This window comes from Mycobacterium sp. E2733, assembly GCF_001667585.1.
Lineage (GTDB): Bacteria > Actinomycetota > Actinomycetes > Mycobacteriales > Mycobacteriaceae > Mycobacterium.
The window spans coordinates 1-56,261 of the sequence record NZ_LZJZ01000093.1 but is presented as its reverse complement, the minus strand read 5'-3'; the positions used below and the strand labels follow the sequence as shown (position 1 = coordinate 56,261).

57 protein-coding genes and 1 pseudogene (1 of these 58 running past the window's edge) are annotated in these 56,261 nt (G+C 67.7%); 40 read left to right on the top strand and 18 right to left on the bottom strand.

Features of this window, described 5'->3' with window-relative positions; genetic code table 11:
• Together A5678_RS17330 and A5678_RS17325 are read right to left on the bottom strand one after the other, a co-directional pair.
• Positions 1-12, bottom strand: partial view of a universal stress protein gene (locus tag A5678_RS17330; RefSeq protein WP_068044489.1) — the 5' end (the start) only. The gene continues 873 nt to the left of window position 1, outside the view; only the first 12 of its 885 coding nucleotides appear in the window; it begins with the start codon at positions 10-12; the stop codon falls past the left edge of the window.
• Positions 13-248: 236 nt separating this feature from the next.
• Positions 249-737 (bottom strand): glutathione peroxidase, encoded by a 489-nt coding sequence (locus tag A5678_RS17325; protein ID WP_068044487.1) that lies wholly within the window; start codon positions 735-737, stop codon positions 249-251.
• A 445-nt stretch (positions 738-1,182) separates the two neighbouring features.
• Here A5678_RS17325 and A5678_RS27980 point away from each other — a divergent pair, with 445 nt between their 5' ends.
• The 11 genes and pseudogenes from A5678_RS27980 (at position 1,183) to A5678_RS17275 (ending at position 9,411) form a co-directional block, all read left to right on the top strand.
• Positions 1,183-1,341 (top strand): MlaD family protein, encoded by a 159-nt coding sequence (locus A5678_RS27980; protein ID WP_368664900.1) that lies wholly within the window; start codon positions 1,183-1,185, stop codon positions 1,339-1,341.
• Positions 1,320-1,532: pseudogene (locus A5678_RS27975) on the top strand (MCE-family protein MCE1A); the annotation flags it as partial. The gene A5678_RS27980 and the pseudogene A5678_RS27975, both read left to right, overlap by 22 nt.
• 56 nt (positions 1,533-1,588) lie before the next feature.
• Positions 1,589-2,773: a cation:proton antiporter gene (locus tag A5678_RS17315; RefSeq protein WP_231983700.1), complete on the top strand. Its 1,185-nt coding sequence runs from the start codon at positions 1,589-1,591 to the stop codon at positions 2,771-2,773.
• An 87-nt stretch (positions 2,774-2,860) separates the two neighbouring features.
• Positions 2,861-3,127: a hypothetical protein gene (locus A5678_RS17310; RefSeq protein WP_068044637.1), complete on the top strand. Its 267-nt coding sequence runs from the start codon at positions 2,861-2,863 to the stop codon at positions 3,125-3,127.
• 109 nt (positions 3,128-3,236) lie between these two features.
• On the top strand, positions 3,237-4,235 hold the full coding sequence (locus A5678_RS17305; RefSeq protein ID WP_068044635.1) for an NAD(P)H nitroreductase: 999 nt from the start codon (positions 3,237-3,239) through the stop codon (positions 4,233-4,235).
• 46 nt (positions 4,236-4,281) lie between these two features.
• Positions 4,282-4,842, top strand: coding sequence for a hypothetical protein (locus A5678_RS27225; protein WP_068044480.1), 561 nt, complete (start codon positions 4,282-4,284; stop codon positions 4,840-4,842).
• 59 nt (positions 4,843-4,901) lie between these two features.
• Positions 4,902-6,026 (top strand): 4Fe-4S dicluster domain-containing protein, encoded by a 1,125-nt coding sequence (locus tag A5678_RS17295; protein ID WP_068044478.1) that lies wholly within the window; start codon positions 4,902-4,904, stop codon positions 6,024-6,026.
• Positions 6,019-6,867: an FAD/NAD(P)-binding protein gene (locus tag A5678_RS17290; protein ID WP_068044477.1), complete on the top strand. Its 849-nt coding sequence runs from the start codon at positions 6,019-6,021 to the stop codon at positions 6,865-6,867. The genes A5678_RS17295 and A5678_RS17290 overlap by 8 nt, the downstream gene beginning before the upstream one ends.
• Positions 6,867-7,625, top strand: coding sequence for an oxidoreductase (locus tag A5678_RS17285; protein WP_068044475.1), 759 nt, complete (start codon positions 6,867-6,869; stop codon positions 7,623-7,625). Before A5678_RS17290 ends, A5678_RS17285 begins: the two co-directional genes overlap by 1 nt.
• Positions 7,622-8,914 carry a Ni/Fe hydrogenase subunit alpha gene (locus tag A5678_RS17280; protein ID WP_068044473.1) on the top strand — a complete coding sequence of 431 codons (1,293 nt, stop codon included), beginning with the start codon at positions 7,622-7,624 and terminating at the stop codon, positions 8,912-8,914. Before A5678_RS17285 ends, A5678_RS17280 begins: the two co-directional genes overlap by 4 nt.
• Positions 8,911-9,411, top strand: a complete 501-nt coding sequence (locus A5678_RS17275) for a hydrogenase maturation protease (protein WP_068044471.1) — start codon at positions 8,911-8,913, stop codon at positions 9,409-9,411. Before A5678_RS17280 ends, A5678_RS17275 begins: the two co-directional genes overlap by 4 nt.
• Here A5678_RS17275 and A5678_RS17270 read toward each other — a convergent pair.
• The 3 genes from A5678_RS17270 to A5678_RS27220 are packed head-to-tail and all read right to left on the bottom strand — an operon-like array spanning position 9,362 to position 11,348.
• Entirely contained in the window at positions 9,362-9,766 is a 405-nt protein-coding gene (locus tag A5678_RS17270; protein WP_068044469.1) for a DUF302 domain-containing protein, read from the bottom strand. The two genes, A5678_RS17275 and A5678_RS17270, sit on opposite strands and share 50 nt — an antisense overlap.
• Before the next feature lie 14 nt (positions 9,767-9,780).
• The gene (locus A5678_RS17265) at positions 9,781-11,175 is read right to left on the bottom strand and encodes a trypsin-like peptidase domain-containing protein (protein ID WP_231983699.1); all 1,395 of its coding nucleotides are present in this window, start codon (positions 11,173-11,175) and stop codon (positions 9,781-9,783) included.
• The gene (locus A5678_RS27220) at positions 11,172-11,348 is read right to left on the bottom strand and encodes a hypothetical protein (RefSeq protein ID WP_231983698.1); all 177 of its coding nucleotides are present in this window, start codon (positions 11,346-11,348) and stop codon (positions 11,172-11,174) included. The genes A5678_RS17265 and A5678_RS27220 overlap by 4 nt, the downstream gene beginning before the upstream one ends.
• 221 nt (positions 11,349-11,569) lie before the next feature.
• Here A5678_RS27220 and A5678_RS17260 point away from each other — a divergent pair, with 221 nt between their 5' ends.
• The 6 genes from A5678_RS17260 (at position 11,570) to A5678_RS17235 (ending at position 16,820) form a co-directional block, all read left to right on the top strand.
• Complete coding sequence (locus A5678_RS17260) at positions 11,570-12,055, top strand: flavodoxin family protein (RefSeq protein WP_068044465.1); 486 nt, start codon at positions 11,570-11,572, stop codon at positions 12,053-12,055.
• A 28-nt stretch (positions 12,056-12,083) separates the two neighbouring features.
• Positions 12,084-12,911 (top strand): slipin family protein, encoded by an 828-nt coding sequence (locus A5678_RS17255; RefSeq protein ID WP_068044633.1) that lies wholly within the window; start codon positions 12,084-12,086, stop codon positions 12,909-12,911.
• Between the two features lie 68 nt (positions 12,912-12,979).
• On the top strand, positions 12,980-13,783 hold the full coding sequence (locus A5678_RS17250) for a sigma 54 modulation/S30EA ribosomal C-terminal domain-containing protein (protein ID WP_068044464.1): 804 nt from the start codon (positions 12,980-12,982) through the stop codon (positions 13,781-13,783).
• A 91-nt stretch (positions 13,784-13,874) separates the two neighbouring features.
• Positions 13,875-14,510 (top strand): SRPBCC family protein, encoded by a 636-nt coding sequence (locus tag A5678_RS17245; RefSeq protein WP_068044462.1) that lies wholly within the window; start codon positions 13,875-13,877, stop codon positions 14,508-14,510.
• Positions 14,511-14,614: 104 nt separating this feature from the next.
• Positions 14,615-15,406: a universal stress protein gene (locus A5678_RS17240; protein WP_068044629.1), complete on the top strand. Its 792-nt coding sequence runs from the start codon at positions 14,615-14,617 to the stop codon at positions 15,404-15,406.
• Positions 15,407-15,419: 13 nt separating this feature from the next.
• Positions 15,420-16,820, top strand: coding sequence for a bifunctional lysylphosphatidylglycerol flippase/synthetase MprF (locus tag A5678_RS17235; RefSeq protein ID WP_068044631.1), 1,401 nt, complete (start codon positions 15,420-15,422; stop codon positions 16,818-16,820).
• 9 nt (positions 16,821-16,829) lie between these two features.
• Here the strand turns inward: A5678_RS17235 and A5678_RS17230 are convergent, their stop codons facing one another.
• The 7 genes from A5678_RS17230 to acsA all read right to left on the bottom strand — a co-directional run bounded on the left by A5678_RS17230 (position 16,830) and on the right by acsA (position 23,601).
• Positions 16,830-17,246, bottom strand: coding sequence for a pyridoxamine 5'-phosphate oxidase family protein (locus A5678_RS17230; RefSeq protein ID WP_068044460.1), 417 nt, complete (start codon positions 17,244-17,246; stop codon positions 16,830-16,832).
• Positions 17,247-17,352: 106 nt separating this feature from the next.
• Positions 17,353-18,333, bottom strand: coding sequence for an NAD(P)H nitroreductase (locus tag A5678_RS17225; RefSeq protein ID WP_156746955.1), 981 nt, complete (start codon positions 18,331-18,333; stop codon positions 17,353-17,355).
• Positions 18,334-18,375: 42 nt separating this feature from the next.
• Positions 18,376-18,627, bottom strand: coding sequence for an acyl carrier protein (locus tag A5678_RS17220; RefSeq protein ID WP_068044457.1), 252 nt, complete (start codon positions 18,625-18,627; stop codon positions 18,376-18,378).
• Positions 18,628-18,633: 6 nt separating this feature from the next.
• The gene (locus tag A5678_RS17215) at positions 18,634-19,863 is read right to left on the bottom strand and encodes a dihydrolipoamide acetyltransferase family protein (RefSeq protein WP_068044455.1); all 1,230 of its coding nucleotides are present in this window, start codon (positions 19,861-19,863) and stop codon (positions 18,634-18,636) included.
• Complete coding sequence (locus A5678_RS17210) at positions 19,860-20,837, bottom strand: alpha-ketoacid dehydrogenase subunit beta (protein ID WP_068044453.1); 978 nt, start codon at positions 20,835-20,837, stop codon at positions 19,860-19,862. The genes A5678_RS17215 and A5678_RS17210 overlap by 4 nt, the downstream gene beginning before the upstream one ends.
• Complete coding sequence (pdhA, locus tag A5678_RS17205; RefSeq protein WP_068044451.1) at positions 20,834-21,805, bottom strand: pyruvate dehydrogenase (acetyl-transferring) E1 component subunit alpha; 972 nt, start codon at positions 21,803-21,805, stop codon at positions 20,834-20,836. Before pdhA ends, A5678_RS17210 begins: the two co-directional genes overlap by 4 nt.
• Positions 21,802-23,601, bottom strand: a complete 1,800-nt coding sequence (acsA, locus tag A5678_RS17200) for an acetate--CoA ligase (RefSeq protein ID WP_068044449.1) — start codon at positions 23,599-23,601, stop codon at positions 21,802-21,804. Before acsA ends, pdhA begins: the two co-directional genes overlap by 4 nt.
• A 186-nt stretch (positions 23,602-23,787) precedes the next feature.
• Between acsA and A5678_RS17195 the strand changes: the two genes are divergently transcribed.
• The 12 genes from A5678_RS17195 (at position 23,788) to A5678_RS17140 (ending at position 34,622) form a co-directional block, all read left to right on the top strand.
• Positions 23,788-24,774 (top strand): NAD(P)H nitroreductase, encoded by a 987-nt coding sequence (locus tag A5678_RS17195; protein ID WP_068044447.1) that lies wholly within the window; start codon positions 23,788-23,790, stop codon positions 24,772-24,774.
• Positions 24,775-24,817: 43 nt separating this feature from the next.
• Positions 24,818-25,087, top strand: coding sequence for a DUF1918 domain-containing protein (locus tag A5678_RS17190; RefSeq protein ID WP_068044445.1), 270 nt, complete (start codon positions 24,818-24,820; stop codon positions 25,085-25,087).
• Positions 25,088-25,125: 38 nt separating this feature from the next.
• On the top strand, positions 25,126-25,335 hold the full coding sequence (locus tag A5678_RS17185) for a hypothetical protein (protein WP_068044442.1): 210 nt from the start codon (positions 25,126-25,128) through the stop codon (positions 25,333-25,335).
• A gap of 94 nt (positions 25,336-25,429) precedes the next feature.
• Positions 25,430-27,475 (top strand): erythromycin esterase family protein, encoded by a 2,046-nt coding sequence (locus A5678_RS17180; RefSeq protein WP_156746960.1) that lies wholly within the window; start codon positions 25,430-25,432, stop codon positions 27,473-27,475.
• Between the two features lie 19 nt (positions 27,476-27,494).
• The gene (locus tag A5678_RS17175) at positions 27,495-28,481 is read left to right on the top strand and encodes a 1-phosphofructokinase family hexose kinase (RefSeq protein WP_068044440.1); all 987 of its coding nucleotides are present in this window, start codon (positions 27,495-27,497) and stop codon (positions 28,479-28,481) included.
• Between the two features lie 70 nt (positions 28,482-28,551).
• A complete protein-coding gene (locus tag A5678_RS17170) occupies positions 28,552-29,322 on the top strand; it encodes a universal stress protein (RefSeq protein WP_068044438.1) in 771 nt (256 codons plus the stop codon).
• 4 nt (positions 29,323-29,326) lie between these two features.
• Positions 29,327-30,145, top strand: a complete 819-nt coding sequence (locus A5678_RS17165; RefSeq protein WP_068044436.1) for a universal stress protein — start codon at positions 29,327-29,329, stop codon at positions 30,143-30,145.
• A 58-nt stretch (positions 30,146-30,203) separates the two neighbouring features.
• Positions 30,204-30,875, top strand: a complete 672-nt coding sequence (locus tag A5678_RS17160) for a response regulator transcription factor (RefSeq protein WP_068044623.1) — start codon at positions 30,204-30,206, stop codon at positions 30,873-30,875.
• A 186-nt stretch (positions 30,876-31,061) separates the two neighbouring features.
• On the top strand, positions 31,062-32,711 hold the full coding sequence (locus A5678_RS17155) for a GAF domain-containing sensor histidine kinase (RefSeq protein WP_197502178.1): 1,650 nt from the start codon (positions 31,062-31,064) through the stop codon (positions 32,709-32,711).
• A gap of 87 nt (positions 32,712-32,798) precedes the next feature.
• On the top strand, positions 32,799-33,332 hold the full coding sequence (locus A5678_RS17150) for a GNAT family N-acetyltransferase (RefSeq protein WP_197502169.1): 534 nt from the start codon (positions 32,799-32,801) through the stop codon (positions 33,330-33,332).
• An 11-nt stretch (positions 33,333-33,343) separates the two neighbouring features.
• Positions 33,344-34,222 (top strand): universal stress protein, encoded by an 879-nt coding sequence (locus A5678_RS17145; protein ID WP_068044432.1) that lies wholly within the window; start codon positions 33,344-33,346, stop codon positions 34,220-34,222.
• 31 nt (positions 34,223-34,253) lie between these two features.
• On the top strand, positions 34,254-34,622 hold the full coding sequence (locus tag A5678_RS17140; RefSeq protein ID WP_068044430.1) for an STAS/SEC14 domain-containing protein: 369 nt from the start codon (positions 34,254-34,256) through the stop codon (positions 34,620-34,622).
• Between the two features lie 2 nt (positions 34,623-34,624).
• On the opposite strand, the gene A5678_RS17135 is transcribed toward A5678_RS17140, so the two are convergent.
• Both A5678_RS17135 and otsB read right to left on the bottom strand, forming a co-directional pair.
• Entirely contained in the window at positions 34,625-35,431 is an 807-nt protein-coding gene (locus A5678_RS17135) for a universal stress protein (RefSeq protein WP_068044428.1), read from the bottom strand.
• A gap of 123 nt (positions 35,432-35,554) precedes the next feature.
• Positions 35,555-39,235: a trehalose-phosphatase gene (gene otsB, locus A5678_RS17130; protein ID WP_231983697.1), complete on the bottom strand. Its 3,681-nt coding sequence runs from the start codon at positions 39,233-39,235 to the stop codon at positions 35,555-35,557.
• Between the two features lie 142 nt (positions 39,236-39,377).
• On the opposite strand from otsB, the gene A5678_RS17125 reads away from it, so the two are divergent.
• From A5678_RS17125 to A5678_RS17105, 5 genes are all read left to right on the top strand, one after another.
• Positions 39,378-40,265 (top strand): universal stress protein, encoded by an 888-nt coding sequence (locus tag A5678_RS17125; RefSeq protein ID WP_068044619.1) that lies wholly within the window; start codon positions 39,378-39,380, stop codon positions 40,263-40,265.
• Between the two features lie 15 nt (positions 40,266-40,280).
• Positions 40,281-41,741, top strand: coding sequence for a bifunctional aminoglycoside phosphotransferase/ATP-binding protein (locus A5678_RS17120; RefSeq protein WP_156746954.1), 1,461 nt, complete (start codon positions 40,281-40,283; stop codon positions 41,739-41,741).
• Positions 41,742-41,836: 95 nt separating this feature from the next.
• Positions 41,837-42,835, top strand: coding sequence for an NAD(P)H nitroreductase (locus A5678_RS17115; protein ID WP_082945596.1), 999 nt, complete (start codon positions 41,837-41,839; stop codon positions 42,833-42,835).
• Positions 42,836-42,872: 37 nt separating this feature from the next.
• Positions 42,873-43,988, top strand: coding sequence for a 3-oxoacyl-ACP synthase III family protein (locus tag A5678_RS17110; RefSeq protein ID WP_068044614.1), 1,116 nt, complete (start codon positions 42,873-42,875; stop codon positions 43,986-43,988).
• Positions 43,972-44,868 carry a 3-oxoacyl-ACP synthase gene (locus tag A5678_RS17105; protein WP_068044424.1) on the top strand — a complete coding sequence of 299 codons (897 nt, stop codon included), beginning with the start codon at positions 43,972-43,974 and terminating at the stop codon, positions 44,866-44,868. Before A5678_RS17110 ends, A5678_RS17105 begins: the two co-directional genes overlap by 17 nt.
• Positions 44,869-44,917: 49 nt before the next feature.
• Here A5678_RS17105 and ppsA read toward each other — a convergent pair whose 3' ends face one another.
• On the bottom strand, positions 44,918-47,323 hold the full coding sequence (ppsA, locus tag A5678_RS17100) for a phosphoenolpyruvate synthase (RefSeq protein ID WP_068044421.1): 2,406 nt from the start codon (positions 47,321-47,323) through the stop codon (positions 44,918-44,920).
• A 272-nt stretch (positions 47,324-47,595) separates the two neighbouring features.
• Here ppsA and A5678_RS17095 point away from each other — a divergent pair, with 272 nt between their 5' ends.
• Complete coding sequence (locus tag A5678_RS17095) at positions 47,596-48,978, top strand: wax ester/triacylglycerol synthase family O-acyltransferase (RefSeq protein ID WP_068044418.1); 1,383 nt, start codon at positions 47,596-47,598, stop codon at positions 48,976-48,978.
• Here the strand turns inward: A5678_RS17095 and A5678_RS17090 are convergent.
• Both A5678_RS17090 and A5678_RS17085 read right to left on the bottom strand, forming a co-directional pair.
• On the bottom strand, positions 48,973-49,653 hold the full coding sequence (locus tag A5678_RS17090; protein WP_068044416.1) for a PAS and ANTAR domain-containing protein: 681 nt from the start codon (positions 49,651-49,653) through the stop codon (positions 48,973-48,975). The two genes, A5678_RS17095 and A5678_RS17090, sit on opposite strands and share 6 nt — an antisense overlap.
• Before the next feature lie 93 nt (positions 49,654-49,746).
• Complete coding sequence (locus tag A5678_RS17085) at positions 49,747-50,196, bottom strand: Hsp20/alpha crystallin family protein (protein WP_068044612.1); 450 nt, start codon at positions 50,194-50,196, stop codon at positions 49,747-49,749.
• 145 nt (positions 50,197-50,341) lie between these two features.
• Between A5678_RS17085 and A5678_RS17080 the strand changes: the two genes are divergently transcribed.
• On the top strand, positions 50,342-50,713 hold the full coding sequence (locus A5678_RS17080; protein ID WP_068044414.1) for a helix-turn-helix transcriptional regulator: 372 nt from the start codon (positions 50,342-50,344) through the stop codon (positions 50,711-50,713).
• Positions 50,714-50,790: 77 nt separating this feature from the next.
• Entirely contained in the window at positions 50,791-51,327 is a 537-nt protein-coding gene (locus tag A5678_RS17075) for a DUF1360 domain-containing protein (RefSeq protein ID WP_068044412.1), read from the top strand.
• Between the two features lie 7 nt (positions 51,328-51,334).
• On the opposite strand, the gene A5678_RS17070 is transcribed toward A5678_RS17075, so the two are convergent.
• Complete coding sequence (locus tag A5678_RS17070; protein WP_068044410.1) at positions 51,335-52,645, bottom strand: NAD(P)/FAD-dependent oxidoreductase; 1,311 nt, start codon at positions 52,643-52,645, stop codon at positions 51,335-51,337.
• A 349-nt stretch (positions 52,646-52,994) separates the two neighbouring features.
• Between A5678_RS17070 and A5678_RS17065 the strand changes: the two genes are divergently transcribed.
• From A5678_RS17065 to A5678_RS17055, 3 genes are all read left to right on the top strand, one after another.
• Positions 52,995-53,702, top strand: a complete 708-nt coding sequence (locus A5678_RS17065) for a GAF and ANTAR domain-containing protein (protein ID WP_068044407.1) — start codon at positions 52,995-52,997, stop codon at positions 53,700-53,702.
• 42 nt (positions 53,703-53,744) lie between these two features.
• The gene (locus A5678_RS17060) at positions 53,745-54,926 is read left to right on the top strand and encodes a zinc-dependent alcohol dehydrogenase (protein WP_068044405.1); all 1,182 of its coding nucleotides are present in this window, start codon (positions 53,745-53,747) and stop codon (positions 54,924-54,926) included.
• A 70-nt stretch (positions 54,927-54,996) separates the two neighbouring features.
• The coding region (locus A5678_RS17055) for a glycogen-debranching protein (RefSeq protein WP_255396925.1) at positions 54,997-56,261 on the top strand (1,265 nt) is incomplete at its 3' end.

Below are 56,261 nucleotides of genomic sequence, written 5' to 3'. Positions count from 1 at the left end.
GTGACCGGACATTTCGTTCCCCTGCTTCTCTCGTTACGCGACCAGGAATCAGGCGACGCGCTTGCGAATTCTTGTGGGGAGCACGATGGCCTCCCAGCGTCGATGTTGGTGGATCCCAGACGGTGACCAGTCAACTCCGTCCCGCAAGGAGCAAAGAAGGGGCGATGGGCTCCGCGCCGAAGGACTTTCGGCCACTCGCTCCGGCACCACGTCCGCTGGATTCAGGCCCACCGAGCCCTTTCAGCCGCCTACCGCGGCAGCATGGCCTCGATGGCGCTGATGACCTCCGGGGCGTCGGGCGGTGTGCGGGGTCGGAATCGCTGAACCACCTCACCGCCGGGTGCGACGAGGAACTTCTCGAAGTTCCACTGGATGTCTCCCGCCTCGCCGGCGGAATCGGCGGCTTTGGTCAATTCGGCGTACAGCTGGTGGCGGTCATCGCCGTTGACGTCGGTCTTCGCCAGCAGCGGGAACGTCACCCCGTAGGTCGTCGAGCAGAACTCCCGGATCTCCTCGGCCGTGCCCGGTTCCTGGCCCATGAACTGGTTGCAGGGGACGCCGACGACCGTCAAGCCGCGGTCACGGTAGTCCTCGGCCAGCCTCTCCAGCGCCGTGTACTGCGGGGTCAGGCCGCATTTGGAGGCCACGTTGACGACCAGAGTTGCGCCGGCTGACAGTTGGGCCAGCGTGGTCGGTTGGCCGTCGAGGGTCGTCAGCGGGATGTCTTTGAGAGTCACGCCGAAGACGCTAACGCAACGCGGCCGGAACCACCCAGACTTCATTGAGTTGGCTTGGACCGCTCTCGGTTTCACCTACCGCGGGGCCGAAAACGCCTCCTCGTTCGATCCGTGCGCGATACCGCGCCGAAGTCGAGCGCGATGTTCGGCACATTCTGCGAACAGCGGTTCGCATAAGGATGGCCGTCAAGGTACATTCCTGTGGACTTCGTTATTGCATGTGTGTGCAGAGCCCCTGGCGCGGGGAAAATTCGCCGCGGCACGGGGATGCGCGGCGCAGAGGTGAGGGGCACGGGTGACATCGTCTTCCCCGGTCCAGATCAATTCCCAGCGGCTCCCGCCCTACCGGTGGATCGCCCTCGCTGTGCTGGTGATCCTGGCCATCGTCTTCACGCTGGTGTACGTGCAGTTCCGCGGCGGCTTCACGCCGAAGACGAAGCTGACGATGCTGGCGTCGCGGGCCGGGTTGGTGATGGATCCGGGCTCGAAGGTCACCTACAACGGGGTCGAGATCGGCCGGGTGGGCAACATCTCCGAGACCGTGCGCGACGGCAAGCCGGCCGCCAAGTTCACCCTCGAGGCCCCGAAAACCTGCCGCGGGTGAACGCGCGCGGCGGGCCGGGGGGTGCCCCCGGTTGCTGGCAGCCCATCACCCGTCACCTCTGGCCCGCACCGGAATTGGTGATGGACACCGGCAACAGCATCGCGCCCTACAACCACCTCGACACGGGATCGCCGTACGCGATCGAGTATGTCTGGGGCCGCCAGGTCGGGGATAACACGATCAATCCCTAGAACCGCCCCGCGGAGAATGCAGAATGTCTTCGTGCTGGCGCGCAGGGACCGCTGACGTGCCGGGGTTTGGCTTCCACACCCTGGCGCTGCTGACCGCGATCGGATTGGCCGGTCCGCTGCTGGCGACACTGCCCCGCCTGCGGATACCGGTGATCATCGGGGAGCTGGTTGCGGGCCTCGTTGTCGGCCGGACCGGCCTGGGCGTCGTCGACGTCAACAACCCGACGTTTCAGCTGCTCGCCAACATCGGCTTCGCGTTGGTCATGTTCGTCGTGGGCACCCATGTCCCGGTCGGCGCTACCGCACTGCGCTCATCGCTACCGCACGCGCTTGCGCGGGCTGCGCTGGCCGGCGCCGCCGCGGCGGCGCTCGGGGCCGGGTTGGCGGCGGCCTTCGGCACCGGCCATGCGGCGATGTACGCCGTGCTCATGGCCTCGTCGTCGGCGGCGCTGGCGCTGCCGGTGATCGATTCCCTGCGATTGCAGGGGTCGCAGGTGCTTGCCGTTACGGCGCAGATCGCCATTGCCGATGCCGCCTGTATTGTCTTGCTGCCGTTGGTGATCGACCTCCGGCATGCGCCCACCGCCGCGCTCGGCGCGCTGGCGGTGGCCGGCTGCGCGGGAGTGCTGTTCGTGCTGCTGCGCGCCTCCGACGCCAAGGGCTGGCGCCGCCGGATGCACGAATACTCCGAGAACCGGCGGTTCGCACTGGAATTGCGGACCAACCTCATCGTGCTGTTCGCCCTGGCGGCGCTCGCCATGAGCACGCACGTGTCCGTCATGCTGGCGGGCTTCGCGGTGGGCCTGGTGGTCGCGCTGGTCGGCGAACCGCGGCGGTTGGCGCGCCAGCTGTTCGGGATCACCGAGGGGTTTTTCAGCCCGCTGTTCTTCGTCTGGCTGGGCGCTTCACTACAGGTGCGCGAGCTGGGTTCGCACCCGAAACTCATCCTGCTCGGCCTGGGGCTGGGGCTAGGGGCCATGCTGGCACACTGTGCGGGCAGGCTTCTCGGCCAACCGCTCAGCCTGGCGGTGCTCTCGGCCGCTCAGCTCGGTGTGCCGGTGGCCGCGGCCACGATCGGTACCCAGGAACACCTCCTCCTCGCCGGCGAAGCGTCGGCGTTGATGTTCGGAGCCTTGCTGACCATCGCGGCCGCCTCGATCGCGGGCACGATCGCGTCGCGGAGCCAGGTGACGAAGGGCCCTTCTGCCGCGGGACCTCCGCATCCCCGAAAGCACGACTGAAGCACCTGCAGCCCGGTTGCGTTCGGCCCTGTGGGCCGGAGCGGGGGAGTGGTCGGATGTATTTCAAGCTCGATGGAGGAGGCCGTGATGAGGTTCGCAGCACGACGGCACCACTTGCGAGCCGTGCCGACCGCAACGATGTATCGCGTCACCGACCGCTTGCACGGCGGACGCACGGTCCGGGTGCCCGGTCATGAGATCGCACCCATCGTGGCGGCATGGCTATCAGAGCTGGGCGCCCACAGCCCCCTGGTGGACGAGCTGGCACGGGCGGCCTGCCTCGGCGACTGGTCGGCGGCCTACGCCATTGGCGATCAGCTGTCCATCGATGTGGCAATCGCGGCGGCCGCGTAGGTATGCGATTGGCCCAAAGTCCCTCGGGCTAGAGCCGTCAGGCTCTCGTCGGGCCGGCAGCAATCCGCGATCGTAGACAAGACGAAGCAATACGAAGGGAATGACCGCCATGAACACTCGATTTCCGGACGCCGGCACGGTGCGGACGGTTTTGAGTCTGGCATCTCGGGCACCCTCGGTGCACAACAGCCAGCCCTGGCGGTGGCGGGTGGATGCGGCGAGCCTGCACCTCTACGCCGACGAGAGCCGGCACCTGCCCAACATCGACCCGGATGGCCGGGACCTCATGTTGAGTTGCGGTGCGGCCCTGCATCACTGTGTCGTCGCGCTCGCGGCGGTCGGGTGGCTTTCCAAGGTCACCCGCCTGCCGAATCCCGCCGACCCCAGCCACCTTGCGGCGATCGAACTTTCGCCGCACCGCGCGGACTCCGTCGACATAGCGCTGGCCGCGGCGATACCGCGACGGCGAACCGACCGGCGCTACTACAGCTCCTGGCCCGTGCCCGTGGGCGATGTCGCCCTGATGGCGGCCCGGGCGGCCCGGAGCGGGGTGACGCTCTGCCAGGTCGAAGACCTCGACAATCTGCGGAAGATCGTCGCTCAATCCGTCCGGAACCACATGAACCAGGATTATCTCGCTGAGCTCACCGAGTGGAGCGGCCGCTACGCGTCGGTGGCCGGTGTTCCCGCGCGCAACACGCCGGTACCGGATCTCACGGCGAAGATTCCGGGTCGGGTCTTCGCCGGCCCGGTGCTGCCCATGCCGCCGGATTCGTCGTCGGCCGACGACAACGCGATCGTCCTCGCGCTGGGCACCCGCAACGACGACCGCATGGCCCAGCTGCGCGCCGGTGAGGCGACCAGCGTCGTCCTGCTCACCGCGACGTCACTGGGGCTGGTGAGTTGTCCCGTCACCGAACCGCTGGAGACGCCCGGAACGCGCGCGGCGGTCCAATCCGACATCTTCGGCGACAGCAGCTATCCCCAGATGCTGCTCCGGGTGGGCTGGGCGCCCATCAACGCGGACCCGTTGCCCGCGACGCCGCGGCGCGAGCTGTCCGACTTCGTCGAGTGGATGACCGACCACGCGCACCAGGTCGCCCTCTGAACCGGCGAATCCACCGAAACGGTTGCGGCGCAGGGGACAGGACACGATGGAGACGTTCACCTTCGACCCAAGCCGTTGGCGGGTTGCGCGCGTTTTCGGCCGTAACCCGTTGCTTCGCCGCGCGGACCGCATCGAATCCCTGGTCATGCTAGTGGCGCTGGTGATGTCCCTGATCGCCGTTCCGGTCGCCGGTGTGTTGGGCGCGGTGACCTTCGACGCGCGGGACCGGGTCTACACCCGGGAGGCGCACGAACGGCACCGCGTGCCGGCAACGGTCGTCGATGCCCTGGTCGAGGATCTGGGTGTCACTGTCGTGCAGGCGAAGTGGTCGGGGCCGACCGGCGAACGCGAGGGACCACTGGCAGTCACCGAGCAGGCCACGTTGGGCGGAACCATCGAGATGTGGGTGGACGGGGACGGCAATCCGGTGGATCCGCCCACCCCGACCTGGCTCGCGGCGGGCGAGGCGGTCGGCGTGGCGGTGGTGACGGCGCTGGCGGTGACCATGACGATGGCGGCACTCGTAGCGGTCGTCCGGTCGCGGCTGGACCGTGCCCGCGACGCCATGTGGGAACACGACATCAAGTTCCTCGCGGAGACGTCGTAGCCGATGACCCCGTTGCCAAACCCCTATACAGCACAACCGAACCGGCGGATGATGGGTCGATGAGCGGAAACGGCAACAATTCCGGTGCCGCATCGTTTGACACCGCCGGACTGCAACGCCTGGTCGAGGTCCTGATCGAGCGCGGCTACCGCGTCATCGGTCCGACGTTGCGGGACGACGCGATCGTGCTCGATCAACTCGAGTCCGCCGCGGACCTGCCGCGCGGGTGGGGGGTCGACGTGGCGCCCGGGCAATATCGGGTGCGCCGGCGTGACGACGACGCGGCGTTCGGGCACTCGTTCGGGCCGCAGTCATGGAAGCAGTTCTTGCACCCGCCACGGCGCCGGCTGTGGTCCGGCAGTCGGGACGGCTTCAGCAACGCGGAATCAGACGAGCAGGCGCCGCGATACGCATTCCTGGGAGTGCGCGGGTGTGACTTGGCCGCGATCGCGACGCTCGACCGCGTCCTTGGCCGTGGCCAGTTTGCCGACAACTCCTTCGTCCGCCGGCATCGGCAGATCTTCGTGATCGCGGTCAATTGCACGGAGCCGGGCGGGTTGTGCTTCTGCGCCTCGATGGGTACCGGCCCCGCGGCCGGACCGGGGTACGACCTGGCCCTGACCGAGCGACTCGACGGTGGCGGTGTGACGTACCTGGTCGAGGTCGGGACCCAAGAGGGCGCCGACGTGCTCGCGGCCGTCCCGCACCGGGCCGCCGACGATGCGGAGATCGGTTCCGCACATGCCGCGGTGCAGGCGGCCTCGCATCGGATGGGTCGCCAGATGCCAGACACGGACCTGCGCGACTTGCTCGTTCGTTCCCGCGAGTCCCCGCAGTGGGACGAGGTCGCCAGCCGCTGCCTGACGTGTGGCAACTGCACCATGGTGTGCCCCACCTGCTTCTGCACCAGCACCGAGGACGTCAGCGATCTGACCGGCGAGCATGCGGAGCGCTGGCAGAACTGGGCGTCGTGCTTTGAGCCGGACTTCACCTACATCCACGGCGGTGGCAGCGTCCGCAAGTCCGGCGCCTCGCGGTACCGGCACTGGCTGAGCCACAAACTCGGCACCTGGCACGACCAGTTCGACATGTCGGGATGTGTCGGCTGCGGGCGGTGTATTGCCTGGTGCCCCACCGGGATCGACATCACCGAGGAAATGAACAAGATGGCCCGCGATGACTGAGGCTGCGACCGCCGTCGCACCGGTGATGGCGCCGAACCCGTACCGGGTGCGCAGCCGCGTCGTCGAAAGCCCCGACTCGGCAACCCTCTGCCTCGAACCGCTCGGCGAAGTGCTGCGCGCTCCGCAGCCCGGAGAGTTCATGATGCTCTACGCATTCGGGGTGGGCGAGGCCGCCATCTCGATCAGCGGCGATCCCACGGTCACCGACGGATCGATCACGCATACGGTCCGAGCGGTCGGCGCGGTGAGCCGCGCCCTGCACGACGCACAGCCGGGGAGCATCATCGGTGTCCGCGGACCCTTCGGCACGACGTGGGGGTTGGCCGAAGCCGTGGGGCGGGATCTGGTCATGGTCGCCGGCGGCGTAGGCCTGTGCCCGTTGCGCCCGGCGATACTGGGTGCGCTCGCCGATCGGGCACGCTATGGCAGGGTGACGCTCATCGTGGGCGCCCGATCGCGGGCCGACTTCGTCTTCGCCGCTCAGCTCGAAAAGTGGTCGCACGACCCGCAAATCGACGTGCATCTGATCGTCGACGCCCAGACACCGGGATGGCGCGGCGAGGTCGGCCTGGTCACCGAGCCGCTGGGGCGGCTCGCCCTGGATCCCGATCGCACTACCGCTTTCCTGTGCGGGCCCGAGCCGATGCTGCGGTTCGGCGCGGAGGCCCTGCTCGCGAAAGATGTTGCCGCCAAGAACATCCGAGTATCGCTGGAGCGGAACATGCAGTGCGGGGTCGGCATGTGCGGACACTGTCAGTTGGGGCCGCTGCTGCTGTGCCGCGACGGTCCCGTGGTGGGCTACGACGTCGCCGGTCCACTGTTACGGGTGAAGGAGCTGTGATGACCCGACCCACCCTGGCCGTGTGGAAGTTCGCCTCGTGCGACGGATGTCAACTGACCCTGCTGGATTGCGAGGACGAACTGCTGCTGCTCGCCGACCAAGTGCAGATCGCCAACTTCGCCGAGGCCTCCAGCGCCACCGTGACCGGTCCATACGACGTCTCGCTGGTCGAGGGCTCGATCACCACGCGGCACGACGAGCAACGCATCCAAGAGATTCGGCGGCAATCGCGGGTGCTCGTCACCATCGGGGCGTGCGCGACGGCCGGGGGAGTGCAGGCCCTGCGCAACTTCGCCGATGTCGCCGAGTTCGCCTCCGTGGTCTATGCCAAGCCGGAATACATTGACACGCTGGCGACGTCGACGCCCGCGTCGGCACACGTCAAGGTCGATTACCAGTTGCCGGGCTGCCCGATCGACCGCGGCCAGCTGCTCGACACCCTGGCGGCCCTGCTGATCGGGCGCAAGCCGCGGCTGCCGGCCAAGACGGTGTGCACCGAGTGCAAACTCCGCGGAGTGACGTGTGTCATTGTCTCCGAGGGGATTCCGTGTCTCGGCCCGGTCACCCACGCCGGTTGCGGGGCGTTGTGCCCCAGCCATAACCGCGGTTGCTACGGCTGTTTCGGCCCGTCGGCGGCGCCGCGCACGGCGACGCTGATCCCGCTGCTGCGCCGCGACGGGATGTCCGACGGCGACGTCGACCGGGTGTTCTCGACGTTCAATGTCGCCACGTTCGCCGCCGAACGGAGCGAGCCGTGAACTCGTCCGAGCGCACCCTGAGCGTCGGCACGTTGACCCGGGTGGAAGGTGAAGGCGCGCTGCACGTCACGCTGCAGGACGGCGCGCTGCAGAGCGTGCAGCTCAACATCTATGAGCCGCCACGCTTCTTCGAAGCCTTCCTGCGCGGGCGCGCCCACACCGAGCCGCCCGACCTGACGGCACGCGTCTGCGGCATCTGCCCGGTCGCCTACCAGGTCAGCGCCTGCAATGCGATCGAAGACGCCTGCGGGGTCGAGGTGGACGAGGAGCTGGTCGCGCTGCGGCGGCTGCTGTACTGCGGCGAATGGATCAACAGTCACGCCCTGCACATCTACTTGTTGCACGCGCCGGACTTCCTCGGCTACGCCGACATCGTCGGCATGGCGCGCGATCATCGGGAGATCGTCGAGCGGGGGCTGGCGCTGAAGAAGGCGGGCAACCGGCTGATGGAGTTCGTCGGGGGCCGGGCCATTCATCCCGTCAATGTGCGGCTGGGCGGGTTCTATTCCGTCCCAACACGATCGGACTTCAAGCCGATCGAAGAGCAGTTGCGTCGCGCGCTGGACGACGCCGTGGCGACGGTCGAGTGGGTCTCGGGGTTCGAGTTCCCCGACGTCCAGCTCGAGCACGAGTTCCTGGCGCTCACGGCATCGGGGGAATACCCGATCGAGAACGGGGCCATCGCTCGCAGCGCCGGTCCGGCCTTCGGCGTGGCCGACTTCACCGACCACGTCGTCGAGTCGCAGTTGCCCCACTCCACAGCCCTGCACGCGACCCTCGATGGCGGTCGCCACCTGACCGGACCGCTGGCGCGGTATTCGCTGAACGCGGCGGCGCTGTCGCCGGTCGCCGCTCAGGTGGCCGCCCGGGCCGGGTTATCGGGCGAATGCCGAAACCCGTTCCGCAGCATCGTGGTCCGCGCGGTGGAAGTCGTCTTCGCGATCGAAGAGGCACTGCGGATCATCGACGAATACCAGCGTCCGGCAAGGCCGTTCGTCCCCGTGCCGGCTCGGGCCGGGGTTGGCCACGGTGTCAGCGAGGCGCCCCGCGGCCTGTTGTATCACCGATACCGGATCGACGAGGAGGGGCTGGTGTCGGCCGCGACCATCATCCCGCCGACTTCGCAGAACCAGGGGGCCATCGAGGCCGACCTGGCCCGCCTGGTTTCGGACAACCTCACGCTCGACGATGGCGCGTTGACGGAGCTGTGCGAACAGCTGATCCGCAGCTACGACCCGTGCATTTCCTGCTCGGCGCACTTCTTGAAGCTGACGGTGCAGCGACGATGACCGAAGACGCCGGCGGGGTTGTCGTTATCGGGCTCGGCAACTGCTACCGGCGCGACGACGGCGTCGGCGTCGCGGCTGCGCTGGCAATGGAACGCCTTGCCTGGCCGAACGTTGTTGTACGGACCGGCATTGCGGAACCGATGGGTGTTGTCGAGGCGTGGACGGGGGTGGCGCTGGCCGTGGTCATCGACGCGGCGATCGTCACCCCGTCGACCCCGGGCCGCGTCCACCGCTATCAACCGGATGAGGTGTCCACCGAGGGCGAGGGCTTGAGCTCGCACGGCATCGATATCGGCCGCACCCATGCGCTGGCTCGAGAGCTCGGGCGGGCACCCGACCAGGTCGTGGTCTTCGCCGTCGAGGCGGCGGACACCGGCCATGGCGACGAACTGACCCCGCCGGTCGCACGAGCGGTGCCGGTGGTGGTCGGCATGGTAGCCGCCGAGATCAATCGCTTTCGGTCAGCGACGCGATCGCGGCACGCAGGCTCTCCGTGATCTCGGCGGCGATCGAGATCAGGGCCGGCTCGCCGGTCACCTCGAGCAGGAGCCCGGGATCCATCGCCTCAACGATTACCGTGCCCGGGTCGCCCGGGTCTGCGCGCACCAATACGCTGCACGGCAGCAGCAGCCCGATCTCTCGATCCACACTGATGGCTCGATACGCCAGAGCCGGATCGCAGGCGCCAAGGATCAGGTAGTCCTCCATCTCCACGCCGAGTTGGAGCCGCACTTTCGCCTTGACGTCGATTTCGGTCAGCACACCGAACCCGTTCTGGGCAAGAGCTTCTCGTGTGCGGGCCGCCGCGTCGTCGAACCGGGCCGCCACTCTGGTTGATAATCCCGCGTTCACCGATAGGCCATCCGTCAGGAGATCAGCCCGGTTCCCCGCACCGCCGGTGGATGGTCGATGTGCTTGCCGCAATTCGGGCAGAACTGCTCGCTCGGGTGGTGCTCGGCCCCGCAATGGGCGCAGAAGTGCGGCTCGCCGGCCCGTAACTCATGCTTGGGCATCAGCCGAAGCGGCTGTACGGCTGGTGCGGCGGTGACTCGAAGACGCAGCCTGAGCCCCAGGTAGGTGAGGCCGGCGCCAAGGCAAAGCACCGACAGGACACTGACGACGATGTACCACAACAGATTTCTTCCGCTCAGCGGGGTGGCATCCCCGTATTGCTGACGCAGATTGACCGCGTTCGACTTGAGATCGTCCAGACCGGGATAGCCGGGCGACATCGCCAGAGTCTGGTCGAACTCGCCGATCGCGTCGGTGTAGCGACCGGCATAGAAGTCGGTCAATCCCTTGCGATAGAACCGGTCAGCGGGTCCCAGCGCCGGCTTGACCCCCTTGCCGGCCATGATCGCGGCGATGCCGTCCACCGGCGTGATGAAGTTGAACGGCTGAGTTTCGTTGACGGGGGCGAAGCTGTTGACACCGATTACATTTCCGTTCAACCCGACCGTCGGACCGCCGCTCATGCCGTCGGTCATCGCGGCGTCGACCTCATACTCGGGATTGGATCCCGCACGGGACTTCTTGCTGACCTTGCCGCTCTTGTAGGTGGGGTCCAGCGAAGGGCCGGTGATGTTTTGGGTGCTTTCGGGGTAACCCACCGCGAGGACGGGCGTTCCGACGGTGACGTCGGCATCGGTGGCGAGTTCCGACGACGGTAGGTTGTGCTTCGGGATCGTGAGGAGAGCGACGTCGCCCTTGCCCATGGGCCGGAAATCAGCGACGTTGGCGGTCAACTTGTCCGCGAGTTTCGTTCCCGTGCCGGACATCAGCGTGATGCTCACGTGGGCGCCCTGGCCCGGCGTGTCGCCTTCCACCTTCGCGTTCTTCTGCAGCCACTCCAACGTGAGCGCCGGATCGCTCGACTCCGGTGCGCCCGGATACTCGTTCTCGTATTCGATGGCGGCCCGCTTGAGTATCAGGAGCGTGGCGCTCGCCGGGTCGACGCAGTGGCCCGCCGTCGCCACCCAGCCATCGGGGTTGACGACGAAAGCCGTGCAGTGCCAGGTGGCCAGGAAAGGCATGCTGGAACCCCGCCCGAATTGGGACAAGACCTCACCGTTGGGCAGCCGGACCAGCCCGTAGCCCTCAGCGGCGAGATACATGACGGACGGCCTGATGAGAGCCGCGGCCCGCTCCTCGGGCTTGGCTTGCGGACGCCCGTTATCGGCAGCCGCCATGCCCGCCGGACCCGCCAACAGCATCAGGGCGGCCGCCAGCGACGCGAAGGTCCTCCCCGCTATTCCGGTCACGGCCGGGGCCGCCGGAGCCGGGCTTGGGCCCAACCGGCGGGGCGGGCCGTCGATGACGGGTGACGGCGCATCGCCTCGACGAGTTCGACGGCATGTCGTTGCGCCGAAATCCAGGCCGGATGCGACTCGAGGACGATCACCTTTGCACCGGCATCCGTTGCGGGAACTGCCACAGTCACACCCCTTATTCGACCGGTTCGCCGGGCACGTGGATAGGGACCGAAGTCCCGACCGCGAAGGACCTCCGTTTGTCCGCCAATTCCCGCCTCTCACCAGGTGTGATTCGCAGAAGTGACCAAGGCCCTCAAGGCGCTGTGCCTTTGCGCCCTTACCGGGGTCGTGAGTCCGGGCGGAGCATGGAGCCGTCTGAGCCACATTCGCAAAGGAGTTGGCCATGAGATCGCTTATCGTGTGCGCGTCGAGGTCGCATGGCAACACCCGCCTGGTCGCCGATCGGATGGCCGAGGCGCTGGGTGCCGAGGTCGTCACACCGGAGTCGGTCGATCCCGGAACCGTTCACGACTACGACCTCGTCGGGTTCGGTTCCGGCATCTACTACATGATGACGGATGCGAGGTTGCGCAAATTGATCCGGCAACTCCCGGCCGCCGACCACCCGACCGCGGCATTCACCTTTTTCACCAGCGGTGCACGCGAGATTCCGCTGTTGGGTTACCACAAACCGGTTCGGGAGAAGCTCGAGCAGAAGGGCTTCGAGGTGATCGGATCGTTCTCGTGCCGAGGATTCGACACGGTTGGGCCATTCGGATTCATCGGTGGAATCAACCGGGGGCGGCCCAACGAGCACGACCTCGATCGCGCCGCGGCGTTCGCCGCCCGGGTTCACAAGCGGGTCGCCGGCTCTCAGGCGGCTTCGTAACGATGCGAGGCGGATCGAGGTGGTCGTCATGAGCCAGATTGCCGCGATTCTGGCGGTCTTGGGGGTGGTCGTCGCGGTGTTGCTGGCGGCGTCGATCAGGGTCGTGCAGCAGTATCAACGGGGTGTGCATTTCCGCCTCGGCCGCGTGATCGGCGTTCGCGAACCCGGGTTGCGGATCATCATTCCGATCATCGACCGCCTGTGGCGGATTTCGATGCGCATCGTGACCATGCCCATCCAGTCCCAGGGCATCATCACCCGCGACAACGTGAGTGTCGACATCGCCGCGGTTGCCTATTTCCGGATCGTCGATGCCCGCAAGGCCGTCGTCGTCATCGAAAACGTCCACGCCGCGATCGACCAGATCGCACAGACCACTCTTCGCAATGTCGTTGGCCAGCATTCCCTCGACGAGGTGCTTGCCCAGACCGAGAAGATCAACGGGAGCATTCGCCAGATCCTCGACGCCACCACGGTGGATTGGGGCGTGGAGGTCACCTTGGTAGAGCTCAAGGACATTCAGCTCCCCGACAGCATGAAACGCGCCATGGCGCGCGAGGCCGAGGCCGAGCGCGAGAAGCGGGCCAAAATCATTGCGGCCGAGGGGGAAGCTCGTGCCGCCGCCGCCCTCGGCGACGCCTCCGACACCATGATGCGGCACCCGCTGGCCTTGCAGCTGCGCAACCTGCAGACCTTGATCGAACTCGGGGTGGAGAAGAACACCACCATCGTTTTCCCCGCCCCGCTGATGACCGCCATCGGGGAACTCACCGCGTTCTTGTCGCGTGAGACCGGCGCTTCCGAGAGCGCCGGCCAACCCGAGGAGAAGCTGGTGCGGACCCCGGTGCTGCACTGAACGCTCCGTGCGGTCCGATGACGTTTGGTACTGTCCCGCAGCCGGTTTCGTGAAGGAGCCCTTCAATCATGCGCCACAGAACAGAATCGCCACGGGACATCGACGTCCAGGTCACCACGCGGGACGAGCTTCCTGCGGCGGCCGAGTACGCCCGCCGCAAGGTCGGTGAAGTCACGCGGTACGCGAGCCGGCCGGTGCGGCACGCCCGCGTCAGGCTGACCAGGCATCGCGACCCGGCGGTGCAGCGGCCCGTCGTCGCGCAAGCCAATCTCGACGTCGACGGCCGGCCGGTCCGCGCGCAGGTGCAGGCGGACACTGCGCGGGAAGCGGTCGATCTTCTCGCGGCGCGATTGCGCCGCCGCCTGGAGCGCGCCGCCGAGCACTGGGAGGCACGCCGCGGCGAGCTGCCGCCGGCGGGTCCGCACGAATGGCGGCACGACTCCGAGCCGGCGCACCGGCCCAACTACTTCCCCCGTCCGCCCGACCAGCGCCGCGTCATCCGGCGTAAATCGTTCACGATGGCGCCCTGCACCGTCGACGACGCCGCCCGCGAAATGGACGCGCTCGACTATGACTTTCATCTGTTCACGGAGAAGGGCACGGGCACCGCAAGCGTCCTGTATCACGCCGGGCCGACGGGCTACCGTCTCGCGCTGGCCGCGCCGGCTCTGGCCGACCGGGTGAGTCAGCACGCGCTACCGGTGACCATCAGCCGGCAACCGCTGCCGTGCCTCACCGAAGAGGGAGCCGCCAACCGGCTGGCCCTGCTCGACCTGCCGTTCCTGTTCTTCATCCACGCCGCCTACGGCTGCGCCGGCGTGCTGTACCACCGCTACGACGGGCATTACGGCTTGGTCACCCCGGCCGGCTAGGGATCCTTGTGCGGTGCGCAGGGCATATCGGCGCCCCACCAAGGACCAAGGACCCTCGTAGGCATCGGGGCGCTCCGCGCAGACTGGCGCCATGGCCAACATGACGAGGCGGATTGCCCAGACCACCGTGTTGCTCACCGTGCTCTACTGCGCCCGCAGGTACTACCGCAACTGGGGTGCCACCAAGGCGGAATCGCAGATGCGCGTTCCGGGTGACGCCCTGGTGAGCGATCCGGCGGTTCAAACGACCGAGGCGGTTGACATCGACGCGACCGCGTCCGTGGTCTGGTCTTGGCTCCTGCAGATGGGCAGGGGCGAACTCTACGGCTCGGGTCCGGAAAGCCCTGTGGGGCAAGATGATAACGAGGGACTGCGGGTGGGGGATGGGGTCCGCCTGGCTCCCGAGGGCTGGATGGGGTTACCCGACGGGCTGACGCTACGCGTCGCAGAGCTCGTTCCGGAGAAGTACGTCGTCCTCAATGCCACGCGTTCCGAGCCGCGCTGGAACGTGGTCTTGTCCTTTCATCTCCAGCCGCACTGGGAGGACCGCGTCCGGTTGCTGGCACGCGCTCGAATCGCCCTGCGCTATCCGGGGGAAGTGTTCGTCATGGAACTGGCCAGGCCGTTGATAGCGCTCGGGACACGCGCGCTGATTCTTGCGATCAAGCGCCGGGCGGAGCGGCCCGCCGTGCCAGAGCCGAACCGCTCGTCGGTCGAAACAACCTGACATGCCCTGGCTTTGCGCACGTTGCCCGTCCGCGGCGGAAGGCCCAACGACCCTAGTTCCGACCGGGCGAAACGGCCTACCTTTGACAGCAGAAAGGTCGGATGATGAAACCAATCCTGGTAGGAATCGACGGTTCGCCGGCGGCGATCGCGGCCGCGCTCTGGGGCGTCGACGAGGCGATCACCCGCGGCGCGCCACTGCGTCTCATCTCCGTGATCAAGCCGGTGCACGATTCCGCGGAAGACTACGAGCGCGACTTCGCGCACGCCGAGAAGTCGCTCCATGCAGCACGGTTGGCGGTGGAGGCTACCGGTAAGGCGGTCGCGATCGAAACCGACGTACCCCGCGGCCCCGCCGGCTCGGTGCTGTTGGAGGCGTCCTGGGATGCCGAGATGATCTGTGTCGGTTGCGTCGGCATCGGCCGGTACGCGCGCTCCATCGTGGGTTCGACGGCGACGGAGCTCGCCGAGAAGGCGCGTTGCCCGGTCGCGGTCTTGCGGACCGAATCCGACCGTCCGGCACCCGACATCAACTGGATCGTGGTCCGGATGACAGACGCGCCCGGCAATGACGCCGTCGTCGATTTCGCTGCGGCGGAGGCGAAGTTGCGCAGGGCGCCGCTGCTTGTTCTGGGTGGCCGGGCCGAGGAACTCAGCGAGCACGCCGACGGCGAATTCGAACGCCGGGTGGCCGAATGGCGGCAGCACTATCCCGAGGTGCGGGTCTACCCGATCACCACGAGGCATGCCATCGCCAGCTATTTGAGTGCCAACGACGAGAGGGTTCAGCTGGCCGTCATCGGTGCCGACGAGGCCGGTCAGCTCGCGCAACTTGTCGGGCCCCAAGGGCATCCCCTCTTCCGCCACCCTGAATGCTCCGTGCTCGTCGTGCGTTAGTGGCGCCGTGAAGATCAGCCCCAGAAGCCGCGGCACCAACGTCGCGCGCGCCGGGGAGCGGGTCTTGGTCGGCGCCGATGTGCCGGCGGTGCGCCGGATCAGCGTGCTGATGCTGTTTTGCGTCCTGGCTTGGCTGGCGGTGCTGGCCGCGCGAGAGTATCTCGGCTACGAACGAGTCGCCCCGGGCCGGTTCGGCTGGTCGGTGGCGCTCCTGGGCGCGGCCGCCTTGATCGCTCGCGGCATCTTTCTCGGCCGTCCGGTGACCTCCGCACACGCGATGTACGCGGCCGCCGCGGTGGGTGCCGGGCTGGGTGCGCATTTCCTGTCCTGGGCCGTGCTGGGCAACGTTCTGATTGCCGGCAGTGGGCTCGCGCTGATGTCGCCCACCACGGCGCGACCGCAGCCGGAGCTGCTGGGCCAGGTATGGGCACTGGTCAACGCCACGCGACGGGATCCATTGGCGCCGTTCGCGATGCACTCCGGCAAGAGCTACCACTTCAACCCCGGCGCCACCGCGGCGATCGCTTACCGCGCTCGGCTTGGCTTCGCAGTGGTCAGCGGCGACCCGATTGGCGATCCGACGCAATTCGACGCTCTGGTAGCCGATTTCGTGCGCATGTGCCGCAGCCGGGGATGGCAGATCGTCGTCTTGGCCGCCGGCGAACGCCACCTCCGGTTGTGGCGCAGGGAGACCGTCGGGCAACCGATGCTGTCGGTGCCGATCGGCCGGGATGTCGTCGTCGACATCCGCCATTTCACCCTCAGGGGGCGCCGCTTTCGCAACCTGCGCCAAGCGGTGCAACGCACGCACAACTGCGGCGTCACCACCGAGATCGTCGACGAGCGAAAGCTCAGCGGCGCAACGCTGGCGGAGCTGACCGAGGTGTTGTACGCCGCGCACCGCGCGGCGCGCATCGATCGCGGTTTCTGCATGAACCTCGACGGTGCGTTGCAAGGCCGCTTCCCCGGCGTGCGGCTGGCCATTGCGCGCGACGCGCGCGGGCAGGCCGTCGCCTTCCACCGATACTTGACCGCCGGCGCGGGATCGGAGGTCAGCCTCGACGTGCCATTCCGCCGCCCGGACGCCCCCAACGGCGTCGACGAGCGGCTCAGCGTCGACATGATTACGCACGCGGGCGCCACTGGCGGACAGCGTCTTTCGCTCGCGTTCGCCGCGTTCCCGGAAATCTTCGAGGCCGATCGACCGGGCCCGTTGCAGCGGATCGCGCTGGGGCTGATCCACTTGCTCGACCCACTGATCCGGCTCGAGTCTTTGTATCGCTACCTCCGCAAGTTCCACGCGCTGTCCGAGCGGCGCTACGTGGTGTTGTGCGCTCACCATATTCCGGCGGCGCTGCTGGTCTTGCTGTCGCTGGAATTCCTGCCGCGCCCGCGCCACATCAGGTCGGGCTAGCCGCGGGCGTCACTCCACCGGCACACCGAAACGGAACCGACGGCCCGTGACCGCCTCGGGAATGATCCGCACGAAGTGCGACTTCTCCGTCGCCGTCCAGGGCAGTACCTGCGCGCGCTCGGCTTCCTCGATTTCCTCGTTGCTGCGACAGGAACGCGCGGTGCCCTTGATGATCACGCTCCATCCCTCGGCGACGTTGTGATCGTCGACCTCGAACAGCACCCGGTTGTTGATCGCCGTGCTGACCAACTTGGTGCCCTCGGCGGTACGAAACAGCACGGTATTGCGTTGCACGACGTAATTGACCGGGAAGATCTCGGGCTGGTTACCAACACTGGTCACCAGGCGCCCCAGCGTCACACCGGCCAGCAGCTCCCAGCATTCGTTCACCGACAGGATCGAAACCCCGTTATCGATCAGCGACATCAGTTGTCCTTGTCCTCTTCGTCGACGGCACTACACACTCGATGGTATGGCCGAGGCCGACCACCAGCGCCGGCCGAAAGTCCCGCAGGGCGGGGACCAAAGGTCTTTAACGGACCTGAAGCACATCGCTCAGTGGGCGTCGCGGTGTCGCCGCCGGCAGGTGTTCCAGTGGCGGCGCGATCCCCACCCGAATCAACACTTGCGGCAGACCCCGCCGGCCGACGAGTTCGCACACGATGTCACGACTCTCGTCCAGTTCGATCAGATGGGTGAGCGGGCAGGTCGCCATCCCGGCGACCGTGCACTCGAGCAACACCGTCGACAACACCTCGCCGCACCGCAACACGTCCGACCTGGTGTCCTCGGGCGTCGACAGCACCAGGATCTTCGCCCAATCGACTTTGACCTCGCCACGCCGGTCGGCATGGCTCCTGACCGGGAAGCTGCGGGCCACGTCGACCCGCCAGCTCTCCTTGTCGGAGGCCAGCGCGTTTGGCGGCATCCCCTCGGCCAAGGCGAAAGACGAAGTCCACCAGTCGAGTTCGGCATGATAGTACGAGTCGTCGCGGCGGAGCTCCTCGGTGAGTTGCGACGCCTCGACCAGGAGCGGCCGCACATCGTCGGGGAGAACGCTCAGGGTGACCTCGGCGTCGTCGAACGTGTCGCGCAGGGCGGGTTCGAACAGGTCCCAATACGTCGGACGCCCCAACGGAAGCCGGTCGGTGCGGCGCTGCAGGATCGCCTCGGCGCGGCGGTGCTCGGCTTCGGTCACGTGCTCCAGCGGGCTGAAGGTGACCGAGGCCAGCTGGTCGGGGTCATCGGGGTCGGGAAACCGATCGACCCTCGGTTCCCAGCCCGCGGCGGTCATGGCCACGCAGAGGTGGTTCAGGACGGCGCCACAGGACAGGATCACTTCTCGGCCCGAATGGTCGGTGGCCGCGATCGCCCGCTGCCGGTCGACGAAGAGCCGCAGCGCGCCGTCCTCGGTCACCCAGCGCCAGGGCTGACTGTTGTGCACGGATGGGGCGCGACAGGCGAGTAGCACCGCCCGTTCGAGCACGCCGATGTCCGGCCTCGTAGCCTTCATGACAACCCCCTGTTGAGTGCGCTGCGAAAAGCGCTGCGCGGCTCAGACCTTAGACGCGTTGGTTTCCACGTAGCCGACGACGTCGGCCAGTGTCCGCAGCGACGCGTAGTCCGATTCCGGGATGTCGACATGGAATCGCTTGTGGATCCCACGCAGGAAGCTCAGCCAGTCCATGGAATCCAGGTCGACCTGATCGCGCAGCAGGACGTTGTCGCGAATGTCTTCGGGGTCGACTTCGGGGGCGATGGCGGTCAGCACCGACAGCACGCCGGCGCGGGTGTCTTCATTGGTCATTGCGCATCACTTCTCTAGTAGGTCGGGCTGCTGGAGCAGCTCGTTGATCGCGGCGAGGAACAGCGCCCCCCGGTGTCCGTCGCTGGCGCGGTGGTCGGCGGCGAGCGTGGCCTGGACCGTCGTGACGACCCGGATCCCGCCGTCGATGACACAGACCCGCTCGGCCGGCTGGCCGAAGCCCACGATCGCGACCTGCGGCGGGTAGATGACGCCGAAGACCGCGTCGACGCCCTGGTCGCCGAGGTTGGTGAGCGTGATGGTCGGGTCCGACATCTCCGAACTCCGGAGTGAGAAAGACCGCGCCCGACCCACCAGATCGGTGAGGTCGTCCATCAATTCGTCCAGCTTCTTCTCCGGAACGTCGTGGATGGCCGGCGCGACGAGGCCGCCGCCGCGCAGCGAGATCCCGACACCGACGTGAACGCCGTTCGCCGGCTCGAACCCGTCCTCCCGCCAGAATCCGTTGAACTCGGTGAATCGCTGGGCGGCGACGCCGACGGCCTTCAGGAGCAAGACGGCCGGCAGCACCCGTTCGTCGATGGATCGCTGGGCATTTCGTGTCGTCAGCCAGGACAGCGCCTTCTCCAACATGATCTCTTCGGCCAGGTAGTAGTGCGGGATCTCCCGCTTGGACCGGCTCATCGCCGCCGCGATCGACTTCCGCATCTGTGTCGCGCGGTCGGCCGCCGTCGGCTTGGCCGCCGGTTGCGCGACCGGCTTGACCTCGACCGGCTTGGCGGCCGCCGCGTGCTCGACGTCGTTGATGGTGACGGCGCCCTGGGGTCCGGTGCCGCTCACCGCGTCGATGTCGACGCGCAGCGACTGCGCCAACCGCCGCGCGGCCGGGGACACCCAGCGCCGGTGCCCCGGGGCGATCGGGGGAGCGCCGGCGACGGACGGGGTCGGTGGGGCGGTCACCGGCGCGGTTGCCGGCATCGGCTGGGCGGTGGTCGCCGCCTCCGGCGACGGACGCGGCGTGGGTGGCTTCTCCGCCTGCTCGCCGGGTGCGGTCAGCGTGGCCAATGTCGTTCCCACCTGGACGGTTTCACCGACGGGGACGACGAGCTCGCTGACGATGCCCTCCTGCCAGCATTCGACTTCCACCGCGGCCTTGGTGGTCTCGACGATAGCCACGACCTGGCCGCGACTGACCTTGTCCCCGGGCTTGACCAGCCACTCGTTCAGGGTGCCTTCATCCATGTCGGAGCCGAGCGAGGGCATTTTGAATTCGATCACGACTGGTCCCCGAAGAGGCTCTGCACGGCGGCGACGATCTTGGGAACTTGGGGGAGGGCGGCCTCTTCCAGGTGTTTGGTGTAGGGGATGGGAACTTCGGCGCTGCACACCCGGCCCACCGGTGCATCGAGGTCGTAGAAGGCGCCCTCCATCACCCGCGCGCTCACTTCCGCGGCCAGGCTGCCGGTGCGCCACGCCTCGTCGACCACCACCGCCCGATGCGTCTTGCGGACGGATTCGAGGATGGTGTCGTCATCGAGTGGGCGCAGGATGCGCAGATCGATTACTTCGCAGTCGATTCCGGATAGCGAAAGCTCATTGGCGGCGTCGAGCGTCTTCGGCAGGCTGCCGCCGTAGGTGATCAGGGTGGCGTCGCTGCCGCTGCGGCGCACCGCCGCCCGCGAGATGTCCGTCGGAGCGAGAACGTCGACATCGGTGGAGGCGTTGTAAAGCTGAACGTGTTCGAAGATCACCACCGGGTCCGGGTCCGCCAGCGCGGGACCGAGCATGCCGTACGCGTCCTCGACGGTGGCCGGAGCCACCACCTTGATGCCCGGGATGTGGGCGTACCACGGCTCCAGGCTGTGCGAATGCTGCGCGGCGAGCTGGCGCCCGGCACCCGTCGCCATGCGGACGACGAGCGGTACCGAGAACTGCCCGCCGGACATATGGCGAAGGGCCGCTGCGGTGTTGACGATCTGGTCGAGAGCCAGCAGGCTGAAGTTGACCGTCATGACTTCCACGATCGGGCGTAACCCGCCCAGCGCCGCGCCGATTCCGATCCCGACGAAGCCCAGTTCGGACAGCGGCGTGTCCCGCACACGGTCGGGGCCGAATTCGTCGAGCAGGCCTTTGGAGGCGGCGTATGTTCCCCCGTAACGCGCGACGTCCTCGCCCATCAGCATCACCCGGGCATCGTCGCGCAGGGCGTCGCGGAGGGCGTCGTGCACGGCGGTTCGGTAGCTGGTCTTCATCGCGCCGCCTCCGGAGTCAGCACGTCGCGTTCGAGATCCGCCACGTCCTCCCAGGTTCCGGCGTCGGCATAGGCCACCGCGTCCGCGATCTCGGTGGCGGCCGCATCTTCGATCTCACGCACGTCGGCCTCGGACAGCGCGCCGTCGCCCAGACATTTCTCGGTGAAAGCCTGGATCGGGTCGCGCTCGCGCCACCGCTCGACTTCGCCCTTATCCCGGTACAGTTCGGGGTCGAACATCGAATGCGCCCGGAACCGGTAGGTGCGGAATTCGATGAAGAACGGGCCGCCGGTGTCGCGGACGTGGTCGACGCCCTCTTGCGCGGCCGTGTGGCACGCCTCGACATCCATGCCGTCCACGGCCAGCGTCGGCACGCGGTAGGCGGCCGCCTTGGCGGTGAGATCGGTCTGGGACTGCGCGCGATCCAGCGCGGTCCCCATCGCGTAAAGGTTGTTCTCGCAACAGAACAACACGGGCAGATTCCACAGGGCCGCCATGTTCAACGACTCATGGAAGGCGCCTTCGGCCACCGCGCCGTCGCCGAAGTAGCAGGCTGTCACGCGCTTCTGTTGCAGCATGGCGTCGGCCAGCGCTATTCCCACCGCCAGCGGCAGGCCGCCGGCCACGATCGCGTTCCCTCCGTAGAACCGCTTGGCCCCGTCGAACAAGTGCATCGAACCGCCGCGGCCACGCGAGCAGCCCTCCTGCTTGCCGAACATCTCGGCCATGATCGAGGTCATCGGGATGCCCCGCAACAGGGCGTGCGCGTGCTCGCGGTAGGTCGCGACCACCGCGTCGTCGTCGGCCAGTGCGCGCAGCGACCCGGCGGCCACGGCCTCCTCCCCGACGTAGAGGTGGAGGAATCCGCGAATCTTGGCCGCGCTGTAGAGCTCGGCGCATTTTTCCTCCATGCGCCGCACGCGGATCATGTCCGACAACAGCTCATGGGCCAGCTTCGTATCGGTCATGAGGGCACCCCTTCGGTGTGTTGGACCGGGTGTTGCTCGATGGTGGAGGTGTCGCCCTCCGGCAGCCCCAGTTCGCGGGCCTTGAGCAGGCGCCGCATGATCTTGCCGCTGCTCGTGTGCGGCAACGAGTCGACGAACTCGATCTCCTTGGGCGCCACCGTGGCGCCGAGCCGCTTGCGGGCGTGGCCGAGCAGTTGCAGCCGCAGGTCGTCGTCGGCCACGACACCGTTCTTCAGGGTGACAAAGGCTTTGACCATCTCACCGACCGTTGGATCCGGTATGCCGATGACGGCCGCCTCGGCCACCGCCGGGTGATCGGTCAGCGCGCTCTCCACTTCGAACGGCCCGATCAGGTGTCCGGCGGACTTGATCACGTCGTCCTTGCGCCCGACGAACCAGAAGTAGCCGCCGGCGTCTTTCGTCGCGAGATCTCCGGTCAGGTACAGGCCCGCCGCAAACGAGCTCCGGTATCGCTCCTCGGCGTTCAGATACCCGCGGAACATCGACGGCCAGCCGGGTTTGAGCGCGAGCTCACCCTCGACGCCCGGTTCGTCGACCACCTCGACGGTGCCGTCGTCGTTGCTGCGCACGATGAACGCGTCCACCCCGGGCAGCGGGCGGCCCATCGAGCCGGGCTTGATGTCGAACGCGGGCGTGTTGGCGATCATGATGCCGCCCGTCTCGGTCTGCCACCAGTTGTCGTGAATCGGCAAGCCCAGCACCCGCTCTCCCCACCAGACGGCTTCCGGATTGAGCGGCTCCCCGACGCTGGCGATGAATCTCAGCCGCGGAAAGTGGTATTGCGCGGGCAGTTCCGGGCCCGCCTTGATGAGCATCCGGATGGCGGTCGGCGCGGTGTACCACACCGACACACCCTGGTCCTGCAGGATGCGATACCACCGTTCGGCGTCGAATTCCGCTTCGTCGACGATGGAGGTCACCCCGTGCAGCAGCGGGCTGATGATGCCGTATGACGTGCCGGTCACCCAGCCGGGATCGGCCGTGCACCAATAGGTGTCGTCGGGGTGAAGGTCAAGGGCGTACAGGCCGGTGACGTAGTGCATCGCGACGGCGCCGTGCACGTGGATGGCGCCCTTGGGCGTCCCCGTGGTCCCGCTGGTGAAGTGCAGCAGCGCCGGGTCGTCCGCGGTAGTGGGCTCGACCGGCGCGTTCTCATCGGCCGCCTCCACCCACTGCCAGAAGTCGAGCGTCCCCGGCGGGGTGCCGTCGCCCTGCCCGTCATCGACGACGAAGACGTGTCGCACCGACGGCATGCGATCACGGATCTTCGCGATCTTGCGCTGGTATATCGCCCTCGTGGTCACCAGGACGTCGGCGTGCCCGAGGTTGACTCGGGTCGCGATCGGCTCGGGCCCGAAGGCCGAGAACAAGGGCGAGACCACACTGCCGTTGCGCAACGCGCCCAGCATCGCGATGTAGAGCTCGGGGCCGCGGGCCATGACGATGAACACGCGCTCGCCCCTATTGATCCCCAACGAGCGCAGCGCGCTGGAGAATTTCCTGGAGAACTGGCCGAGCTCGGCGTAGCTGAGGTCGCGGGTGGTGATCACGCCGTCCCAGGGGTTATCGGTGACGAACCGCAACGCCGTGCGCGTCGCGGCCGGCCCGGTGGTGTGCCGGTCTACGGCGGCGTAGGCGATGTTGCACAGGCCGGGCCCCATGCCTTCGCACAGATTCGGTACATCGGTCCAGTGGAACTGGGCGCGCTCGTGCTCGTAGTCCGTGAGGTTGGGCCGAACACGATGGTCAAGGGCAGTTTTTCGGATGACGTCCATCAAGGGTCCTCGGTCGGGGTGGTCGCCTACATCGTTTGCCCGCACAGCAATGCCGCAATAGAGACAAAGGTCATCAGTCGCGGCGGTGGTGCCGCGGGTCCAATGACCCGACGCTGGGGACCAAGGACCCTGGCGCGCGCTGCCCGTATGGCTGAGGGTCCAAGTAACACAGGAGAGGCGAGAACGATGACCCAGACGATGGTCGACAGCAAAGTGCTCACCAGGGCGGTGGAGCTCGCCTGCCGCGCGCCCTCGCTGCACAACAGCCAGCCGTGGCGATGGGTTGCCGGCGGCCCCACCGTCGATCTCTTCGCCGACCCGCACCGCATCGTGCCCTCGGCCGACAGCTCGGGCCGCGAGTCGATCATCAGCTGCGGCGCGGTGCTCGATCACTTCCGGGTCGCGATGGCCGCCGAGGGGTGGACGGCCCACGTCGACGAGTTTCCCAACCCCAACAACCCCGACCACCTGGCCTCCATCGACTTCGTTTCGGCCGACTACGTCGCCGTGGCCCGACGCGACCGCGCGGCGGCGATCCTGCGTCGCAGGACCGACCGCCGCCCGTTCGGCGCCCCGAAGGGCTGGGCGTCCTTCGAACCGGTGCTGCGGAGCGCCTTCAATCCCGACCTGGCCGCCCTCGACGTATTGGCCGACGACGCGCTGCCGCGCCTGGTGGAGGCCGCGCACCTCAATGAGGCGTTGCGGCGCTACGACGACCTCTATCACCACGAATTGCGTTGGTGGACAGCCCCCGGCAGGCACGATGACGGCATACCTCAGGCCGCGCTGATCAAGGAGGCGCAGCCCCGTACCGACGGCGTCAACCGCCGATTCCCAACCGACGGGTACCCCCGGGGGAGTTCCACGAGCCTCCAAGATCAAGCAAGGATCGTTGTCCTGTCCACGCCGGGGGACACCCGCGCGGACGCGTTCCGTTGCGGCCAGGCCCTTTCGGCGGTTCTGCTGGAGTGCACCATGGCCGGCCTGTCGACCTGCACCGTGACGCACGTGACGGAGCTGCAGGCCAGTCGAGACATGATTCGAGAACTCATACCCGAGAGCGAAGCCGTACCCCAGGTTCTGATCCGGGCCGGCACCGCATTCTCGGGCAAGGGCGCTCCCGAACCGACGCCGCGCCGGCCGGTACGCGAGGTCTTGGAGATTCGCAAATAACACGACATAGCTTGCACGGCAATATTTTCGAAGGGAGACGGTAGTGTATGCCGATCCAGGTGACTGGCTCGTCATCAAGAGCGGCACGATCGGGCGACCGGATCTGCGCGGGTTGATCACGTCGGTGCGCTCACCGAATGGTGAACCGCCGTACCGGGTCCGGTGGTTGGCCACCGGGGAGGAGACGACCGTGTTTCCCGGTCCCGACGCGATCGTCGTCACGGCCGCCGAACAGCAGGCCGCCGACGAGCGGGCGCGGTCACGGTTCGCCGCGGTGCAAGCCGCCATCAGAGATCACGCTCGAAGCGGGTAGGAAGCCAAATGCCCCCTGCCACAGACGGATCCCCATCGATGACGGATGCCGACGTCGATGAGCTCGCGTACGATTTCCTGCACTCGCCGTATGCCGGCGACACCTATCTCGACTGGCGCCTGGACCAGCGCCTCGACGGCTTTCTCCGCCACCGCGGATTGGCCCGTCTGGTTGACGACGGCGACGCCTACGGCCTGATCCTCAACCGGGTCATGGCCTACATCGGCGAGCTACGCCGCAGAAGCTGAGCCGACGAACGACCCGCAAGCCTGGGACTTCGGGCCCTACCCCCGCCTACGGCGGGCTGGTCGGATGAATTCGTCGATGGTCAAGATCGAGGAGATTGCCATGACCAGAGCAGCTGACGCCACCCGGCGCTCGCCACGGCGGGTGTTCCGTGACCGCGCCGAGGCCGGCCGCGTGCTGGCGAACCTCCTCGGTGCCTACCGCGATAGGCACGACGTGATCGTGCTGGGCCTGGCCCGCGGCGGCATACCCGTGGCGTGGGAGGTGGCGGCGGCCCTGCGCGCCCCGTTGGACGCGTTCATCGTGCGCAAGCTCGGTGCCCCCGGCCACGAGGAGTTCGCCGTGGGGGCATTGGCGAGCGGGGGACGCGTCGTGGTCAACGACGACGTCGTGCGCGGCCTGCGTATCACCCCGCAGGAGTTGCGCGCCGTCGCCGAGCGGGAAGGCCGGGAACTGATTCGGCGCGAGGCCGCCTATCGCGACGGGCGGCCACCCGCGGATGTGGCGGGCAAGACGGTGATCCTGGTCGACGACGGATTGGCTACCGGCGCAAGCATGTCCGCGGCGGTGCAGGCGCTCCGCGAGGCCGAGCCCGCCCACATCGTCATCGCCGTGCCGGCGGCACCCGAGTCCACGTGCCGGGAGTTTGCCGGGCAGGTCGACGACGTCGTGTGCGCGAGCATGCCCACTCCGTTTCTCGCGGTCGGGGAGTCGTTCTGGGATTTCCGGCAAGTGACCGACGAAGAGGTCCGTCGGTTCCTCGCGACGCCGACGACCGGGACCCCGACGAGGGCCCCGGCGCGAACCCCCGCCGAGCTGATCAGCCGGGTGGCCATCGATGCGCCGGCGGGCGTCCCGCCGCGTGACGCGCTGGAGGAGTTGATCGGCGATGCCCGCATCGTGCTGATCGGCGAAAGCTCGCATGGCACACACGAGTTCTACGAGGCCCGCGCGGAGATCACCAAGTGGCTGATCGAGGAGAAGGGCTTCTGTGGTGTCGCCGCGGAGGCGGACTGGCCGGACGCCTACCGGGTGAACCGCTACGTTCGCGGCATCGGCGATGACATGAGCGCCGACGCGGCGTTGAGCGGGTTCGAGCGATTTCCCGCGTGGATGTGGCGCAACACCGTCGTGCGCGACTTCGTCGAGTGGCTGCGCGCCCGAAACCGGCTGCACGAGAACAACGGGCAGCGGCAGGCCGGCTTCTACGGGCTGGATCTTTACAGCCTGCATCGGTCGATGCAGGAGGTGATCGGCTACCTCGACAAGGTCGATCCCAAGGCGGCGGGGCGGGCGCGCGAACGTTATGCCTGCTTCGACCACGCCTCGGCGGACGACGGCCAGGCATACGGCTTCTCGGCCGCCTTCGGCGCCGGCCCGTCCTGTGAACAGGAAGCCATCGATCAACTGGTCGACCTTCAGCGCAACGAACTGGCCTATGCGCGCAGGGACGGTCTGCTCGCCGAGGACGAACTGTTCTACGCCCACCAGAACGCCCAGACGGTGCACAACGCGGAGGTGTACTACCGGGCGATGTTCAGCGGGCGGGTCACCTCGTGGAACCTGCGCGACAAGCACATGGCGCAGACGCTCGAGGCGCTGCTCAAGCATCTGGACCGCCACCAAGACATCCCGTCGGCACGAATCGTCGTGTGGGCCCACAACTCTCACGTCGGGGACGCGCGCGCGACCGAAGTCTGGGCCGATGGACAACTCACGCTCGGCCAACTGGTCCGGCAGCGGCACGGTGACGGAGCACGTCTGATCGGCTTCAGCACCTACACGGGCACGGTCACCGCCGCCAGCGACTGGGGTGGCATCGCCGAACGAAAGGTCGTGCGCCCGGCGCTCAACGGGAGCATCGAGGAGTTGCTGCACGAGACGGGCAAGAGCGAGTTTCTGGTGTCGGCGCACATCAGCCCGGGAGCCGCGGAACCGCTGAGCGCGGTTCGATTGGGCCGTGCCATCGGTGTGATCTACCGCCCCGAGACCGAACGACAGAGCCACTACTTCCACGTCCGCCCCGCCGATCAGTTCGACGCGATGATCCACATCGACAGGACGCGGGCGCTGGAACCCCTTGAGGTCACCAGCCTCTGGATCGCGGGCGAAACGCCGGAAACGTATCCGAGTGGCCTCTAACCCCGCGGAGACAACGAAGATGGAGACGCCGTCCGACCCGGTTCGCCGAACCCGAATCGTCACGTTGACCATGAATCCCGCGCTCGACATCACGACGAGCGTCGGCGTCGTGCGGCCGACGGATAAGTTGCGCTGCTCCGCGACGCGGTACGACCCGGGCGGCGGCGGCATCAACGTCGCTCGGATCGCGAAGGTCCTAGGCAGCCCGGTGCTGGCGGTGTTTCCCGCAGGCGGGTCGCACGGTGGCCTCGTCATGAGCCTGCTCAGCGAGGCGGAAGTCCCGTTCCAGCAGGTTCCGATCGCTGCCCAAACGCGAGAGAGTTTCACCGTCAACGAGAGCAGCACCGGCCAGCAATACCGGTTCGTGTTGCCCGGGCCGGAGCTGACCGTCCCCGAGCAGGAGCAATGCCTCGAGCAATTGCGGGTGGCGGCCGAATCCGCCGAAGTCGTTGTGGCGAGCGGCAGTCTGCCGCCGGGTGTGCCGGCCGACTACTATCAGCGGGTTGCCGACATCTGCCGGCAGTTGGGCGTGAAGCTCATTCTGGACACCTCCGGCGGCGGCTTGCAGCACATCTCCTCGGGGGTATTTCTGCTGAAGGCGAGCGTGCGAGAGCTGAGAGAATGCGTCGGTCGCCGACTCGCCACCGAGTCCGAGCAAATAGCCGCCGCTCACGAATTGATCAACAGTGGCCGCGCACAAGTCGTAGTGGTTTCCCTGGGATCCTATGGCGCGCTGCTCGCGACACGCCATGGCAGCCAGCGGTTTCCGGCAGTCCCGATGCCGGGCGGGAGCGGTGTCGGGGCCGGCGACGCGATGGTAGCCGCGATCACCGTGGGCCTCACGCACGGATGGCCTCTTGGAAAGTCCGTTCGGTTCGGCATCGCGGCGGGTGCCGCGATGCTGATGACACCCGGTACGGCGGTCTGCGAGCGCGCCGACATAGAGCGGTTGTTCGAGCTGGTCGCCGAACCGGCAGAGGTGGGGGACGAACGACTTCGCGGTTGAGGCCTAACGGCCCGTGCACAGCGGGCGTCGCCGCAATAGCCTGGAGTGATCGGAACAATCAGGAGCCGAGATGAGCCAGCTGGACGCCAAGGCGGTGATCGTGGGTGTCAACGGCTCGAAAGCCGCGGTCAACGCGGCGAAGTGGGCGATCGACGAGGCAATTGGCCGGCAGCTCCCACTTCGCCTGGTGTATGTCATCCCGCCCAGGCTAGGGCCCATCGGATCGGGGCCGAGTGCCGAATGGGAAGTCGAACGCGGCGAAATAGCGCTGGCTCAGGCGGAGTGCGCGATACAGAGCGAGCGGAAGCCGGTCGAGATCGAGACGGCGATCGTCTCCGGGGACCCCGCGGAGGCGTTGATCAACCAATCGCACGACGCGGCCCTGGTTTGTGTCGGCACCGCCAGGCGCGGATGGGCCTCCGACGGACTGCTGGGCCCGACAGCCACGGGCCTGGTGGAGCGCGCGCATTGCCCGGTCGCGATCGTCCGTACCAATCCTGACGGGTCGCCGACGGAGCTCGGTGTGATCGCCGTGGTGCTCAACGACGAGCCCGGCAACGACGAGGTGGTGCACCAGGCCATGGAGGAAGGGCGACGCCGCCACGCGACCGTGCGCCAGATCGACCGGCGACTGAACAGCTGGGTGCGTCGTTACCCGGACGTCCCAGTCCAGACCGTCGCCGCGGGGACCGGCCCGAAACACCACGGAACGCCCGGCACCGCAATCGAACTGGCGGTGGTGGGCAGTGCCGATGCCCAGGGGATGGCCGCGCTGGCCACCCCGAACTGTCATCCGATCGTCGGCTATCCCGACTGCTCGGTGCTTGTGGTGCGCCACTGAGACGATGACACAGCCAGCCAGAGCCGAGTCGATCGTTGCCGGTATCGACGGTTCCAAAGCGGCGATACGCGCGGCCCTGTGGGCGGTCGACGAGGCGGTGAGTCGCGACGTTCCGCTACGCCTGCTCTGCGCGACCGAGCCCGGGGACGGCGAACAAACCCCGGAGATGGCGGTCCGCCAGGCGGCGACGGCGATCCAGGCCGCGGGCAAGCCGGTGGAGGTCGAGACGGAGATCGTCCACGGACCCGCGGTCGGGTCGCTGATTCGCGCGTCGGCGTCGGCCGCCATGGTCTGCGTGGGCGCCGTCGGGCTGCGCCACTTTCAACCGGGCCGGGTCGGCTCCACCGCCGCGGCGCTGGCCATATCGGCGCGCTGCCCGGTCGCGATCGTCCGGGCCCACGACGACCACCGCCGGCAACCCGCAGAAAAAGCGGTCGTCGAGATAGACGGTTCCCCGGACTCGGTTCTGCTGGGCGCCGCCATCGAAGAGGCGGTGCTGCGCGGGGCCGCCCTGCAGGCGGTCGTCTCGCGGCGAACGGGCCCACTCGAACACGGTGACACCGAGGCCGATCGCCGGGCGCTCGCCGACCTCGACCGCCGGCTGTCCGGGTGGAAGCGACGCCATCCGCAGCTTCAGGTCGAATCGGTGGCGGTACACGTCGGCCTGCTGGACTACCTGGCCGCACACCGCGGGCCCGTGGGCCTGGTGATCGTCGGCGCCCGCGACCGTCAGCACGTTGCCGAACTGGTCGGACCGGTCGGCAGTTCGGTGATGGCGGACGCGCACTGTTCGCTGTTGATCGTGAATCGGCAGCATTTGTGAGGTGGGATAATTGCGAAATGTGGGATATTGGGCCGAGGGCGACCGGCAGGAGGGGTTGATGGTCAAGGTTTTCCTGGTCGATGACCATGAGGTTGTCCGGCGCGGCCTCGCGGATCTCCTGGCATCGGACCCTGAGCTCGAGATCGTCGGCGAGGCGGGCTCCGTCTCCGAGGCGAAGGCACGGATACCGGCACTGCAACCCGACGTCGCCGTGCTTGACGTGCGGCTTCCCGACGGCAACGGCATCGAGCTCTGCCGCGACCTGGTGTCCGATCACCCCGACCTGCGCTGCCTGATGCTGACGTCGTTCACCTCCGACGAAGCGATGCTGGAGGCGATCCTGGCCGGCGCCAGCGGTTACGTGGTCAAGGACATCAAGGGGATGGAGCTTGCCCACGCCATCAAGGAGGTGGGCGCCGGCAAATCCCTGCTGGATAACCGGGCGGCGGCCGCCCTGATGGCCAAGCTCCGCGGCGCGGCGGAGCGCGAAGACCCACTGTCCGGGCTGACCGAACAGGAGCGAACCCTGCTGGGGCTGCTCAGCGAGGGCCTGACCAACAGGCAGATCGCCGCCCGCATGTTCCTCGCCGAGAAGACGGTGAAGAATTACGTGTCGCGGTTGCTGGCCAAGCTCGGCATGGAGCGCCGCACCCAGGCGGCGGTGTTCGCGTCCAAGTTGGATCAGCACCCCGGCCATGCCCAGACGCCGCCCGCGACGCCGCCCGACTAGCGGTCGGCCGCGAGACGCACGCAAATCGACGACAACACTTCGGTTGGGCGCTTGACAATTTGCGATTAGGCTGATCGTGCAGTTGTGATCACGTCGTGTCTTGAGCATCGGGAGGTCTGTCGGGTGGCGACCGACGATAGCGGCTCGGCGTTCGCCGGACTTGGCCAGCGGGGGCTGGTGAGCAGGATGCACGAGCAACTCGACGAGTTGCTGGCGGCCCGCGACCAAATGGAGCAACTGCTGCGTGTCATTGTCGAGATCGGCGCGGGCCTCGACCTCGACGAGACGCTGCACCGGATCATCGGCGCGGCCAGGAGGCTGACCTCGGCCCCGTACGGAGCGCTGGCCATCCGCGATCCCGAGGGCAACTTGCTCTCGTTCGTCCACGAGGGGATGGACGCCGACACGGTGGCCCGGATCGGGCACCTGCCGGTGGGCAAGGGACTCCTGAGCCTCTCGCTGCTGGACACGCCCGCCCTGCGCATGGCGGATCTGACCTCCCACCCGGCGGCGGTCGGGTTCCCCGAGCATCACCCCCCGATGCGCGGATTCCTCGCGGTGCCGATCACCATCCGGGGCACCGTGTTCGGCAACATTTACCTCACCCACGTCGATCCGAAGCGGGTGTTCTCCGACTCCGACGAGGTGGCCGCCCGGGCGCTGGCGTTCGCCGCCGCCGTCGCCATCGACAACGCGCGGGTGTTCGAGCGCGAGCGGACCGCCGTGAAGTGGATGGACGCCAGCCGCGAGATCACCACCGCGCTGCTGTCCAGCGCCGAGCCGCACCGGCGCCCGCTGCAGTTGATCGCCGACCGCGCCCGCGCGCTGACCGACGCCGAGCAGGCGATCGTCCTGGTGCCCGCCGACCCCGACCTGCCCGACGACGAGGTCGACACGCTGGTGGTCTCGGCGGCGGTGGGGCGGCACGCCGCCGAGGTGGTCGGCCAGCGCGTCCCGGTGGACGCGTCGACCAGTGGCGCCGTGTTCCGCTCCGGCCAACCGCTGATCACCGAGACCCTGCAGTACCCGATTCAGGCGTTCACCGATGTCGGGCAGCGTCCGGCCATCCTCATGCCGCTACGCGCCCACGACGAAGTCGTCGGCGTGATCGCCATCGCCCGCGGCGCCGACCAGCCGCCCTTCGACGAGAGCTACCTCGACCTGGTCAGCGACTTCGCCACGCACGCGGCGATTGCGCTCGTGCTCGCGTCGGCCCGTGACGACGCGCGCCGGCTGACCATCCTGGCCGAGCGCGAACGCATCGCGCACGACCTGCACGACCACGTCATCCAGCGGCTTTTCGCCGCCGGCATGGACTTGCAGGGCACGTTGGCCCGGGCGCGTTCCCCGGAGGTGATCGATCGGCTCAACCGCACGCTCGACGACCTGCAAACGATCATCGAGGAGATTCGCACCACGATCTTCCAGCTGAAATCGCCGCCGGGCCGGAACGGCGACTTCCGGCATCGCATCCAGCAGGTGGTTGCCGACCTGACCGAGGACCGGGACATCGTGACAACCGTGCGGATGCACGGACCGATGACCGCGGTCGGCGGAGAGCTTGCCGACCACGCCGAGGCGGTGACCGCGGAAGCCGTCAGCAATGCCCTGCGGCATTCCGGCGCGTCGCGCGTGACCGTCGAGATCAGCGTCGCCGACATGTTCAGCCTCGACATCATCGACAACGGCTCCGGCATACCCGCCGGCAACTCGCGGCGCAGCGGCCTGGCCAACATGAAGCGGCGCGCCGAACAACTGGGCGGTTCCTGCGAGATCGCCGGCCCACCCGACGGCGGTACGCGGGTCCACTGGGTCGCGCCGCTCATCGATCAATAGCGGTCGCCTCGAACGGGACCAATGGGAGGGGCCATGGGGTCTAACGGCCCTGCCCGACCGCGCCGCCGCCGAATATCGTCGGGCATTGTGAGTAATCGATCGGTGGAGGTCGCCGCTACCGCTCGGCTGCTCGACGGACGCCTGGTGATGTTGCGTCCCTTGACCGTCGCCGACGCCGACGCCGTTTCGGCGCTGCATCAACACCTGTCCGACCACGACCGATACTTCCGTTTCTTCACGCTGCAGCTGTCGCCGCTGCGCGAGCTCGTCGCGAAGCTGACCGAGCCCGCGGACGGGTTGTACGCTCTGGGTGCCTTCGACGCCGACCGGCTGATCGGCGTGGCTCATTACGTGGTCGCCGACGACCCGATGGTGGCCGAGGTCGCGGTCGTGGTCGCTCACCAAGACCATTCCGTGGGTGTGGGCACTGCCCTGCTCAAGCACCTGGCCCCGATCGCTCGGGCCCACGGAATCGGACGGTTCACCGCGGATGTCCTCGGCGAGAACCACCTCATGCTCACGGTCTTCTTCGATCTCGGCTGGCCCTGCAGGCCAATCGATTACGGGAATATTCGCCACCTCGAGATCGACCTACCCCAATTCGACGAGACGCCGACGTAGAGGAGCGGACAATGACGGATAAGGCGAAAAAATACGGGGTCCTGGTGTGTGTCGACGGGTCGGCCGCGTCCGACGCGGCCGTCGCCTGGGGGACACGCGAGGCCATCATGCGTGACCTGCCCATCACGCTGATGTACGTCGTTCCGCCCATCGTGGTCGGCTGGCCGGTGGGGCAACTGTATGCGGAGATGCCCGACTGGCAACAGGACAGCGCTCAGCATGTGATCGACCAGGCCCGCAAGACGCTCAGCGCCAGCCTGGGTGCCTCCGAATCGCCCGAAATCCACACCGAGACCGTGTATTCGGCCATCGTCCCAGGGCTGATCGAGGCATCCAAGGAGGCCGTGGTGCTCGTTGCCGGAAACCAGGGACTCGGAGCTGTGGGCCGCCTGCTGCTGGGCTCCGTGACCACGGGGCTCGTGCACTACGCCCATTGCCCCGTCGCGGTCATTCACACCGGCGAACGGGCGGCCCCGGATTCCGACGCGCCCGTGGTGCTGGGCATCGACGGATCCCCTGCGTCCGAAGAGGCGACCGCCCTGGCCTTTGACGAAGCCTCGCGCCGAGGGGTGGGGCTGGTGGCAGTGCACGTATGGAGCGACGTGGGCGTGTTCCCCATCCTCGGCATGGACTGGCATGACCGGGAGCAGGAGGCGCGCGAGATCCTCGCCGAGCGGCTGGCCGGCTGGCAAGAACGCTATCCCGACGTGCCTGTCGAGCGGAAACTGTTCTGCGACAAGCCGTCCGAATGGCTGCTGAAGGAATCCGAAAACGCCCAACTGGTGGTGGTCGGCAGCCGCGGCCGTGGCGGGTTTCCCGGGATGCTGCTCGGCTCGGTGAGTTCGGCGGTGGCACAGTCGGCCCGGGTGCCCGTGCTGGTGGTCCGCTGACGTCAACCCGTGCCGCCAAGGAGGCTGTCAGATGATCGAGCTGCTCCCGGACATGCCGGAGAAAGTGATCGGCATCCGCGTGTCGGGCCGGCTGCGCGGTGACGAGCTGCGCGACTTCAAGCCCGAAATAGACCAGGTGCTCGCAACCGGCGAGGTCAGGATCGTCGAGGTCATCGCGTCCGACTACGAGGGTTTCGGGCCGGGTGGATTCCTCGAGGATCTCAAGCTGGGCTTCGGCACCGTCCTGCCGCACCATTCGGCGTTCAAGCGGATCGCGGTGGTTTCCGACAAAGATTGGGTAGCCCCCGTCCTGCACGCACTGGCGTGGATGGTTCCCGGCGAGATCGCCGTGTTCGGGCTCGACGAGCTTGACCGTGCGACCCAATGGGCAGCCGGATAGCCTCAGTCACGGATGACGAGCACCGAACATCCCGTATGGCCGCCGGGATGCGGGGTGATCGGCCCGACCATACGGGCGACCTTGTCGGCATCGTCGCTGCCCACGACCGCGAGCTGAACGGGTTCCTTTGTACGCGTGAGGAACTCGGCAGCCCCGCGCCTCGCCGCGGCGGGTTGGACGTGCACCTGGCTATGCTGCGATACCCATGGGCCGAGTCGCTGATCCAGCTGGCGGTAGGGAATCTCGCCGAGGCCCCACCGCCAGACACCCATCGCCAAGATCGGTGCGTCACGAAGGCGCGCCTCCCGGAAGCCGTGCTCGAGCACCGCGTCGTTGCGGGCCGATTCCTCGACGGCAACGGCAATGTATCCACCCTCCGGCTCGGCGCCGTCGCGGCTGCTGCGGATGACGGCCACCGGGCAGTGCGCCTTCTGCACCAACGTCTGCGCGGTCGAGCCGAGGACCTTGCGGGCCACCCAGCCCGTCCCCACCGAACCCACACACACCATTGCGGCGTCCCGGGATTCGTCGATCAACGCGCTCTCCGAGGAATCGCGCACGATGTCGCACTCGACCTTGACCGGCGTCCCCATGGCCTGCAGCGCCGCATCGGCGGCGCGCAACGACGATTGGGCGTATTCGACGTCCAAGCTGTCGTCATCCGCATAACGTCTCGGGATGGCATGGATCAGCCGTAGCGGGATGTTGCGGCTGACGGCCTCGGCGGCCGCCCATTTGGCCGCATTGATCGCGGCATCCGAGCCGTCGATACCTACCACGATCCGCTGCGACGACTGCGGATTGTTCATCGAGTCCTCCTGTATGACTGACTAACCGGGGCGCCGAGGGCCCGTCCCAACCACGTTATGGCGGGAAGGCCCGGTTGAGCAGGGCCGTTCGACCCGCGTTCCGGGGCATTGGTCACCGGGGCGTCAGGCCACCTCGACCGAGTGCCCGGGCAGCAGGTGCTGCAGCCGGCCCCGGCATTCCACCTCGACCGCTGCGTTGTTGCCCGCCTCGGAGGTCAGCTCGGCCGCCCGGCCGCTGACGCGAAGGTGCAGCCGCTGGCCGCGATACACGAACGGAAACTCGATGGGATCCAGCGCCTTCGGCCAGAGCGGGCTCAGGATCAGACGGTCGTTGCGGGTTTCCAGGCCGGTGAAACACCGTTGCAGCAGATCGATGCTGCCGGCCATCGCGGCCAGGTGTATGCCTTCCGCCGTGGTGCCCCCTTGGATGTCGGCGACGTCGGAAGCCAGTACCTGCAAGAAGTACTTCATGGCGTGATGCCGGTTGGCGCGGGTGAGCACCCACGCATGGACGAGCGCGCTGAGCGTCGATCCGTCCGAGGTGCGCGCGAGGTAGTAGTCCACCGTCTCGGGGATTTGCTCGGGTGCGAAGCGGTAGCCGAGCCGGCCGAACACGGCCAGCAACTCGTCCGACGACAGCAAGTAGAACAGCATCAGCACGTCGGCCTGCTTCGACGCCTTGTAATTGTTCACGCTGTCGTTCTCGGCCTCCAGGATGCGGTCGAGCCGCTGGATGTTGCCGTACCGCTGCCGGTACTGCTCCCAATCCAGCTCAGCGAGTTGGCAATAGCCTTCGAACTGACTGATCACGTTGTCGTGGAACGGGACGAACATGCGTCGCGTCACGTGATCCCATCGGACGAGCTCGTCGCTCGTGAGATCGATCTTTCTCACCAGGTCGAGGCGGTTCCGCAGCGGAAGCAAGTCCAACGCGTCCATCGCACGCAGGATGGCCCAGACCGCCATGACGTTGGTGTACGCGTTGTTGTCTATCCCGTCGTACTCCTTGCCCGGGTAGCCCGAATGGAACTCGTCGGGGCCGATGACGCCCGTGATCGTGTAACGCCCGCGACTTTCGTCAAAGTTGGCGAGCCCCACCCAGAAACGCGCGATTTCGAGCAGCATCTCGGCGCCGTAGTTGACAAGGAACTGGCGGTCACCCGTCACCTGGTAGTGCTGCCACGTGTTGTAGGCGATGGCCAGACCGACATGGTGGGCGCGGGCGCTGGCATCCGGATTCCATCGCCCGGACTGCGGATTGAGGTGCAGCTCCTGGCTCACCTCACGACCGTCGCTACCCGATTGCCACGGATACATCGCCCCCAGGTAGCCGGCTCTGCGCGCGGCCCGACGGGCCTCGGGGAGTCGCCGATACCGGTAGAGCAGCAGCGAGCGCGCGACATTGGGCATGCGAATGTTGAGCACGGGGGCGACGAAGAGCGAGTCCCAGAAGACATGTCCGCGGTACGCCTCGCCGTGCAGGCCGCGCGCGGGGACTCCGGCGTCGAGTTCGGCGGTGTGCGGCGAGATCGTCTGCAGCAGGTGGACCAAGTGCAGCCGGAGGATGCGGAGCTCGTCGGGGCCGTCGGGCAGGCCGATGGTGCACTGTTCCCACAGCAGTTCCCAGGCCCGCGCGTGCTGACGATGCAGCTCGGCGTACCGGCCGGCGGCGTCGAGGTGCAGCTGGGCGGTGCTCGCCGGTTCCGAGATGGCGCTGTCCCGGCTCGTGAAGATCGTCGCGATTTTCTCGCAGGTGACCGATTGCCCCGTGGCCAGTGCTATCTGGATGTCGTGACCGCCACTGTCGGTTTCCCGCACGACTTTGTACTGCGCGAGGGCGCGTGCGTCGCCGCACCACACGGTGCTGCGCGCGGCCACCGCGATCGCGATGCGCGACTGCGTGGTTTCGGTGCGCAATATCACCGCGTCATCCGCGGATTCGTCGATCACCGGCGATGCGAGGTGCATGCTGGACAGCGAACGATAGCGCTCCACCATGTTGTTGCGCACGCTCCCGTCCAGCAGTGACCGGAATTCCAAGGTGCCCGACCAGTTCTCGGCAACGATCGTGGTTCGCATGGCGAGTACATGCGGCTGGTCCATCGATGCGAACCGTTCTTGGGTCATGGTCGTGATCTGGCCCGCACCGTCCCGGAACCGCAGGGCGCGGATCAGCGTCGCATGCCGCAGGTCGAATGTCTGGCGGTAGAACAACAATTCGGTGTCGTCAACGTGGAACCACTCCCCGCCGTTGATCCGAAATGTCAGCGACAGCCAATTGGGCAGGTTGACCAGGCTTTCGTTCTCGACGGTACGGCCGGAGATGCGGTCGGCCAGCGTGTTGTAGACGCCTGCCGCGTATGTCCCCGGGTAATGCGCCTCCGCCGCCGTTGCCTCCGGAACGCAGCCACGGGTGGCGACGTAGCCGTTTCCAACGGTGCACAGCGTTTCGCGTAGCCGCTCGTACTTGGGGTCGTACCCCTCAAAAACCACTTCCCATGGACCGTTTGGCGCGGTCGCCGCTGCGTGCAGATCATCGGCCAGTCGTCGGAGGAATTCGCACACCGCGGGCGGGTCGGCCAAACTGAAGAGCGCGGCGGATGGTCGATCCCCGTCTTCGGTGTACCGCAACGCAATTCCCACGCCGTCGAATTGGACCGCGTCGAAGGCATCCTCGTCGGTGATATCGCCGCCGACGTAAATCGGCAACACGGCGCCGGGGCTCGTTTTCTGGATGTGTTCGAGGATCCAGTTGACTGTCCTGCCCTTGTCCCAATCGAGGCTGGGGCGAAGCTCGATGACTCTGCGGCCCATCGTGACCCGCAGGCATTGGGATCGCCCGAGTTTGCGGGCCGTCGCTATCACGCGGTCGACCTGTTCGGGGTCGACGTTGCGGTAGTGAACGGCGACCCCAAAACGCTTGTGCTCCAACTGGACTCCAGGCACATCGCGGAGGAGATCGGCCAGTCGCTCGGCCGCACGAGTCAGGGCGCCAGTGGCGCCGATTGCGGCGGCGTTCTCATGGTGGGCCCCGTCCGGCGCGACGAGTTCGAAGCCGTGACCGCCCGCGTACCAAATCCCGTCGACCAGCACGCGGCGGCGAAGATCGCCCAGATCGCGGCCGCTTATCACCGCCACGGGGCACTCCGCCGCCAGCGCGCGCAGCGCTTCGAGGGCTCCCTCGACCAGGGAGGCGGACTCCGGCTGTGCGGCGATCTCCGACAGCGTGCCGTCGAAGTCGAGGAACACCGCCGGTCGCCTGCTCGCCACCAATTCCCTCAACTGGCTGTAGACACCCATCGCGTCGGCGACCCTCGACAGGGGGGTGCCCCCGCGCCACACAGAGATCTCCGCAAGGTCGGCAATGACGGTGTCCGCGCCGCAGGACAGCAATTCGTCTGCCCCTCCGTTGCGCTCGAGGCCGATGATGAGGCGGAAGCCGCCGTCCCGGCCGGCCGCCACCCCCGCGTCGGCACAGTCGATGATCGCGCACCGCACCGGGCGTACCCCAAGGCGCGTCACCGCCATGGTCAGCGCCGCGTCGACCTGCTCGGCGGTATCGGCGGCGCCCACGGCGACGCCGACGAGCTCCTCAAGTCCCGCCGCGCGCAACATGGCTTCGCAGTCCCGGGTAGACGAATAGACGGCCGTGGCGACGCCGACGTCGCGCAGCCGCTGCAGAAATCCGGCGGTCGAAACCCGCGCCTCGACCACCCCGGGCACCGGCTCTGCGACTACACAGTCGAGACCGAGAACCACCGCGTCGTGATAGCGCCTATCGACCGTGATGGGCCATTCGCTCACCTTTGTGACGATGCCACACGTAGGCGCTGGTCAAGGCACAATCGGACCAACGGGGCCTCATGGCCATGCGGTTGGTGACTAAAGCCTCATGATCGACGCCCGTTCGCGCCATAGCGTTTTGGGGGAGGAGAGGGAGAACATCATGTCCGCACTTGCAAACCGCCATGGCATCGTCGTCGGGATCGACGGATCGCCGGCCTCGAACGCCGCCGTGTGTTGGGCGGCGCGTGACGCGGCGATGCGACACGTCCCGCTGACCGTGGTCCACATGGTGAACGCGCTCGTGCCGATGTATCCCGCCCTTCCCCTGTCGACCGGCGTGGCGGTGTGGCAGGAAGAGCAAGGCCGGGAGGTCCTCGAGCAAGCGGTCAAGGTCGCCGAAGAGGCCGTCACCAGCGACCGCAAGATCGACATCCGAAGCGAGCTGAGGTGCGCGCCCCCGGTGCCCACGCTGGTCGAGATGTCCAAAGAGGCCGAGATGGTCGTCGTCGGCAGCAACGGGCGGGGGGCGATGAGCAGGCTGCTGCTGGGATCGGTGAGCAGCAGCGTGGTCCGCAGCGCGCGCTGCCCGGTCGCGGTCATCCGCGACGAAGATCCGCTCATGCCGCATCCCCAGCAAGCCCCGGTGCTCGTGGGCATCGACGGCTCACCCGCCTCCGACGTCGCGGTGGCCGTTGCGTTCGACGAGGCGTCGCGTCGCGGTGTCGAGCTGACGGCGCTGCACGCCTGGAGCGACGTCGACGTCTTCGAACTGCCCGGGGTGGATTGGTCGGCGGTGAGGCAGGAAGCCGAGCGGAGCCTGGCCGAACAACTGGCCGGCTGGCAGGAACGCTATCCCGACGTCACCGTGCACCGCGTCGTCGTTTCCGACCGGCCGGCCCGCCAGCTCATCGAACAGTCGGAATCCGCCCAACTCGTCGTCGTGGGCAGCCACGGCCGCGGCGGCCTGTCCGGCATGCTGTTGGGTTCGGTCAGCAACGCCGTCGTCCACTCGGTCCGGATGCCTGTGATCGTCGCGCGGCCCTCCTAGGGGCGCGCCGCCGCCGTGCCCTATCTCGATCTGCACGAAACTCACACGGGCGTCGTCATTCTCGCCGGTGACCGCGCATACAAAGCCAAGAAGCCGGTGCTCACCGACTTCCTCGACTTCCGCGCGCCGCAGCAGCGCGAGCACGCCTGCCGCCGGGAGGTCGAGCTCAACAGCCGGCTCTCGCCCGAGAGCTACCTCGGCGTCGCCCACCTCACCGACCCGCTCGGCGGGCCGGCCGAGCCGGTCGTGGTCATGCGGCGCTACCGCGACGAGGACCGCCTCGCGCATTTGGTGACCCACGACACTTCAGAGTCCGTGCACCGCGTGCTGGACGCGGTCGCGGCCGTGTTGGCCCGCTTCCACGAACGCGCCGAGCGCGGCCAGCGGATCGACGCCCAGGGCGAGGCCGGGGCGATCGAGTGGCGCTGGCGGGAGAACCTGTCCGAATTGGAACGTTATGCGAGCCAATCGACCCCGGGCGTAGCCGAGAGTGAGGTCGCCCATGTGCAGCGCCTGGCGGACCAGTTCGTCGCCGGGCGCGCGGGGCTGTTCGCGCGGCGCATCCGCGACGGGCGCATCGTCGACGGGCACGGCGACCTGCTCGCCGACGACATCTTCTGGGTCGGCGGCACCCCCGCGCTGCTGGACTGTCTGGAGTTCGACGACCGGCTGCGCCACGTCGACTGCATCGACGACGCCGCCTTCCTCGCGATGGACCTGGAGTTCCTGGGCCGCAAGGACTTCGGCGACTACTTCCTGCAGCGCTACGCCGAGCACTCGGGGGACGCGGCGCCGTCGTCGCTGCGTGACTTCTACATCGCCTACCGGGCCGCGGTGCGGGCGAAGGTGGATTGCGTTCGGGTTTCGCAGGGCAGCCCGGGCGCGTCCGACGACGCCGCCCGCCACCTGGCCATCGCAACCCGGCACCTGCGGAGCGGCACCGTTCGGCTTGCGCTCGTCGGCGGCAACCCGGGCACCGGGAAGTCCACCGTGGCCCGCGGGCTGGCCGAATCGTTTGGGGCGCAGCTCATTTCCACCGACGACGTGCGCCGGGAGCTTCGGGACTCCGGCGCCATCGCCGGTGAGGCCGGCGTGCTGAACGCCGGGCTCTACAGCCCCGACCAGGTCGCGGTGGTCTACGAGACCACCCTGCGCCGCGCGCGGCAGTTGCTGGGCGCGGGGCACTCGGTGATCCTCGACGGCACCTGGCGCGATCCGCGGACGCGCGCCCAGGCTCACCGGGTGGCCGCCGAGTCGCACTCGGCGCTCGTCGAATTCGTATGCTCAACGGCGGCCGACGTGGCGGCCGACCGGATCAAGACCAGGCCCGCGGGCAATTCGGAGGTGACCCCGGAGATCGCCGCCGCCCTGGCCGCCGGCCACGCCGACTGGGACAGCGCGCACCGGATCGACACCTCGCGGCGCTCGGGCCTCGTCGCTCGGGAGGCGCACGACCTCTGGTGGCGCGCGACGTAACAGCGGAGGTTCCAACGTCCCGGCCGTCGGGGACCAACGGCCCTGCCCGCAGCCGCCGCGCGGGGCATACAGTTTGCCTCACCGAAATCGACGAAATGGTGCAGATGGACGCGAAAGTGCCGACCGAGCAGGTCATCCGGGACGCGGTGACGCTCGCGTGCCGCGCGCCTTCGCTGCACAACAGCCAGCCCTGGCGGTGGGTGGCCGACGGCACGAGGCTGCACCTGTGGGCCGACCCGCGCCACGCGATGTCCGCCACCGACCACACCGGCCGGGAGCTGATCCTGAGCTGCGGCGCCGTCCTCGACCACCTGCGCGTCGCCATGGCCGCCGCGGGCTGGGAAAGCGTCACCGAACGTTTTCCCACCGAGGGCAGACCGGATCACCTCGCGAGTGTGGGCTTTTTGCCCGTAGAGAACGTGACCGCGCAGTGCCGGCTGCGGGCCGACGCGATCCTTCGCCGCCGCACCGACCGGCTGCCCCTGGGCGCGCCGACCGCGTGGCCCACGCTGCATTCGACCCTGACCCGCGCGGTGACCCCGTACGACGTGTCGCTGGACGTGGTCGACGACGACGAGCGGCCGAGGCTGGCCGAGGCCTCGCGGCTCACCGAGCAGTTGCGCCGAAGCGATACGTCCTACCTGACCGAATTGCGTTGGTGGACATCGCCCTTCGAAGCGAACGCCGACCACGTGCCCGAAAGCGCCCTGCTGTCCAGTTCCGAGGCCGCGCGCGTCGACATCGCCCGCGCATTCCCGCCCGCGGGCGGGGGCCGCCGCCGCGCCGCGATCGAGGCGGACCACTCCAAGATCGTGGTCCTGTCCACCCGTTACGACGATGCGCCGGCCGAAGTGCTGCGCTGCGGTGAGGCGCTGTCGGCGGTGCTGCTCGAATGCACTTTGGCCGGCATGGCCACATGCACGCTGACCCACATGACGGAGATGTCGCTGAGCCGCGACATCATCAGGCAGGTCACCGGCGGCTCCGGCCAGCCGCAGCTGCTGATCCGGGTCGGCCGGTCACCGGCCGGGGACCCGCATGGGGAACCCACCGCCCGGCGTCCGGTGACCGAAGTCCTCGAGATGCGTGGGTGACCGATATGCCAAGGACGATGCCAAGGAGGTGCCATCGATGACTCGGCACTGGCTGGTGATGGAAACAAACGGGGAAACAACCGGGAAGGACGGTGAGGCCCCCTTCGTCGCGCGGGTCGCGGCCGCGGGCCGGCATCTGCCCGGAACCCACCTGACGACCGACGAGCTCATGGCGTCCACCCGCCACCGCACCCACATCGACCTGGAACGGCTGACCGGGATCCGCGAACGCCGGGTGTCGATGGGCGATGAGGATTCCTACACCCTGGCCAGCTCGGCGGCGCTGAACTGCCTGGCCACCGCGCAGCAGGATCCGGCGGCGCTGGACGTCGTGATCAGCTGCAGCATCACCAAATTCCGGGACGGGCTGACCCAGTGGCTCGAGCCGACCATGAGCAGCGCCGTGGCGCGCGGGATCGGGGCGGTGAACGCGATGACGTTCGACGTGTCCAACGCGTGCGCCGGAATGCTCACCGGCGTCACGATTTTGAACAACTGGATCCGCCAGGGCGTCGTCGAGCGCGGGCTCGTCGTCAGCGGCGAGTACATCTCGCAGCTGTCCAACAACGCCGCCCGGCACATCCGCAACATCATGAGCAAGGAGCTGGCCAGCCTGACCCTGGGCGATGCCGGCGCGGCGCTGCTGCTCGAGCGGGCGCCGGCCGGTTCGGCCGGCATCACCCTGGCGGGCTTCACCACCGTCGCCGACTACAGCCGGCTCTGCCTGGCATATCCGCAGGGCGACGACCCGGGCGCGCGGATGTTCACCAACTCCCGCGCCATCCAGAAGGCCGCGATCGCCAACACCCCGCTGCTGTTGAGCGAAGTGCTTGACACGGTTGGTCTTTCGATCCACGACATCGACCACGTCATCACCCACCAGACGTCCGCGCGCGCCATCCGCAAGGGAATGGCCCGGATGTCGGAGGTGTTCGGCGACAGCCCGCGCCACGACGCGGTGATCACCGTCGACCGCTACGGGAACACCGCGTCCACGACCCACACGGTGGCCCTCGTCGAGGAACTCGAGGCCGGGCGGATCAAACCGGGGGAGCGAATCGCGTTGCTGGCGTTGGCCTCCGGACTGGAGATCGGTGTGGTCTTGTTGACCCTGGACGAGGATGTGGTGAGCCGCTATGGGCACGGTGATTGATCGGATCGACGTCTCTCATCCGCGGCTGCGGGGGCGCCACAGCGCGTTGCACCTGGCCGTCGTGGCCGCCAAGGACTGCCTGAAGCGGGCCGGATGCGAGGCTAAAGACCTCGACCTAGTCGTCAACGCCGGCATTTTCCGCGACCGCAACCTCGGTGAGCCGGCGCTCGCCGCGCTGATCCAGGACGACGTCGGCGCCAACCCGGAGGACCCGCACGCCGGCGCCCACGGCACCTTCTCCTTCGACATCGCCAACGGCACGTGCGGGCTGCTGACGGCGCTGCAGATCGTCGACGGGTTCATGCGCAGCCGCGCCATCCGGCGCGCGCTGGTGGTCGCCAGCGACGCCGACCCCGGGCACGGGATGAGCGAGCACTTCCCGTTCTCGGCCGCCGGCGCGGCGATGCTTTGCGGCTGGTCCGACGACGACTACGGCCTCAGCCGGGTCTCCTGGGTGACCGACCCGAGTGAACCCGGCGACGAAACATTCAGTGCTACAGTGGGTTTCGCTGATTCCCGCAACATCCTGCGCTTCTCCGAGTCGGCGGCGATGGACGAGCGGTTCGCCGCGGCGGCCGGGCGGGCGGTGGCGGCGTGCCTGGAGGAGCAGTCGGTGCGGCTGTCGGACGTCGACGCGATCGTCGCCGCCCCCGCCCGGCCCGGATACCGCAGCGCGCTGGGCACCCGACTGGGCTTGCCGGTCGAGGCGATCAGCGTCGCCGACGACGAACGCATGCACACCGCCGCCTTGGCCGCCGCGTTCGGGCAGCGGGCCGAGCGGTTGCCGGCGGGCGCACGGGTCCTGTTCGTCGCGGCCGGGGCCGACGTCGTCGCGGGCGCCGCCCTCTATCGCCAGCCACCCCGGGCCGCGCGGCCATAACGACGAAACCCGTCACTAGGCTCGGTGCGGTGACCCCGCGCTCAGACGATCACTGCAGTTGCACCGCACGCTCGAGGTCCAGGACCTGCCGGGTGGTCTTGACCACCACGTCGGGGTTCAGGCTGATCGAGTCGATGCCGCAGCGAACCAGGAACTCGGCCATGTCGGGGTAGTCCGACGGCGCCTGACCGCACAATCCGGAGTGAATCCCGTTGCGGCGGCAGCCCTCCACGGCCAGCCGGATCATCTCCTTGACGCCCTCGTCGCGTTCGTCGTAGTCGAAGGCCACGATCTCGCTGTCCCGGTCGACGCCGAGGGTCAGCTGGGTGAGGTCATTGGACCCGATGGAGAACCCGTCGAAGCGCTTGGCGAACTCGTCGATGAGGATGACGTTGTTGGGGATCTCGCACATCGCGTACACCTTGAGCCCGTTCTCCCCGCGGCGGAGACCGTGTTTGGCCATCTCCGCCAGGACCAGGTCGGCCTCGGCCACCCGGCGCACGAACGGCAACATCAGCACGACGTTGGTCAGCCCCATCTGTTCGCGCACCCGCTTCATCGCCCGGCACTCCAGCGCGAATCCCTCGGCGTAGGCCGGGTGCGCATAGCGCGACGCGCCGCGGAAGCCGATCATCGGGTTGCTCTCGACCGCCTCGAAGCCGCTGCCGCCGACCAGGCTGGCGTACTCGTTGGTCTTGAAGTCCGACATCCGCACGACGACGGGCTTGGGCCAGAAGGCGGCGGCGATGGTGCCGATCCCTTCCGACAGGCGCTCCACGAAGAATTCGGCGCCGTCGGAATAGGCGTACGTCAGCGTTTCGATGGTCCGCCGGGCCTCGGGGTCGTCCACCCGGTCGGGGTGGAGCAGAGCCAGCGGGTGCACCCGGATGTACTCGTTGATGATGAACTCCATCCGGGCCAGCCCCACGCCGTCGTTCGGCAAAAACGACGTCTTGAACGCTAGATCCGGGTTGCCGAGGTTGAGCATGATCTCGGTATGCGGGCGCTCCTGGTCGGACACCTCGGTGTGATCGACGCGAAAGCCCAACTCGCCGCGGTAGACCCGCCCCGTGTCGCCCTCCACGCACGACACCGTGACGAGCTCGCCGTCGGGCACGCTCGTGGTGGCGTTGCCCGCGCCGACGACGGCGGGGATGCCGAGCTCGCGGGCGATGATCGCCGCGTGGCAGGTGCGCCCGCCGCGGTTGGTGACGATGGCCGCGGCGATCTTCATGATGGGTTCCCAGTCGGGCGTGGTGATGTCGGCGACCAGCACGTCGCCGGGCTGGAACTCCGACAGCTTCCCAAGGTTGTCCATCCGCCTGGCGATGCCGGTGGCGACCTTCTCGCCGACCGATCGCCCCTCGGCGAGTACCTCCTTACGTTCGGCGCCCTTGCCCTCGAGCACGTAGCTCTCGATCACCGTCTGGCTGCGCTGGGAGGCCGCGGTTTCGGGGCGCGCCTGGACGATGTAGAGCCGCCCGTCGAGACCGTCCTTCGCCCATTCGATGTCCATCGGCCGCCCGTAGTGGCTCTCGATGGCGCAGGCGTAGCCGGCCAACTCGAGGACGTCGTCGTCGGTGACGCAGAACCGGGCCCGGTCGGCCTTCGGCGTGGGGATGTTGCGGGTGGTGTTCTTCGTCTCGCCCTCGACGAAGATCATCTTGACCGCCTTGTCCCCGATCAGCCGGCGCAGGACCGCCCGGTGGCCGGCCTGATACGTCGGTTTGTGGACGTAGAACTCGTCGGGGTCGACGGCGCCCTGCACCACATTCTCGCCGAGCCCGAAGGCGCCGGTGATGAATACGACGTCGTGGAAGCCGGATTCGGTGTCCAGGGTGAACATCACCCCCGACGAGGCGAGGTCGGAGCGCACCATCTTCATGACGCCGATCGACAGCGACACCTTGAAGTGGTCGAAGTCCTGGTCGATCCGGTAGTGGATGGCCCGGTCGGTGAACAGGCTGGCGAAACACCGGCGGCAGGCGTCCAGCAGGCTCTCGCTGCCCTTGATGTTGAGGAAGGTCTCCTGCTGGCCGGCGAAGCTGGCGGTCGGCAGGTCTTCGGCGGTCGCCGAGCTGCGCACGGCCAGGCTGACGTCTTCGCCGTATTCCTCCTGAAGCTGCCGGTAGGCGGCCGTGATCTCGGCGGCGAGCTCCCGGGGAAGCCCTGCGCCGTAGACGATTTCGCGGGCCCGCTTGCCCCTGCGTGCCAGCGCGGTGACGTCGTTGGGGTCGAGGTCGTCGAGCGCGGCGTGCAGCGCGTCCCAGGCGCCGGCGCTGTCCAGCATGTGCCGGTAGGCCTCGGCGGTGATCGCGAACCCGTGCGGGACCCGCACGCCCTGTCCGGTCAGCTTCTGGAACATCTCGCCCAGCGAGGCGTTCTTCCCGCCGACCAGTGGGACGTCCTCGATGCCGATCTCTTCGAAGAAGCGGATGTAGGTGAAATCGCTCATGGTGTTCTTCCTCCGGCAGGTTGCATCAATACGCGTCGTAGCTAACGCTGTTCGCTTTTCGCATGATCCAGACGTAGTCCGTGGAGGCCGGGCAGTGCGGGCAGACCGATGTGGGACGCGGCGGCGAAAGCGGCTGCCGCGCTGCTCAATTGCTCTCCCGTCACCCCCCTCACAATATGGCCGGGGGCGCGCCGCCACAGCCGCCGTTTGGCCTCAGTAGTAGAGGACTTACGGCCCTGCCAGCAGGGCATTGCGGCGGGGAAGGTAGCACCATGGAGCAATTGACCGCACTGGACGCCGGCTTCCTGGAGGTCGAGGACTCCGATCCGCACATCAGCCTGGCGGTGGGCGGCGTGTCGGTCGTGGAGGGACCGGCCCCGACGTACGAGGAGTTCGTCGCCGAATTCGGCGAGCGGGTCGCGACGGTTCCGCGCTGCAGGCAGGTCCTGCGGACCCACCCGCTCGACCTGCGGCCGCCGGAATGGACGGACGACCCGCACTTCGCCCTCTCGCGGCATCTGCACCGCGTCGCGCTGCCGCACCCGGGCGGCGACCCGGAGCTGTTCGAGATGATCGCGTCGTTGATGGAGCGCCGACTCGATCGTGAACGCCCGCTGTGGGAGTCCTGGATCATCGAGGGGCTCAGCGAAAACCGGTGGGCGGTGCTCACCAAGATTCATCACTGCATCGCCGACGGTATCGCGATGGCGCAGCTGTTCGCCAAGTTCGGCGACGACGGTGAGGGCGGCACCTTCGCCGTCGACGTCGGCGCCGCCAGGAAGGCGGTTCGGCGCGGGGCGGATCTGTCCAAGATCAGCCTGAACCCCTTGAGTTGGGCGACCGGAATCGGCCGAAGCGCGTTCGGCGCGGTGACCGCGGCCGAACACGCGGCGATCGGGGCGGCCGAACTGGCCACCGCACTGATGCGCCCCGCGCCTCAATCGTCGCTGAACGGGCCGGTCACCGCGATGCGGCGGTACAGCGTGGCCCGCGCCCGGCTGAGGGACATGAACAAGGTCGCCCGGGCATTCGGCGTCACCCTCAACGACGTTGCGCTGGCAGCGATTACCAACAGTTATCGCGCCGTCTTGCTGGCGCGCGGGGAACAACCGGGCCGAGACTCGCTGCGCACGCTCGTTCCCGTCTCCGTGCGCGCCGTGGACCACTTCAATGTCGCCGGCAACCGGGTCTCGGCGATGCTACCGTTGCTGCCCGTCGACGAGGCGGACCCGGTGCAACAGCTGAAACTGGTGCATGACCGGCTCACCCACGCAAAGGCGAGCGGGCAGAGCGAGGGTGGCAGCGCGTTGGTGGTGGCGGCGCGGCGCACCCCGTTTGCGGTGTCCGCGTGGGCAATTCGCTTGCTCTCCCGGTTACCGCAACGAGCGGTCGTCGCCCTGGCGAGCAATGTTCCCGGCCCACGGAGCCGGCAGCGGCTGATGGGCCGCCGGGTGCTGGAGCTGTTGCCGGTCCCGCCGATAGCCCTTCAGGTGCGCACCGGTGTCGGGATGCTCAGCTATGCCGACAGTTTCGTCTTCGGAATCACCGCCGACTACGACACGGCGCCCGACATCGACGCGCTCGCCGCCGGCATCGAGAAGGGGATGGCGCAATTGATCGCGGCCGCCCGCATCCGGCGCCGCAAGGCGTCATGACACGTCGGACTGGCTGACGCGTCGATGGGCGGTTAGCAGTAGATGGTCGAACTCCGATTGGGCATCGAGGGGCAGGCCGGCACAGCGGAAGTCTTCGGCGATCTGCTCGGCGAGCAGCCGTAGCTTGATATTCGCCTCCTGCGAAAGCCATCTGAGCAAATCGAAGGCCGCGCCCTCACTGAGGCCGTAGATCAGCATCAGCATGCCCTTGGCCTGTTCGATCCCGGCCCGGTTCTCGTTGATCTCGGCAAGCCTGGCGCTGACGATCTCCTCGTTCACCTGTCCCGCGGCCGGGGAGACGTCGATGTAAAACCCGTGCGTTCCGACGACGTCACCGTCGTCATCGAAGAACCGGTCACCCACCACGATGACGTGGTGCACCTTGCCGGCGGTGTCGATGATCCGATGGCGAGTGCTGAACGCCCGCCGGGTGTTGACGATCTGATCGATGGTGGCGGCGACCTGCCCACGGTCGTCCGGATGCTTGTGCGAGAGCACCAGATCGGTGGTGGGCGTCACGCTGCCGGGCTCATACCCGTGCATCCGCTGCACCTGTTCCGACCACTCCCAGCGCTGGTCGGTGAAGTGGAAGCGAAACCACCCGGCCGGCTGCGCGGCACCGCCGGCCAACGCCCGTTCGACGTCAGCCGTTTGACCGTCCAGTTCCCACTTCATCTCGCACCTTGCCTCCTGGCGCCCCGATACCGGCGGAGGGCGGCGGCCCGTGAGTTCGGCACGGACCCGAGCCGCCGCCTGTCCACCCGGTGCTCAGGCGTTGATGACCTCGTGTTGCGAGGCGTTTTCGTTGATGGCCGTCTGCCCGTCGCCGCGCCCGACGGTGATCTTGCGCGGCTTCGCCCGCTCGGCGACCGGAATGTGCAGCCGCAGAACGCCTTCGCGGTAGGACGCCTCGATCTTGTCGGTGTCGAGGTTCTCGCCGAGAACCAACTGCCGGCTGAACACCCCGCGCGGGCGCTCGGTGGCCAACATCTCGCGGTCCGGGTCAAGCGCGGGCCGCTCGGCGCGCACGGTCACGACGTTGCGCTCGATGTCGATGTCGAGCGAGTCGGCGTTTATGCCGGGCAGGTCGAACTCGACGACGAATTCCTCGCCCTGGCGCCAGGCGTCCATCGGCATCACCGCCGGTCGGGCGGCCGTGCCGAATACCTGCTGGGTAAAGCGGTCGAGGTCACGGAAGGGGTCGGTACGCATCAGCATGGTGGTCACCCTCTCACTTCAATCTAGGTTGTGGTCTGGCTATTACCTATGTCCAATGACATAGATTTGGTATAGCACTATCGACATACTCATGCAAGTGTGATAAATAGATTTTCTAGGCCAGGTAGCTTCGAGGAGACGTGTGATGACCGACCAACGCGGCGAGTTCGGCGCCCCGGCGCCCGATCACGGCGTGTATGGCATCTCGGTGGCCGCCGAACTCTCGGGCATCCCGGTGCAGTCGCTACGCCTGTACGAGCGTTACGGGCTGGTCACGCCGGCGCGAAGCAACGGCGGGACCCGCCGCTACAGCGCCGACGACCTGGCCCGGCTCAAGCGCATCAGCGAGCTGGTCGGCGCCGGCATCAACCTGGCCGGTATTGCCCGGATCCTCGACCTCGAGGATCACAACGCGACGCTCTCGGCCGCCAACACCGACCTACGGTCCACCAACCGGACCCTGCGGAAGGCCGCCAAAACCGCGAAGGTCACCCAGGAGGCCGACGGGGCCGGCTGAGGGCGCCGCGGTCCCCGGATTGCGCTCACCGAGTTCGGGTACCCAGCCTGCGGTGCCCTTGAGCTGAAGGAGATCCAATGGGAGACGTGGCGGAGGCCAAGAGCCAGGTGGTCGACGGCGCACGGCGCGAAGCGGACGAATACCGCGGGGACGAGCCCCGGCCGCTGGGCGGCTACGTGGCGGTGCTGGCGATCTACACCGTCGTGGTTGCCGTCGCGACCGCGGCCGCGCTGGTCACCGGGCGCACCTTGCCGACACGGTGGCGGATCCAGGACCTGATCACGGTCACCCTGGGCACCCACAAGCTCTCGCGGACGCTGACCAAGGACGCGGTGACGAGCCCGTTGCGCGCGCCGTTCACCAGGTTCGCGGGCAGCGGCGGACCGGCCGAGGTCATGGAGGAGGTCCGGGACGAGAGCCCGTTGCGGCACAGCCTGGGAGAACTGCTGACGTGTCCGTTCTGCCTGGATATGTGGGTGGCGACCGGCTTCGCCATCGGCCTGGTCTTCGCTCCCCGGTTCACCCGCCTGATCGCCGGCGTCTTCACCGTGTTGACCGGCGCCGACTTCCTCCAGCTCGCCTACTCGATGGCGCAGCGGTCGGCCGAGGGCTGAGCCGCGCTCAGCCGGTCTTCGGCATCGGGATGCCCTCGCTGGCCGCGAACTGCGCGTCCTCCTCGGAGGACAACCCGATGGAGACCACCGACCGGGCGAACAGCGCGTCGGTCAGGTAGGCCAGCGAAACCGCCCACCGGTTGACGCCGCGCGGGATCGCATACAGGTGGTAGGCCCGGGTCACGATCTTCGCCGGCAGCCCCGAAAGGTGGATGTTCATCGGGTTGGCCACCGCGTTCCACGGTCCCAGGTCCACCACCAGACCCAGGTTGCGGTGCTTGTACTGCTTGGCCGTGCCGTGACCGAGGCTGGCCGCCACGTTGCGGGCCAGCACCTTGCCCTGGCGGGTGGCGTGCTGGGCGGTGGGCGGCGTGATCTTTCCGGGCTGGGTCAGGTCGGGAACCGCGGCCGCGTCGCCGGCCGCGAACACGTCCGGGTGATCCGGCACCTGCAGATCGGGCTGCACTTTGAGCCGGCCCCGCTCGGTCGGCAAGCCCAGACCCTGGATCAGCGGTGCGCCGGTCACGCCGGTCACCCAGGCGACCGTGCGGGTGTCGATGCGCGAATCATCGCTCAGCACAACGTGATCGCCATGCGCTTCCTTGAGCGTGAGGCCGAGTCGAACGTCGATCCCGCGCCGGCGGAGCACCTTCTGCGCGGCATCGCCCAGCTTCTTGCCGACTTCCGGCATCACCTGCTCGGCCAGATCGAGGAGCACGAACCGGACGGCGGCGGGGTCGAAGCTCATCTGCTTGGCGGCCGCGTCGGCCAGCGCCCGCAGCTGAGCCACCAGTTCGGTGCCCGAATAGGAGGCCCCGACCACGACGACTGTGCGCCGGGCTTGGGCCACGCGGGGGTCGTTCTCGATATTGGCCAGCTCGAGCTGCTCGACGAAGTGGTCTCGCAGGTAGAGGGCCTCGGCGGTGGTCTTCAGTCCGCGCGCGCAGGTCGCGAGGCCCGGCACATCGAACAGCCGTGTCACCGAACCCGGCGTCAGCACCAACCGATCCCAGGCCAGGGTGTGGCTGCGTTCTTCGGGATCGCACCATGTCACGGTGCGCCGGGCGAAGTCCACGCCATCCACGCGGCCGCGCACCGCGTGCACGCCTTTGAGGGTGTTGGCCAACGGGATCGCCACAAAGCGGGCATCGACGACGCCGCCGGCGACGTCGGGCAACAACGGCGTGTACAGCATGTAGTCGACCGGGGAGATGATCGTGATGTCGGCCTGTACGCGCCGTCGCCGCAGGATGCGGGCCAGGCGGTGCGCGCAGGTGAATCCGGTGAAGCCGCTGCCGACGATCACTATCGAGGTCATTAATCGCCAGTGTAGGACGATTGCCGGGTCCGGACCGGGGCATCCCAGCGCGGGCTCGCGGGAACCATCGCGGCGATGTCCCCAAATATGTTTGATAGCAATGCATTACGTGCATTCAGTGCAAGTGCGCAAGGTCGTTGGCGGTTTGCGGCCGGGGGCACCGGTAGCCTGGGCGCGCGAGGCTTGCGCTTCGCTATTTGGCCCATTGATTTCGTTTGCTGGGTTGACACCGAAATGATCACAAGAAGACTTGGATAAACGAGGCGTGGCTCTCGGGAAGGAGTGTGCCCGTATTCGCCGCCCCGGGGGTCGCCCCCCCGGGGGGGCAGACCTTCGACAGGGGGATGCTATGCAAGAGTGCAGTACGGCGGTCGTCGCCCAGCTCGCGGAAATGGTATCCGGCCTCGACCGCCAGGGAACGGACACCGCGGCGGGGCTGAGCGAACTCATCGGCAACGGCGTCATGCACGTGGCGGGCTCGCAGTACGCGGGGATCACCCTGGCCGAGCGGAGTAAGGCGGTCACCAATGTGGCGGCCACGCATCGGTACCCGATGCTGTTGGACTCGATCCAGAACCGATACGGGGAGGGGCCGTGCGTGGAGGCGGCCTGGAGCCACCACGTGATGCACGTCGAGGACCTCGCCGAAGAGAAGCGGTGGCCCCGTTATCGGCTGCATGCGCTCGAGCAGACCCCGATCCGGTCCATCCTGTCGTTCGAGTTGTTCGTGGACCACGGCAGCATGGCCGCGCTCAACTTCTATGCCGATTCCCCGCACGCCTTCCACGACGACGCGGTGGAGCTCGGCACCGTCTACGCCACGCACATCGCGCTGGCGTGGTCAATCATGCGCCGCCAAGACCAATTCCGCAGCGCCCTGGCCTCGCGGGACATGATCGGGCAGGCCAAGGGCATCGTCATGGAGCGCTTCAATCTCGACGCCGTCGAAGCGTTCGAACTGCTCACCCGGCTCTCGCAGCAATCCAACACCAGGCTCATCGACATCGCGAAATCGTTGATCGACAGCGAGCATCCACTCAAACGCCGGCAGTGCTGACGCGGCGTTTCGGGGGCCGCGAGACGGGTATGTGCTTCGCACATGAAGGCTGTCACGTGGCACGGCAAGCGCGACGTGCGGGTGGAGTCGGTGCCCGACCCGAAGATCGAGAAGCCCACCGACGCCATCATCGAAGTCACGTCGACCAATATCTGCGGGTCCGACCTGCACCTGTATGAGATCCTTGGGGCCTTCATGAAGCCCGGGGACATCCTTGGACACGAACCCATGGGAATCGTGCGCGAAGTCGGCGGTGAAGCGGGCGACCTGCGGGTCGGGGACCGGGTCGTCATCCCATTCCAAATCTCTTGTGGCAGTTGCTACATGTGCGACAAGCGGCTCTACACGCAATGCGAGATCACCCAGGTGCGCGAACAGGGCATGGGGGCCGCGCTGTTCGGTTACTCGGAGCTCTACGGCGAGGTCCCCGGCGGCCAGGCCGAGCTGTTGCGAGTCCCGCAGGCGCAGTTCACCCACATCAAAGTCCCTGTGGGACCGCCGGATTCGCGGTTCGTTTACCTGTCCGACGTGCTGCCGACGGCCTGGCAGGCGGTGGCGTACGCCGACATCCCGGATGGTGGCACGGTCACCGTGCTCGGTTTGGGGCCGATCGGCGACATGGCCGCGCGCATCGCCGATCACCTCGGCTATCGGGTGATCGCCGTCGATCTGGTGGCCGAACGCCTCGGGCGTGCCGCGCAGCGCGGCATTCACACCATCGACCTGGGCCGGCTCGACTCCTCACTGGGGGACGCGATCCGGGACCTGACCGACGGACGGGGCTCCGACTCCGTCATCGACGCCGTGGGCATGGAAGCGCACGGTTCCCCCGCGGCCAAGCTGGCCCAGCAGGCCGCCGGCATGTTGCCGGACTTCGTCGGCAAGCGGCTCATGCAGACCGCCGGCGTGGACCGGCTCAGCGCCCTGTACTCCGCCATCGACATCGTGCGCCGCGGCGGCACGATATCGCTGATCGGCGTGTACGGCGGGATGGCCGACCCGCTGCCGATGCTCACCCTGTTCGACAAGCAGGTGACCCTCCGGATGGGTCAGGCGAACGTGAAGAGGTGGGTGGACGACATCATGCCGCTGCTCACCGACGACGACCCGCTCGGCGTGGACACCTTCGCGTCGCACGTGCTGCCCCTCGACCAGGCCCCGCACGGCTACGAGATCTTCCAGAAGAAGCAGGACGGCGCGGTTAAAATCATGTTAAGACCCTGAAAATCGCTGTGCCGCAAGGCCTCCCCGATCCACCGTTTGGGGGAGGCCGCCGTAGGGTATTGGAAGCGCCATGACATCCGCAGAAGCCACCGCCCCCACGCCCACCGGAGAGGTGTGGCCGGGCCGCGCCTACCCCTTGGGCGCCACCTACGACGGCGCGGGCACCAATTTCGCCGTGTTCAGCGAAGTGGCCGAGCGGGTGGAGCTGTGCCTGTTCGACGCCGACGGCACCGAGAGCCGGGTCCCGCTGCCGGAGGTCGACGGCTACATCTGGCACGCCTACATCCCCAACATCGAACCAGGCCAACGCTACGGCTACCGCGTCTACGGCCCGTACGACCCGCAGAACGGCCTACGCTGCAACCCGAACAAACTGCTGGTGGACCCGTATTCGAAGGCCATCGACGGCTCCTTCGAGTGGAACCAGGCCCTGTTCAGCTACAACTTCGGCGACCCGGACAGCCGCAACGACGAGGACTCCGCCGGGTTCATGCCCAAATCGGTCGTCATCAACCCCTACTTCGACTGGGGCAACGACCGGCCGCCGGACCACCAATACGCCGACACGGTCATCTACGAGGCGCACGTCAAGGGCCTGACGCAAACCCACCCCGACATCCCCGAGCAGCTGCGCGGCACCTACGCGGGCGTCGCGCACCCGGTGATCATCGAGCACCTCAAGAGCATCGGCGTCACCGCCATCGAGCTGATGCCGGTGCACCACTTCGCCAACGACTCCACCCTGGTGGACAAGGGCCTCTCGAATTACTGGGGCTACAACACAATCGGGTTCTTCGCGCCCGACTTCAAGTACTCCAGCGCCACCTCGCCCGGCGGGCAGGTACAGGAATTCAAGGCCATGGTGCGGACCCTGCACGAGGCCGGCATCGAGGTCATCCTCGACGTCGTCTACAACCACACGGCCGAGGGCAACCACATGGGCCCGACGCTGTCCTTCCGCGGCATCGACAACGCCGCCTACTACCGGCTCGTCGACGACGACAAGCGCTACTACATGGACTACACCGGCACCGGCAACAGCCTCAACGTCGGGCACCCGCACGCGCTGCAGCTGATCATGGACTCCCTGCGCTACTGGGTGACCGAGATGCACGTCGACGGCTTCCGGTTCGACCTCGCTTCGACGCTGGCCCGCGAGTTCTACGACGTGGACCGGCTGGCCACCTTTTTCGAGCTCGTGCAACAGGATCCGACCGTCAGCCAGGTCAAGCTGATCGCCGAGCCGTGGGACGTCGGCCCGGGCGGCGCGCGGTGTGCTCGTAGAGGTCGGCGGACCCGGACAGCCGGTAGGCGAACTCGTCGAGGGTCGACGGC

What these genes read in the sequence shown, in the direction of transcription:
- A5678_RS27980 (WP_368664900.1), top strand. Translation starts at nt 1,183, where the DNA reads ATGCTGGCGTCGCGGGCCGGGTTGGTGATGGATCCGGGCTCGAAGGTC.
- pdhA (WP_068044451.1), bottom strand. Translation starts at nt 21,805, where the DNA reads ATGACCGATACGAAGCTGGCCCATGAGCTGTTGTCGGACATGATCCGC.
- A5678_RS17170 (WP_068044438.1), top strand. Translation starts at nt 28,552, where the DNA reads ATGAGCCAGCTGGACGCCAAGGCGGTGATCGTGGGTGTCAACGGCTCG.
- A5678_RS17075 (WP_068044412.1), top strand. Translation starts at nt 50,791, where the DNA reads ATGGGAGACGTGGCGGAGGCCAAGAGCCAGGTGGTCGACGGCGCACGG.
- A5678_RS17090 (WP_068044416.1), bottom strand. Translation starts at nt 49,653, where the DNA reads ATGAAGTGGGAACTGGACGGTCAAACGGCTGACGTCGAACGGGCGTTG.
- A5678_RS17155 (WP_197502178.1), top strand. Translation starts at nt 31,062, where the DNA reads ATGCACGAGCAACTCGACGAGTTGCTGGCGGCCCGCGACCAAATGGAG.
- A5678_RS17140 (WP_068044430.1), top strand. Translation starts at nt 34,254, where the DNA reads ATGATCGAGCTGCTCCCGGACATGCCGGAGAAAGTGATCGGCATCCGC.
- A5678_RS17210 (WP_068044453.1), bottom strand. Translation starts at nt 20,837, where the DNA reads ATGAAGACCAGCTACCGAACCGCCGTGCACGACGCCCTCCGCGACGCC.
- A5678_RS17175 (WP_068044440.1), top strand. Translation starts at nt 27,495, where the DNA reads ATGGAGACGCCGTCCGACCCGGTTCGCCGAACCCGAATCGTCACGTTG.
- A5678_RS17095 (WP_068044418.1), top strand. Translation starts at nt 47,596, where the DNA reads ATGGAGCAATTGACCGCACTGGACGCCGGCTTCCTGGAGGTCGAGGAC.
- A5678_RS17290 (WP_068044477.1), top strand. Translation starts at nt 6,019, where the DNA reads ATGACTGAGGCTGCGACCGCCGTCGCACCGGTGATGGCGCCGAACCCG.
- A5678_RS17160 (WP_068044623.1), top strand. Translation starts at nt 30,204, where the DNA reads ATGGTCAAGGTTTTCCTGGTCGATGACCATGAGGTTGTCCGGCGCGGC.
- A5678_RS17085 (WP_068044612.1), bottom strand. Translation starts at nt 50,196, where the DNA reads ATGCTGATGCGTACCGACCCCTTCCGTGACCTCGACCGCTTTACCCAG.
- A5678_RS17060 (WP_068044405.1), top strand. Translation starts at nt 53,745, where the DNA reads ATGAAGGCTGTCACGTGGCACGGCAAGCGCGACGTGCGGGTGGAGTCG.
- A5678_RS17145 (WP_068044432.1), top strand. Translation starts at nt 33,344, where the DNA reads ATGACGGATAAGGCGAAAAAATACGGGGTCCTGGTGTGTGTCGACGGG.
- A5678_RS17260 (WP_068044465.1), top strand. Translation starts at nt 11,570, where the DNA reads ATGAGATCGCTTATCGTGTGCGCGTCGAGGTCGCATGGCAACACCCGC.
- A5678_RS17115 (WP_082945596.1), top strand. Translation starts at nt 41,837, where the DNA reads ATGGTGCAGATGGACGCGAAAGTGCCGACCGAGCAGGTCATCCGGGAC.
- A5678_RS17295 (WP_068044478.1), top strand. Translation starts at nt 4,902, where the DNA reads ATGAGCGGAAACGGCAACAATTCCGGTGCCGCATCGTTTGACACCGCC.
- A5678_RS17105 (WP_068044424.1), top strand. Translation starts at nt 43,972, where the DNA reads ATGGGCACGGTGATTGATCGGATCGACGTCTCTCATCCGCGGCTGCGG.
- A5678_RS17230 (WP_068044460.1), bottom strand. Translation starts at nt 17,246, where the DNA reads ATGTCGCTGATCGATAACGGGGTTTCGATCCTGTCGGTGAACGAATGC.
- A5678_RS17250 (WP_068044464.1), top strand. Translation starts at nt 12,980, where the DNA reads ATGCGCCACAGAACAGAATCGCCACGGGACATCGACGTCCAGGTCACC.
- A5678_RS17275 (WP_068044471.1), top strand. Translation starts at nt 8,911, where the DNA reads ATGACCGAAGACGCCGGCGGGGTTGTCGTTATCGGGCTCGGCAACTGC.
- A5678_RS27225 (WP_068044480.1), top strand. Translation starts at nt 4,282, where the DNA reads ATGGAGACGTTCACCTTCGACCCAAGCCGTTGGCGGGTTGCGCGCGTT.
- A5678_RS17255 (WP_068044633.1), top strand. Translation starts at nt 12,084, where the DNA reads ATGAGCCAGATTGCCGCGATTCTGGCGGTCTTGGGGGTGGTCGTCGCG.
- A5678_RS17165 (WP_068044436.1), top strand. Translation starts at nt 29,327, where the DNA reads ATGACACAGCCAGCCAGAGCCGAGTCGATCGTTGCCGGTATCGACGGT.
- A5678_RS17310 (WP_068044637.1), top strand. Translation starts at nt 2,861, where the DNA reads ATGAGGTTCGCAGCACGACGGCACCACTTGCGAGCCGTGCCGACCGCA.
- acsA (WP_068044449.1), bottom strand. Translation starts at nt 23,601, where the DNA reads ATGGACGTCATCCGAAAAACTGCCCTTGACCATCGTGTTCGGCCCAAC.
- A5678_RS17080 (WP_068044414.1), top strand. Translation starts at nt 50,342, where the DNA reads ATGACCGACCAACGCGGCGAGTTCGGCGCCCCGGCGCCCGATCACGGC.
- A5678_RS17185 (WP_068044442.1), top strand. Translation starts at nt 25,126, where the DNA reads ATGACGGATGCCGACGTCGATGAGCTCGCGTACGATTTCCTGCACTCG.
- A5678_RS17245 (WP_068044462.1), top strand. Translation starts at nt 13,875, where the DNA reads ATGGCCAACATGACGAGGCGGATTGCCCAGACCACCGTGTTGCTCACC.
- A5678_RS17195 (WP_068044447.1), top strand. Translation starts at nt 23,788, where the DNA reads ATGACCCAGACGATGGTCGACAGCAAAGTGCTCACCAGGGCGGTGGAG.
- A5678_RS17225 (WP_156746955.1), bottom strand. Translation starts at nt 18,333, where the DNA reads ATGAAGGCTACGAGGCCGGACATCGGCGTGCTCGAACGGGCGGTGCTA.
- A5678_RS17135 (WP_068044428.1), bottom strand. Translation starts at nt 35,431, where the DNA reads ATGAACAATCCGCAGTCGTCGCAGCGGATCGTGGTAGGTATCGACGGC.
- A5678_RS17240 (WP_068044629.1), top strand. Translation starts at nt 14,615, where the DNA reads ATGAAACCAATCCTGGTAGGAATCGACGGTTCGCCGGCGGCGATCGCG.
- A5678_RS17065 (WP_068044407.1), top strand. Translation starts at nt 52,995, where the DNA reads ATGCAAGAGTGCAGTACGGCGGTCGTCGCCCAGCTCGCGGAAATGGTA.
- A5678_RS17125 (WP_068044619.1), top strand. Translation starts at nt 39,378, where the DNA reads ATGTCCGCACTTGCAAACCGCCATGGCATCGTCGTCGGGATCGACGGA.
- A5678_RS17110 (WP_068044614.1), top strand. Translation starts at nt 42,873, where the DNA reads ATGACTCGGCACTGGCTGGTGATGGAAACAAACGGGGAAACAACCGGG.
- A5678_RS17220 (WP_068044457.1), bottom strand. Translation starts at nt 18,627, where the DNA reads ATGACCAATGAAGACACCCGCGCCGGCGTGCTGTCGGTGCTGACCGCC.
- A5678_RS17305 (WP_068044635.1), top strand. Translation starts at nt 3,237, where the DNA reads ATGAACACTCGATTTCCGGACGCCGGCACGGTGCGGACGGTTTTGAGT.
- A5678_RS17070 (WP_068044410.1), bottom strand. Translation starts at nt 52,645, where the DNA reads ATGACCTCGATAGTGATCGTCGGCAGCGGCTTCACCGGATTCACCTGC.
- ppsA (WP_068044421.1), bottom strand. Translation starts at nt 47,323, where the DNA reads ATGAGCGATTTCACCTACATCCGCTTCTTCGAAGAGATCGGCATCGAG.
- A5678_RS17285 (WP_068044475.1), top strand. Translation starts at nt 6,867, where the DNA reads ATGACCCGACCCACCCTGGCCGTGTGGAAGTTCGCCTCGTGCGACGGA.